The sequence below is a fragment of the Anaeromusa sp. genome (genome assembly GCF_028691475.1).
Taxonomy (GTDB): Bacteria; Bacillota; Negativicutes; order Anaeromusales; family Anaeromusaceae; genus Anaeromusa.
In genome coordinates this window covers 57,421-100,307 of sequence record NZ_JAQUZF010000001.1, presented here as the reverse complement: position 1 = coordinate 100,307, position 42,887 = coordinate 57,421, and the positions used below count along the sequence as shown (strand labels likewise).

Sequence of the window (42,887 nt, the reverse complement as noted above, 5' to 3'; positions counted from 1 at the left end):
TTCACCGTCCTTTGCGTAAGGTTAGGGTAGCACTTACTGATTCGCATTTGTGGGGGTGAAGTCCTTTTTATTGCCTAAAAACCCTTTGATTTTTCTAGGGTTCGAGAATATGAAAATCACTCATATATTAAATGAGTATTTTTTTAAACTCCTCTTCCTTTTTTAATAATGTCTACCTTTGTACGTTTGTATGTTCAAATCGATAATTCACAAATTCATCTAACCCCTTCAATACGCACAGTACTAACGTTGACAATGCTATATATTCTCTCTGAATTTCTATTAAAGCTGCTTTGGGGACAGTGGGACGTTCCTTTTGGGTCAACTTTCTATAATTAACGATAGCGAAAGATATACGCAAAAAAACCGCTCTTCATGATAATCTATTCCTAGCTTACCATAAATGAGCGGTTTTTTCATCTTTTACACAGTCAGTTTCTATTATTCAACAGTGACGCTTTTTGCGAGATTCCTTGGTTTATCTACGTCGCAGCCGCGAGTGACGGCGGCGTAGTAGGCCAGGAGTTGCAGCGGAATGACCGCCAGCAACGGCGCCAGGTATTTGTCGGTCGCAGGAATCTGAATGACATGATCCACGTATTTTTTCAGCTGCTCGTCGCCTTTAAGGCCGATGCCGATAACGACGGCGTCCCGCGCCTTGACTTCTTTAATATTGCTCAGGGTTTTCTCATACACGTCGGTCTGTGTCGCCAAAGCGATAACCGGCACGCCTTCAATAATCAAGGCCAAGGTGCCGTGTTTGAGTTCGCCCGCGGCATAGGCTTCCGCATGAATGTAGGAGATTTCTTTGAGCTTTAGAGCGCCTTCCAAAGCCACTGCATAGTCCAGCGAACGACCGATGAAGAATACGTCTTCGCTGAAGCCGTATTGCTGGGCAAAGGTTTTAATGGGCTCTACGTCTTCCAGAATTTCATGCGCCTGTGCAGGCAGTTCCCGCAGACCGCGGATAAGCTCCTGAATCCGTTCAGCAGGCAGAACTTCTTTGAGGCCTGCCATATAGATGCTCAGCATGCAAAGCGTAACCAGCTGCGTTGTATAGGCTTTGGTAGAAGCCACGGAAATCTCCGGGCCCGCCAGGGTGTACACTACTTGATCCGCTTCCCGAGCGATGGAGGAACCCAACACGTTGGTAATTGCCAGCGTGCGAGAGCCAAGACGCTTTGCTTCTTTCAGCGCCGCCAGAGTATCGCTGGTTTCGCCGGACTGACTGATAACAATGGTCAGCGTCTTCTCGTCGATCAAGGGCGAACGATAGCGGAACTCGGAGGCGATGTCTACTTCCACCGGGATGCGCACCAAGCGCTCAATGAAGTTCTTGCCCACCATGCCTGCATGATACGCCGTACCGCAGGCCACGATGGCAATTTTGCTGATATTGTCCATATCATGACGCGACCATTTCAATTCTTCGAACACGATATGGCTGTCGTCTTTAGCCAGCCGTCCGCTCATGGTTTCCCGCACCGCTTTAGGCTGTTCGTAGATTTCCTTGATCATGAAATGCTCGTAGCCGCCTTTTTCCGCAGCTTCCGCATCCCATTTGACTTCGAATACTTTTTTGGTAACAGGCACGCCTTGGCGATTCATCACCCAAACCGCATCTTTGGTCACAATGGCCATTTCACCGTCGCTGAGAATGTACGTACGGCGGGTACGCTTGATGATCGCGGGGATATCGGAAGCGATGAAGTTTTCTCCTTCACCCAGGCCGATAACCAGCGGATTGTCCTGTTTGGTGCAAATCAGCTTGTCCGGATCTTCTTCCGACAAGAACACCAATGCATAGGAACCTTCAATTTCAGCCAGAACTTTTTTTACGGCTTCTTCAAAGTTTCCTTGGTAATGCTCTTCCAGTAAATGGGCTACTACTTCTGTATCCGTTTCGGAAGTAAAGACATGGCCTTTAGCAATCAGGTCTTCCTTCAGTTCCAGATAGTTTTCAATAATCCCGTTATGGACTACCGTAAACTTACCAGTGCAGTCGGTATGGGGATGGGAGTTGACGTCCGACGGACGCCCATGGGTCGCCCAGCGAGTATGTCCAATGCCAACATGTCCTTGAGGCGCCCGGTTTTCCAGGCGTTTACAAAGAGCGTTCAGACGACCGACGCTTTTTTCCACATTCACCTTAGCGCCGTCAAAGACCGCAATGCCCGCCGAGTCGTAGCCGCGATACTCCAGTTTGCTCAAGCCTTCCAATAAAAACGGGGTCGCCTGGTCTGGACCAATATAACCAACAATACCACACATAATAGTATCCTCCTGCTTACACTTCTTAGGGAGGTTCCTGCCAAGACGCATTGTCCCCGCGGTCACCCACGGGTTTTGTCGTCTTTTTGCGGCTGCAGGTCCGCCGAGAGGCATCCGCTGATCGTCTCGATGCTCCTCTTCCTCGTCCTCTTGACTGCAACACAATCAAGAGCCAGCGCTTCATGGTCGGCTTTGCTTGCCTTGCTGTTTCCACCTCCTTGGGGCAAAACCAGCCTGACAGTAAACAAAGGAGCACCTCCCGTGCTCCTTTGCAACGTCATATATAGCTATTGTACTCGACGTCCGTCGTTTGGTCAACTTACTTCTCTCTTACGGTTTCGCGCTTACGCTTGTTCCCGATCTATAACGGTCGCTACTTCCTGCGCCAGAGAATCAAGCTGCTCTTGTACCGGTCCTTCGGCCATCACGCGAATCAGCTTTTCCGTCCCCGAGGCGCGCACCAGAATGCGTCCTTCTTCGCCCAAAACGGCTTCCGCCTTTTCAATGGCTTCACAGATGGCTTCGTTGTCTTGCCAGCCTTCTTTGGTGCCTACGCGCACATTGACCAGCACCTGCGGGAAACGCGTCATTACGCCGGCCAGTTCGGACATGGCTTTGCCGCTTTCTTTCAAATTGGCCAACAGCTGCAGCGCCGTCAAAATACCGTCGCCAGTAGTGCTGAACTGTCGGAAAATGATATGACCGGACTGCTCGCCGCCCAGAGAGAAGCCGGAGGCGCGCATGGCTTCCAGCACATACCGGTCTCCTACCGGCGTCACTACCACGGTGCCGCCTTCTTTGCGGATCGCCTGATGCAGCCCGAGATTACTCATGACCGTCGCCACCAGAGTATGCTCTTTGAGCTTTCCTTGACGCAAAAGAGCCAAAGCGCAAATAACCATGATCTGGTCGCCGTCAACAATGTTTCCTTTTTCATCTACGACTAGGCAACGGTCCGCATCGCCGTCGTTGGCAATGCCAACATGCGCTTTTTGCCGCAGCACTTCCCTCTGCAGCGCATCCAGATGCGTAGAGCCGCAGCCTTCATTGATATTAATGCCGTCAGGCTGATTGTAAAGCACCGTAACCTCAGCGCCTAAACGCTCTAAAATGCGCGGCGCCGCTTCAAAGGCGGCTCCATTGGCACAGTCCAAGACCACGCGCAGACCCTGCAAATCGCCTTTAATTGTCCCGGCCAAATAGTCTAGATATCGATCCAAAAGCTCATGGCCAGGTTCAATGGTTCCCACCTGAGCGCCGGTCGGACGCTTGCCGCCTTTTTCGTCGCAAGACAGCACAAGTTCTTCGAGCTGATCCTCTACTTCATCAGGCAGCTTATACCCTGTACCGGCAAAAAACTTGATACCATTGTCCGGATACGGATTATGCGACGCAGAAATTACAGCGCCTGCCTGGGCTTTACAAGAATGCGTCAAATAAGCTACAGCCGGTGTCGGCACTACGCCCAACAGCACTGCCTTGCCGCCTGCGGCGCAAATACCGGCGGCCAAGGCCGCTTCCAGCATCGGACCGGACAAGCGAGTATCGCGGCCAATCAAAATTGTAGGCTGGCATTTACTATGCCGCCCAAAATAGGTGGTCGCCGCCCAGCCTAACCGAAATGCCAATTCCGGCGTCAGTTCTTTATTTGCAATCCCCCGCACTCCGTCGGTTCCAAACAATCTTGCCATCGTTTTTAAAATCCCCCTCTAGAAAATCTTTAACCATGCCGCTTAGCGCGGCGGTCCGTACAGCTCTATCAGCGACAACGCCGCCATATACCCGTCAAGAGCCGCGCTCATAATGCCTCCAGCGTAACCGGCGCCCTCTCCTAAAGGATACAAGCCCTGCAGCGTAAGAGACTGAAAATCCCGCCCCCGCAAAATACGAAGCGGTGCGGAGGTGCGCGTCTCTACGCCGGTCAACACGGCTCCCGGATGATCAAAACCCTTAATCTTTCGGCCAAAATCCGGCAGAGCCTGCCGCAGGGTATCACCGACAAAAGCAGGCAAGCAAGCGCCTAAATGGGTTCGTTTGATGCCCGGCCGATAGCTTGGGGAGGTTAAAAACTCCGTCTTGCCGTCATGGCCCTGCAAAAAATCCCCTACCGCCTGCACCGGTGCGGCATAACCGCCGCCGCCAGCAGCAAAAGCCGCTTGTTCCCACTGCCGTTGAAAAGACACGCCTCCTAAGGGCGTGCCGTCATGATCCTCCGGCAGCACATTCACAACCAACGCGCTGTTAGCAAGCCCCGAAGCGCGGCTGTAAAGACTCATGCCGTTAGTTACAACGCCGCCCTCTTCGGAGGCGCTGGCGATTACCAGACCTCCTGGGCACATGCAAAAAGAGTACGCCGTCCGCCCGTTGCTGGGATGATGGTAGACCAGCGCGTAATCCGCCGCCCCTAGGCGCGGATGCCCTGCGGCAGCGCCATATTGCGCCTGATCCAGCACTTCCTGCGGATGCTCAATACGCAGGCCGATAGCGAAGGGTTTTGCTTCCATCGCCGCTCCTCTTGCCTGGAGCATAGCGTAGGTATCCCGTGCGCTATGGCCGATGCCCAACAGCACAGCCGCGCAGGCTTCGCGTTCTTGCCCGTTGATTTCAACAGCAGCAACGCGGCCATCTGTCACTTGCAAATCAGTTACCTGATGCTCGAAGCGTACTTCGCCGCCCAAACGCTTAATCTCTTCACGCAAGTTTTTAACAACCAAGCGCAATAGGTCCGTACCCACATGCGGCTTATGCAAATAGGCGATTTCCGGCGGCGCCCCAGCGTCTACCATGATTTCCAGCAATTCCTGCATCCGCGGATGGTTTACCCGCGTCGTCAGCTTGCCGTCCGAAAAGGTACCGGCGCCGCCTTCGCCAAATTGCACATTACTTGCCGGATCCAGCCGTCCGCTTTGCCAAAAGTCAGCTACGTCACGGCTGCGCCGTTCCACATCCCGTCCTCGCTCCAGCACCAGCGGCCGGTAGCCTTGACGAGCCAAAGCCAAGGCGGCAAACAGCCCCGCCGGTCCTAGGCCTACTACTACAGGCCGCCCCTTTAAGGGCGTTGTCCCCAGCAGAATCGGCGGCCGTTCTTTGGGTTGTCCCAAAACAATATCCCGGTCATTGCGAAGTTTTTTGCACACCGCCTTTTCCAGCGGCGTTTCGACCTGTAACGTATGGACAAAAGAAATATGCGGCTTGCGCCGCGCGTCCACCGCACGGCGGACAATTCGCACCTTTTGGATGTCTCCCTCTTTTAGCCCCAGCCGTTTAGCGGCAGCCGTCGTTAAAGGAGTTTCATCCTCCAGAGCGGTACGAAAATTATGAATGACTATCAAACTTCTTACTCCTATCTTTAAAAAACGTCTTAGCGTTCTACACTAATTTGCACATGCACTTTCGGCGGCTGAAAAACCACGCCTGGTTGCGCCTGCAAGATCAATTCCCGATCCATATTGCCGTTTACCTGCGACAAGTCAATGATTTCCGTAGAAATATAAGGCATTCCGTCCAGCACAGCCTTATCTCCTTGCGCTTCTACCTTGTTAGGCACAATTACCATGCGGGTAATCTTGGTGCCCAACGGTAATTGTCCTTGGAAAGCCGCTTCCACATCCAGTTGTTTTTTTATCTGCGGCTTGGACCAAGCAACAAGCACATGAGACACATCAGGCGTAATGGTAACACCTTCCGCCAGCCGGCCTTCACTATTTAAAGCCAAGACCGGAGCTTCCACTTCAAAGGAAGCATCCTTGCCGCTGGCGTCGACGGTTACCACTACCTGGCTGACCGCCGCTACAGCGCTGCGCAGTCCTTCTAGACGCACTTGCTTCACCGATAAATCCGTCTTCACGCTAGCCGTCTGCGGCTCTGGACTGCCGTTTAGGCGCAATTCTACAGGCACTACTTTGGAGATAATCATTTCCAAAGTAATGGGTACAGGGTTCGGTTGAATCTCTAGTAATTCTACGCCGCTAGGCACATTCACCTGAAAACGGGGCGCCTGTTTCCCTTCGCTCAGCCCCTTTAGGTCCAGCACCGCCTTCATATCCGCCGGATTCAGATACGCCACGGCGCTGCGCGGCCCCTTGACGCGGATTCGCACAGTTTCCGGCAATTGATGCACGACTAAGTCGCTGGCCAGATTGTGCACCTCAACGGGTACGCTATAGCTGACCTCTGCCGGCGGATTTTGTTCATTCATTACATAAAGCCACAAAAAAATGGCAGAAAAAAGTGCTAACAGCTTCATTGCCAAATTTCTGCGCAATAAGTTCACCAATCCCTGCATCACAGCTTATTGCCTCCAATTAAAGAAGTCCCCAAGGCTTGTATGACGCTGCACCACCAAGGGGCGCAGCATTTCCTTCAGGCTTTCCGTATCCAGATAGCGAGTGAGCTTACCAGAACGAGCTACGGAAATAGTGCCTGTTTCCTCACTGACTACCACTACTACGGCGTCTGTCTGTTCTGTTATACCGATCGCCGCTCTGTGACGCGTCCCCAGCTCTTTACTCAAGCTGCGGTCTTCCGTCAAAGGCAGCAGACAGCCCACCGCCAACACACGGTTGCCGCGTAGTACCGCAGCGCCGTCATGCATAGGCGTATTAGGAATAAAAATATTAATCAAGAATTCATTAGATACAATACCATCAACCTTGATCCCAGTTTCGGTATAATCCCCCAAGCCAGTTTCCCGCTCCAGCACCAACAGCGCGCCAATCTTGTTTTTCGCCAGCACCGCCACGGCCTTAGCCATTTCCTGCAAGAAATCTTCAGTTTCTTCCTCATTTAAAAAAGCGTTCTTACGAAACAGCTTGCCGCGCCCTAATTGTTCCAACGCCCGGCGCAGTTCCGGTTGAAATACCACAGGCAAAGCCACGAGCATGACGGTCACTGTTTTTTGGAGCAGCCAATAGACTACGTTTAACCCCAGCCACTTGCTGCCCGCCGTAGCCAAAAGAAGCAGCATCAGCCCTTTTACCAATGCCGCCGCGCGAGTGTCGCGAATCATATAATACAACCGATACAATACAAAGGCAACTATAATAATATCAATCACGTCAAGACCGCTTAACGTGGCCAGGATCACTTCAATTTGCGACATCATGGTGAAAACCCCTCACGCTGCTTATACTCAGCCCATAAATTCATACATATTCATTTTTTATTCGTTCTTTAGCGGCTCAATCCCTTTTTACAAATTCATTTTTTTCGGTTGCCTTCAGCATTTTCTTGGGATAAGTGCAAAAATGAGACCATAGACGGTCTCAAAAAAACCAGGTCCACGCTTTTACCGCATGGACCTGGGAAAAAAGTCTTAAATTTTTGTTACTTCATCAACCCAACCGAACTTGTCGGCAATTTTACCGGACTGAATGCCTGTAACATGATCGAACAGCTTTTGCGCAAAAGGACCAGTCTTATTGTCGTGAATGCTAATCTTATGGCCCTTCCAGCAAAGCTCGCCCACCGGCGAGATAACCGCTGCCGTACCGGTGCCAAATACTTCTTCCAACTGCCCTTTGGCATGAGCTTCGAACACTTCGTCAATGGAAATGGCTCGTTCCTCTGCCGGCACGCCCCAGTCTTTACAAAGCTCAAGCACCGTGCGACGGGTCATACCGCCGAGAATGCTGCCATTCAGAGCCGGAGTAATGACTTTGCCGCCAATTTTAAAGCAGATATTCATCGTACCCACTTCTTCAATGTACTTGCGCTCACAGGCGTCCAGCCAGAGTACCTGCGCAAAGCCTTCTTTCTTCGCTTCAATCTGCGCTTTCAAGCTGGCTGCGTAGTTAGCCGGCGTTTTGGCTTCGCCAAGACCGCCCTTGATAGCCCGTACATAATGATCTTCTACTTTGATGGCTACCGGGTTAAAGCCTTCGGCATAGTACGCGCCGACCGGCGAGAGAATAATAAACAGCTTATAGCGGTCCGAACTCTTTACTCCCACATAGGGATCGTCGGCAATAACAAAAGGACGTACATACAAGGATGTACCTTCGCCTTTAGGCACCCAGCGTTTTTCCAGCTCTACCAGTTTGTGCAGTCCTTCCCGCAGCAGCTCCGTGTCCATCTGGGGGATACAGAGAATATCCGCCGAACGGTTGAACCGGGCAAGATAATCGCGAGTCCGGAAAATGACAACACGGTCATCATCGGTTTTGAACGCTTTAATGCCTTCAAAAATACCCTGACCATAATGAAGGATCATAGCCGCCGGAGAAAGGTCGAAATCGCCGTAAGGCTCAATGCGCGGCGAATGCCACCCTTTACCTGTCTCATAATCCATGACAAACATGTGATCCGTAAAGTAGTGACCAAAGCCAAGCTTATCCTGCGGGGGAAGCTCCTTGGGTGTAGTTACCTTTGTTACTTTAATTTCCGCCATAGTCTGACTGCCTCCTTCTCATGCATACAACCTGTAATAAGTCCGCTAGCATTAGACCTATTATATATCGTTTTTTGTATACATGTCAAGGAAGCTTTGTTGTTTTCGGATAATTTCTTCCGCAGCTTCCATGGCCAGCTTTACCTGTGCTGGAGAAGTGCCGCCGAAGGAGTTGCGGTTTTCCACGCAAGTCTCCACCTTAATCGCCTCTAAGATATCCGCCTCAAAAAGCGGTGAAAACTGCTGGAACTCGGCGATGGACAAATCCATCAGCCATTTTTCCTGTTCGATGCAATACCGCACCGTCTTGCCGACTACTTCGTGAGCCTGGCGGAAGGGCAGCCCTTTTTTCACCAGATAATCCGCCATATCGGTGGCGTTGGAGAAGTCATGGCGCACAGCCTGCTCCATCTTTTCCTGGCGCACCCGCAAACCGCGAATCATCGCCGCATAGACAGCCAAGCTGAATTTAATGGTATCAATGGCGTCAAACAAGCCTTCCTTATCTTCCTGCAAGTCCTTGTTATACGCCAGCGGCAAGCCTTTTACCGTCGTCAGCATCGCCATCAAGTGGCCAATGACCCGGCCGCTTTTGCCGCGCACCAGCTCCGCCATATCCGGGTTCTTCTTCTGAGGCATGATGCTGGAACCTGTGCAATGAGCATCATCAAGCTCAATAAAAGCAAACTCCGCTGAAGACCAAAGAATGATTTCTTCACTGATCCGGGATAAGTGCACCATCAGAATGGAGGCGAAAGAAAGAAACTCCAAAATGTAGTCGCGGTCGCTTACAGCGTCCAAGCTGTTTTGGTACACTTGCGCAAACCCAAGCTGCTCCGCTACATAGTGGCGATCGATTGGGAAGGTTGTGCCTGCCAGCGCCCCCGCCCCCAAGGGCAGAATGTCCGTCCGGCGCTGCACGCCCTGAAGGCGTTCAAAATCTCGCGCCAGCATGAAAAAGTAGGCCATCATGTGGTGGGAGAAAAGAATCGGCTGCGCCCGCTGCAAGTGCGTATAGCCAGGCATAATGACCTGCAGATTATTCTGCGCCGCCTCTACAAAAGCCTTTTGCAAGTCTTCCAGCAGTTTCGCAATTTCGCCGATTTCCCGGCGTACATACATGTGCGTATCCACCGCTACCTGGTCATTGCGGCTTCGGGCCGTATGCAGCTTGCCGCCGACGGCGCCGATGCGCTCAGTCAGACGCTTTTCGATATTCATGTGAATATCTTCCAAGGATACTTCAAAAGAAAAATTACCGGCTTCAATATCCGCCAGGATGTCTTGCAGCCCTTGGCGGATGGTGGCAGCTTCAGCGTCCGTCAGAATGCCGCAACGCGCCAGCATAGCCGCATGGGCCATGCTGCCGGCAATGTCTTCTCGATACATTCTCTTATCAAAAGAGATGGAGGAGTTAAACTCCTCCATCATGGCGTCGGTCGTTTTGGTGAAACGTCCACCCCACATGCTCTTACTCATTTTATACCTGCCTCTTTTTTCATCAAGGCCCGCACTTTAAGGGGCAAGCCGAAAAGATTAATGAAGCCAGTTGCGTCGGCCTGGTTATATACTTCGTCGCGTTCAAAGGTAACAAATTCTTTGCTATACAGAGAGTAGGGGGATTTAGCCCCTGCCGCCATGATGTTGCCTTTGTAGAGTTTGAGTCTTACTGTGCCTGTAACGGTTTCCTGAGTGCTGTCAACGAAAGCTGCGAGAGCTTCCCGAAGCGGTGTAAACCACATGCCGTCATACACGAGTTCGCCATAGCGGATCGCCACGCCTTCTTTGTAATGCATGGTCTGACGATCCAGGCAAAGGTATTCCAGTTCGCGATGTGCATAGTACAAAATGGCTCCGCCTGGGTTTTCATAGACGCCGCGAGATTTCATACCAACAAGACGGTTTTCCGTGATATCGGTAATACCGATGCCGTTGGCAGCGCCGATTTCATTGAGCTTGGTCAAAAGTTCAACCGAAGCCAATTTTTCGCCATTAACGGCCACTGGCAGGCCTTTTTCAAAATCAACTGTTACATATTCAGCTTTGTCAGGCGCAGCTTCCGGCGCTTTCGTGACAAGAAGCATTTCGTTTTTAGGCGCATTCCACGGATCTTCAAGATCGGCCCCTTCATGGCTCAGATGCCAGATGTTGCGGTCCATGCTGTAGGTCTTATTGCTTGTGGCTACTGGGACATTGTGTGCTGCCGCATAAGCAAGGGCATCTTCACGCGAACGGATTTCCCATTCACGCCAAGGAGCGATGATTTTTAACTGCGGCGCCAGCGCCTTGATGGTCAGCTCAAAGCGAACCTGATCGTTGCCTTTACCTGTAGCGCCGTGGGCAATAGCGTCAGCGCCTTCTTTTTCAGCGATAGCCACCATAGCTTTAGCGATCAGCGGCCGGGCAAAGGAGGTGCCCAGCAGGTATTTTCCTTCGTAAACAGCGCCGGCTTTCAGCGTCGGCCATACATACTCTTCCAGAAACGGTTTTACCAAGTCTTCAACGTAAATTTTGCTGGCGCCCGAAGCAATGGCTTTGTCCCGGACGACGTCCAGCTCGTCCCCTTGGCCGATATCGGCACACATGGCGATGACTTCGCAGCCATCGTAGTTTTCTTTGAGCCAGGGAATGATTACCGAAGTATCCAGGCCGCCCGAGTAGGCCAATACCACTTTTTTAATTTTACTCATTATAACTTCCTCCTCGCTTATTCGCCCATTACCAGGGCCATGACGGCTTTTTGCACATGCAGCCGGTTTTCCGCTTCGTCAAAGACTACCGATTGCGGACCTTCCAGAACGTCTTCAGTAATCTCTTCGCCGCGATGCGCCGGCAGACAGTGCAGAACAATGGCCTTTTTATCGGCCGCAGCCAGCACTTGCTGGTTAATTTGGTAGTTTTTGAAAACGGCCTGGCGCGCCACCTGTTCGCTCTCCATGCCCATGCTGGCCCAGACGTCCGTGTACAGCACATCCGCTCCGGCGGCTGCTTCCAGCACGTCTTGCGTCAGTTCAATGCGGCTGCCTGTTCCTTGAGCCACCTGCTTCGCCGCAGCCACAATACCCGCGTTCGGCTCGTACGCCGTAGGGGTGGCCACGGAAATATCCATGCCGAATTTGGCGCAGCCATGCATCAGCGAATGGACCATATTGTTGCCGTCGCCGATATAGGCCATTTTCAACCCTTTCAAGGAGCCTTTATGCTCTCGAATGGTCAAAAGGTCCGCCATCGCTTGGCAAGGATGCAGCCGGTCTGTAAGTCCGTTAATGACCGGAATATCCGCATACGCAGCCAGCTCTTCCACCTCAGCATGAGAAAAAGTGCGAATCATAATGCCGTCCAAGTAGCGCGATAGCACACGGGCCGTATCTTTTACAGGTTCGCCGCGGCCAATCTGAAGATCATTGGCGCTTAAAAACAGCGCCTGCCCCCCGAGCTGCCACATGCCGACTTCGAAAGAAACCCGGGTGCGGGTGGAGGATTTTTGGAAAATCATACCCAGCGTTTTACCGCGCAAAATAGGATGCGCTTCCCGCCGCTGCTGCTTTTCTTTTAGATCTGCCGCCAGATCCAGCACCTGTTCCAGCTCTTCCGTAGACCATTCCTGTATTGATAAAAAATCCCTGCCGTATAGGCTCATGGCTATCCCTCGCTTTTTCCATTATACAAAGATATTCCTTACGCTGTCAAAACGCGCCGTGTTCTTTCAGCACGCCGTCCAGAACAGCGATCACTTCTTCTATATGCGCCGCAGTAATATTAAGCGGCGGTACGAACCGCAGCACGTTGCCTGCGGTGCAATTGATGATGACGCCTTTTTCCAGGCAAGCTTCCACAATGCCTCGTCCCTGACCGGCCAGCTCCGCGCCCACAATCAAGCCGCGCCCCCGAACCGTGGTAATGACGCCCGGATATTTTTGCGCCAGCTGCCGCAGTTTGTCCTGCAGCAATTGACCCAGCTTGTTGGCATTATCCAGCAATCCTTCTTCCTCCATGGCTTCCATGACAGCCAAAGCCGCCGCGCAAGCCAGCGGATTACCGCCAAAGGTGCTGCCGTGATCGCCGGCATGAAATGCCTGCGCCACTTCTTCTTTAGCCAGGAAAGCGCCAATCGGCACGCCGCCAGCCAGTCCTTTAGCCAAAGTGACAATATCTGGCGTAATCCCTTCTTGCTCATACGCAAAAAAGGTTCCTGTTCGGCCAACGCCGGTCTGAATTTCATCAAAAATCAGCAGCGCCCCATGCTTATCGCAAAGCTCGCGTACCGCTTTTAAGTACCCTGCCGGCGGTACATGCACGCCGCCTTCGCCTTGAATAGGCTCCAGCAATACCGCGCAGGTCTTAGCCGAAACCGCCGCTTCCATCGCCGCCAAATCACCGAAAGGCACATGGGAAAAGCCCTGCGGCAATGGCTCATAGCCTTTTTGGTATTTTTCCTGTGCTGTCGCCGTCAAGGTCGCCAAGGTGCGCCCATGGAAGCTGTGCTGAGCCGTGATGATTTCTACTTTGCTCTCGCTTTGCAGCTTGCCGTATTTACGCGCCAGCTTCATCGCTCCTTCGTTCGCTTCCGCGCCGCTATTGGCGATAAAAACGCGTTCCAAGCCGCTGCGCTGGGCCAGCTTTTGCACCAGCTTGGCCTGCACTTCCGTATAATACAGATTGGAGCAATGGATGAGTTTTCCCGCCTGCTCCGCCACTGCCTTCACCAAGCCAGGATGTCCGTGTCCTAGAAGGTTGACAGCAATACCTGCCAAAAAGTCGAGATATTTTTTACCTTCGTTGTCGTATACATACGGGCCTTCGCCGCGTTCCAAAACGATGGGGTATCTGGCGAACACCGGCAGATAATACTGCGCATCCAGCGCCATCACTGCATTCTTGTTCATGTTCTTTCCTCCTTAGCGCACCACTTCGCTGCCAATACCGCCGGAGGTAAAAACCTCCAGGAGCAGCGAATGCTGCTGGCGACCATCAATGATATGCGCTTTTTTAGCGCCGCCTTTCAAAGCGCGCACGCAAGCTTCCACCTTAGGAATCATACCGCCGTCGATGACTTTATCAACAATCAACGCCTGCGCTTCTTCAAAGGTCAGCGTGGAAATAAAGCTGCTCTTATCGTTGAAATCACGATAAATGCCTTCCACATCGGTCAGCAGCAGCAATTTTTCAGCCGCCAGCGCCCCGGCCACTTCACCAGCTACCGAGTCAGCGTTGATATTGTAGCTTTCGTAATTTCGCCCGACGCCGATCGGCGCAATAACCGGAATGTAGCCTTTATCAAGCAGATCGTGAATCAGCTGCGTATTGACGCTGGCCACATCGCCTACAAAGCCGATATCCACTTCTTTAATCTCGCCGTTTTCATGGACTTTGGCCAAATGTTTTTCCGCCACAATCAAATCCGCGTCCTTGCCGGTCAAACCGACCGCTTTCGCGCCATGCTGATTGAAAAGGCTTACAATTTGCGAATTGAGTTTGCCTACCAGCACCATCTCCGCCACTTCCACCGTTTCTTCATCGGTGACGCGCAAGCCGCTGATAAATTCCGACTGCTTGCCAACTTTTTTCAGCATCGCCGTAATCTCCGGACCGCCGCCATGTACCACAACAGGCTTCATGCCCAAGCATTTCATCAGTACAATATCCTGAATCACGCTGTGCTTGAGTTCTTCATTCACCATGGCGTTACCGCCGTATTTAACAACAATGGTTTTGCCCACAAAACGCTGAATATAAGGCAGAGCCTCAATCAATACACCGGCTTTTTCTGCTGCTTCCATCATGTTTATTCGTCTCTCCTTTAGGCGGCTCAGGTATGATACTCGCCGTTGATCTTAACATATTCATAAGAAAAGTCGCAGGTCCAAACCGTAGCTTCCGCAGAACCCACGCCCAGATCCACCGTTACAACGATATCATGCTGCTGCATCACTTTCTGCAGCACTTCTTCGTCTGTATCAGCCTTCATGCCGCCCTTAACCACTTGCTCGGCGCCCAGCCATACAGCCAATTTTTCCGCATTGATATTGGTTTCGGAATAACCTACCGCCGAAACAATGCGGCCCCAATTGGGATCCTGTCCAAAGAAAGCAGTTTTCACCAAGGGAGACTTGGCAATGGTCATCGCCGCCTTTTTGGCTTCATAGAAGCTGATGGCGCCCTTCACCTGAACTTCGAGGAACTTCGTCGCTCCTTCGCCGTCTCTGGCGATGGCTTTGGCCAAGAAGACGCATACCGCGTGCAGCGCCGTCAAGAACGTCATGTAATCTTCCGTATCCACCCGGTCAACAACTTCATTGCCAGCCAGACCGTTGGCCAATACCGCTACCATGTCGTTAGTGCTGGTATCGCCGTCCACACTGATCATGTTAAAGGAAACCTGGATGCAATATGCAAGAGCCTGCTGCAAAACAGGCTGTGAAATAGCTGCGTCAGTGGTAATAAACGCCAGCATAGTCGCCATGTTGGGATGAATCATGCCCGATCCCTTAGCAACGCCGCCGATGCGCACTGTTTTACCGCCTAATTCCAACTCCACCGCAATGGCTTTGGAAAAGGTATCGGTCGTCATAATGGCCTTGCCGGCGTTCTTCTCGCCGTCCACGGAAAGCTCGGCCGCCGCTTTCACAATCCCTTGCTTCACTTTATCCATGGGAAGCTCCACGCCGATCACGCCGGTAGAAGCCACAAATACTTCGCTGGCGTCTACATTCAGCGCTTTAGCCGCTTCCGCCGCCATCGCTCTAGCGTCAGCCAGGCCCTGTTCGCCTGTGCAGGCATTGGCGCAGCCGGCGTTGACCACAATGGCTTTCGCCTGGCCTTTGGCCGCCACTTCTTTAGATACAGCCACAGGCGCCGCCGCCATGGTGTTCAAGGTGAACGTCGCAGCCGCTGTAGCCGGCACGTCGCTGACAATCAGCGCTACATCCTCTTTACCGCTTTTCTTAATGCCGGCTTTTACGCCTGCCGCTTTAAACCCTTTAGGGGCAGTAATACTGCCTGGTATTTCTTTCAACATGCTATGGTTCCTCCTCTAATTTCCTTGCTTAGGGATACACGGGGGATAATTCCAAGCCGGTTTTTTCCGGCAAGTTGAACAGAACGTTCATATTTTGCACCGCTTGACCGGCAGCGCCCTTCACCAAGTTATCAATAGCCGAAAGAGCTACGACACGACGGGTCCGCAGATCCACATGCCAGCCCAAATCGCAGAAATTGCTGCCCCGCACGGCTTTGGTGGCCGGATAACCGCCACGTCCCAAAAGGCGCACAAAGTATTCTTGGGCGTAAGCCTCTTCATAAGCTGCATCCACGGCTGCCGCTTCCACGCCGTTTTTCAAGCGTGCATAACAAGTGCTGAGAATGCCTCGCGCCATGGGAATCAAGTGCGGTGTAAAGCTCAGCACAAGCGACGTCTTAGCCAAGCCGCCCAAGGCTTGCTCGATTTCCGGCGTATGCCGATGCCCGCCCACATTGTAGGCTTTCAAGTTCTCATACATTTCGCCAAAATGACTGTTCAGGCTCAACGAACGTCCCGCACCGGACACGCCGGATTTAGCGTCCACCACAAGGGAATCCAATTCCACTAAGCCTTTTTTCACCAGCGGCGCCAACGCCATAATGCTGGCCGTTGTATAACAGCCGGCATTGCCGACAATTTTCGCGCCGCGAATGTCTTCCCGGTACCATTCGGTCAAGCCGTATACCGCCTTGGCGTCCTTGTGCGTATGCGGCACTTTATACCAGGCTTCGTAAATCGCCGTATCTTTAAAACGATAATCAGCGCCTAAATCAATAATTTTGACGTCCGTCTTCTCCAATCGTTTACCTACCGCCATGGCATGACCGTGAGGCAGCGCGATGAAAAGCACATCACTGTCAGCCGCCACCTCATCCAAGGCTTCCATGCTGACCAGCTTGGCCTCCTGCACCGCTTGCAAGTGCGGATATACCTCCGCAATGGACTTGCCGGCGCTGCTCTCCGAAGTAATATAACGAATATCCGCTTCCGGGTGTCCTCCCAAAAGACGTAACAATTCCGCTCCTGTGTACCCGGTAGCGCCAATAATGCTTACTTTCATCTTTCCCATACCTCCTCACGTCTATGTTAAATAATTATACATGTATATGAATATTAATTCAAGTGCTTTCTGCAGGAGTAAAGTGAATTTCACCAAAAACATCACTTTGTTTACCACAATTCCTGCAGCTTTTTTCCGGCGTCAGCCAATGCAGACGGCGCTGTCGGTCCAAGAGGGGCGCTCCGCAGCCGCGGCAGAAGGTACGCTCGCTAGGGGCGTGCGGCATATTGCCAATATACACATAAGGATGCAAAACTGCTGCAGCCGCCCAAATTTCTTCAATCTCCGCAACAGATGGCCCTGTCTCCCGACAATGCCAGGCCGGATGATAGCGCGTCAAATGCCAAGGAACGGGGCGCGACAATCCCTGCAGCCAGGAAACGACTTCCGGCACCTGAGCCAAAGAAACGCCAGCCCTTGGCGCTAAAAGAGTTGTAACCTCCACATGCGCAGAAGCGGAAGTTAATTCAATCGTGCGCTTCACTGCAGCCAAATTCCCGCCCAGTTGTTGATAGGCGGCTGCATCCCAAGCCTTAAGGTCAATGTTCCAGGTGTCAACCAACGGCAGCAATTGCCGCAGCGGCTCTTCTTCAATCATGCCGTTGCTCACCATCGCCACAACCATACCGCGTTCTTTGGCCAATGTCGCCGCTTCCAAGACATATTCAAACCAAACCAGCGGCTCCATATAGGTAAACGCCAAACCGCAATTCTCCCCGCCAAAACCCGCAGCCGCCTGCAGCAATTCTTCCGGCGTCAATTGTCGGGCGCGGCTTCCCGGCGCCAACTGGGAAATCTCCCAATTCTGGCAAAACGGACAGGCCATATTGCAGCCCCAGGAGCCTACGGAAAAAATTGCCCCGCCGGGATGGAAATGGTAAAATGGCTTTTTCTCCATCGGATCCAAAGCTGCCGCGCTAACAAGTCCGTAAATCAAACTGCGCAAACGCCCTTCCCGTACCCCTCGGGCACGGCAGCGTCCATCCGCTCCTTCCTTCAGCAAACAGTGATGCGGACACAGCAGGCAGCGTATGCGTCCGTCCGCTGCCGATTCCTGCCATAACGCTTCTTTCTGCACCGCCGCGCTCATACGCCGTACCTACACACGCGAAATCGAAAAAGTTCTACAGCTGCCGTCTCAGCAATACCTGCCTTGCGTTTAGCAATACGCAGCTGTTCCTCCACGGTATCCACTCCTTCCAAGTCCGGCAGCAGCAGCCCCCGGCGAGGCCCTTGCTGTACAATCACGCCGTATTCTTTCGGATCAAGCTGCGTCTCGCTCGCCACCTTTTCCGGTTCCGAAAGAACATCCACCGATAGTTGCAGGGTTTGCAGCTCTTCCTCTCGCACTGGCTCAAAACGCGGATCTTCCGTTGCCGCCAGCACGGCATTGCGTATAATCTCCGCTGCCAAGGATGGCTGCGTTGGCGCAAAGGTGCCAATGCAGCCGCGCAGCATTCCTTCCTTCTTTAGAGAAACAAAAGCAGCGCCTGGACGATTCCATTCTGGGGGCAGTTCGGTCGGCTCCGGCCATAGCGTACGCTGCTGCAAATAGTGGCGAATGCTGCGCCAAGCCAAGTCCACAGGCAAAGTCAACTGAGGATTCTCCTTCACCAAGGCCACGGCATAACCTACACCAAAAGGCGCTTCATACGAAAGCTGTCGTATAGAAGGTTTTGGTCCGCAGGCGCCCAGCAAAAACAGAATGGAGCGCAACCCGCACTCACCGGCTTCTTCCAGCAGTTCCCACGGTAAATGCAACAGCGTTTCCACATCTCCTTGACCTAAGGCCGCTACCACCTGCTTGTCAAACTGCGTTCCCGCCGGATGATACCCTGCAGGGGCATTTCGAGTCACGCGGTGCGATAAGTCTCCCGAGGCAATAACGGCCACGCGTTGGGTTCCCGCCAGAATGAGCCGCAGCAGCATTTGACCCATTTCATAGTACTGACGCTGCGCCAAGGCTCCAAAGCTTACGGTCACAACCTTTGCTTTACAACCTGCCTGCGCCAGAAAATACAACGGCACTAAGGCGCCATGATCTAGTTCCTGTTCCTGCTCTTGACAAGAAATTCCCCCACGCTCCCAAGCAGTAACTAAACTCTTAGCCAGCTCAGAAGCGCCATTCCAGCATTGCTCTTCCTGCGAAAAGCCAAAAGCCCTCAAGGATCCCTTTAAGCTCTCGCTGCCATTCACCGCAACCGCCCTTGCCTTGCCCGGCGCATGGGGCGATATGAGAACAAGCACGTCCGGCTCCCAAGAAGCAATCTCCCTAGCCGCCTCCCCGCACGCTTGCAAAGTGGCTGCGGCTTCCTTCTCTCGCCCCTGCCCAATCGCAGGGAGAAAAATTGGCGGATGCGGCAATAAAGCGCCGCCAAGGAACATGGTCATGATTGTCACGTCCTTTCTTGGTTTGCGTTTTTTGAGCCATTCCTATGCTTCCATCGCCCCTCTTTGCCCCGCTTCTCTGATTCGTTCTTTGCAGCCATTTTCCCGCTACACTTGGCAGCAAGGCTTTCGGAGTATAAAATAGTAGTAAGAAACGAAGGAGGGATCTCTTTGCGCCGCTTACGCTGGGGTCGTGTTTTACTTGTGTTTTTTTGTCTTGCTTTTCTGGGCGCGTTTCTTTCCTTTGACGGCTTATCTCCTTTAAAACAACAAGGACAGTCGCTTTTGCAAGAAGGAACTAGACAGTTGCCCAGTTTCGAATCAACCGGCCTGCCCAAAAACGCTTGGCAGCGCCTGCATCGGCTGATCTTTTTGCGCGACGCCGTAGCTGAGCAATTAAAAGAAAGGCCCCTTACGCCGCTGCGCGATATTGCGCTGCCCATGCAGCAAGCCTTAATCGCCGTAGAAGATCATCGTTTTTACCAACATGCCGGCGTCGATATGGAAAGCATCCTGCGCGCTTCTTTAGTCAATTTGCAATTTGGCGCTATTACCGAAGGAGGCAGTACCATCACGCAGCAGCTGGCCAAAAATCTTTTTTTAAGCCACGAGCAAACCATGGGGCGCAAGGCGGAAGAGTTTGCCTTAGCCTTGCTTTTAGAAGCTCGCTTCAGCAAAGATGAAATTCTTGAACTGTACTTGAACACCATTTATTTCGGCGCTGGAGCTTACGGCATTCAAGAAGCATCCTCGGTTTATTTCGGCAAATCCCCCGCTTCCTTGAGCCTGGCGGAAGCCTCTCTCCTGGCTGGTCTGCCCCAGGCGCCGTCGCGCCTCTCCCCTTATAATGATTTTGACGCCGCCAAAAAGCGGCAATCCATCGTCTTAGCCGCCCTGAGCCGTTATGGCTATATTACACCCGGAACCGCCACAGAAACGCAAAACACGGCGCTGCGGCTGCGGCAGTAACATATAAAAAAGCCTCGCTTCCAAGAAGCGAGGCCTTTTTTATACCCGTTTCACCAAAAGAGCCTTACGCGTCTTGTCCAGAGTTTTTAAAAACTCATCCTGCCTGCGCATGGCCAACGATACATACAGTACGTCCACAATGTAAATTTGCGCCAGCAGATTTTCAATCGATTCACTGCGATAGAAGCTTTCCGGCGTAGAAGTAATGATTTTGATATCCGCTACCTTCGTCAACGGCGTATTATGCTTGCCGGTAATGCAAATCGTGGTAGCCCCTGCTTCCTTGGCTTCCTTCAGCGCATCCAAGATCACTTTGCTGCTGCCGGAGCTGCTGATTCCCACCGCCACATCGCCTGGCGCCATAAGAGACGCCGACATAACCTGAGCGTGAGCATCTTCAATACACTGAGTATAAAAGCCCAAGCGAAAAAATTTATGGTAGGCATTTAACGCAACACAGCTAGTGTTGCCCACACCATAAAAGTCAACGCGTTTAGCTTTTTCCAACGCATCAATCGCCATATTCAGCTGGTACATGTCCAGCACTTCCCGCGTTGCATTAATGGACAGCACATGTGACTCCGCCAGTTTCAAAGCTACATCCGAGATATCGTCCTGCTCGCTGATGCCTTCATGAATATGCTCTAAAGGACGTATAAAATCCTTGGCAATGATCAGCTTCATTTCCTGATAACCGCTAAGACTAATCTGCTTGCACAGATTAGTTACCGTAAACTGGCTGACTTTGCAACAATCCGCCAGTTCCGTAATGCTCAGCGAGACAATACTGCGCGGATTTTTCAGGACATAATCGGCTACCAGCTTGGTCCGTTTTCCCAAATGATGATATTTCTCTGCAATGCGACGCAACACCTCATTTTCGGGCTTGTCGCTCTGCGATTGCAGCTCATCTCCCTTTCGTTCCTCAGTCATACCAGTTCACTACCTTTCTCCCCGTTGTACCGTCAAAAAAAGTTCTTAATATCTTTCCAGCTGCCGCTGCGCATGCCGTCGCCCTCGCGGGTTTTGCTAAGACGCTCAATAGTAAATTCGCGAATATACGTATCGCCGCTAATATTGGCAATGTCTTTTACCAGACGGCCCTCATCTTGAATATTGAAGACCAAAAGCGTAAACCACTGCGGCTGTTTGACAGGCTCGGTCTTAACGGCAACACCCATCGTAACCGGGGATTCCCGCTCTTGAAATTGCCGGGTAAGCCGACGATCATACGTAGCAAAGGGCATAGCCTTAGGATGCTGAATCAAGGCATATACTTCCGGAAAATATTCTTTAAACTCTTTAATTTTTATGCCCATGTTAGGCGTAAACCGCTGAATCTGCACGGGCGATCCCGGTTTTTCATTGACATAGGTAACTTCCATTTGAATCCCCAGGCCATTGCGGCTGAAGTTGTGAGTATACGAAGCAATTTTCGCTTTGCGCTTGCCTTGAGCTTCCCAATCCAGGCGGCTCCAAGTCTGGTTGTCTTCATCAATAATCATGCGGAAGTCGCCATACTGTTTGGCAATGGTTTCCTTCGTATCGTCAAGGCTGGCAAACGCCACTTGCGCTGTGCCTAAAACTGCTACTGCCACCAACGCAGATAAATAACGTTTCATCTCTAGATCCTCCTCTTCCTTTTTAACCTTCTCCAAAATTGTTCTATTTGTAACATATTAGACTTTTTTCGCTTAAATCCTGCTGCCGCGAAAAACTATGTCGGAAAAATTGCACAAACCGCGGCATAAAAAAAGTCCAGGAAAAGAATGCTCTTCCTGGACTTTCTTGTTGCAAATTAACGTTTCGAGAACTGCGAAGCTTTGCGGGCTTTTTTGAGGCCGTATTTGCGGCGCTCTTTTTCGCGAGGATCGCGGGTCAAAAGACCAGCTTTTTTCAAGGACAAGCGAAGTTCGCCGTCAACCTTGAGCAAAGCGCGCGCGATGCCATGCCGGATAGCGCCGGCTTGGCCAGTGGTGCCGCCGCCTTTTACGCTGGCGACAACATCATATTTACCGAGAGTTTCTGTAACGTCCAAAGGCTGTTTTACGATGATTTCCATCGTCTTACGGCCAAAGTATTCGTCAAGCTTACGCTCATTTACTACGATATTACCTTCACCGGGGATGAGACGCACCCGCGCGACGGAGGTTTTTCTACGGCCAGTGCCGTAATAACTAACTGCTGCCATGATATGGTCCTCCTTTCCGTATTACCGTACGTTGATTTCAAGTACTTCAGGCTGCTGTGCTGCATGCGGATGCTCCGCACCGCGGTAAACCTTCAGCTTGCGGTACATCTGACGGCCCAAAGTATTCTTCGGCAACATGCCTTTAACTGCCAATTCCAGAACGCGTTCAGGCTTGTCAGCCAGCATTTTGCCAGCCGTAGTGAACGTCGTACCGCCAACGTAACCAGAATGACGGAAATACGTTTTCTGTACCAGTTTTTTACCGGTAAGAACTACTTTTTCTGCATTGATAATGATGACAAAATCACCAGTATCCACATGAGGAGTAAAAATGGGTTTATTTTTGCCGCGCAGCACTTTTGCTACCTCGGCTGCCAAACGGCCTAACGTCTTGCCTTCAGCGTCTACGATGAACCATTTACGATCCACTTCGGCCGCTTTAGCCATAAACGTGGTTTTCATGTGCGATTCCCTCCCTGTTGCTCATGGCTTCATTATGATTTCCTACCTAATGAGTTCCGGGGCTAATGGAATTCATGGCAAAATCTCATAAAGTAATTTTATTAAAAGACGTCCCTGCTGTCAATACCCTGGAAAAAGTAAATTTCATTTTTAGCCCATTGATAAAAAATCTTTTGCAAAAATAATCCTTGCGGCGGCGCTGTCGGCGGCGCCAAGGAACGATCTTTAGCCTTAACCAACGCGGCAAATTCATCGACAAGCAGCTCGCCTCGGCCAACCGCTGCAAAAGCGCCGACCAAATTCCGCACCATATGGTATAAAAAACCATCGCCGCAAACATGAAAGGTCAATAAGTTTCCTTCCGCCTGCCAGCCGGCGCTGAAAATAGTTCGTACCGGCTGCACTGGCGCACTGCCTACGGCGCGAAAGCTGGAAAAATCATGCTGCCCCAAAATATATTCCGTAGCTTTCTCCATGGCGGCCACATCAAGCTTTTTAGTTACCATCCAAGCATAGTGACGGCCAAAAGGGCTTTCAGGCGCATCATGACGCAAACGATACAGATAGCGTTTGGCCACGGCCGATCTACGCGCGTGAAAAGACGTATCCGCGTCTTCCGCCGCCACCACGGCGATATCCGCTGGCAGCATCCCCCGGGCCGCTCTAGGAATGCGTTCTGCTGGAATGCGTCCTTCCGTATCAAAATGGACAGTTTGCCCCCAAGCATGAACGCCGGTATCAGTTCGGCCGGCGCCGGTCATACGCAGCTGATGCCCAAAAAGAGGCGCCAAACGCTCCTCCAATACCTGTTGTACCGCAAGCGCGTTCTGTTGCCGCTGAAATCCGTGATAGGCGCTACCGTCGTAAGCCACCGTCAATTTTAAACGCCGCGCGGTCATGGTTGCATCCCCCAACGCAGCCAGACCAACAGCAAGGCAAAGAGCATCAAAAAGAGAGCCGCCACGGCATCCTGCCGTCGATACTGCAACGGATGCATGCGGGTCCGGCCTTCGCCGCCTCGATAACAGCGGGCTTCCATGGCTGTAGCCAGCTCGTCCGCCCGCCGAAAGGCGCTGATGAATAGCGGCACAAGCACTGGCACCAAATTCTTTCCCCGCCGCAGCAAAGAGCCGCTGGAAAAATCAACGCCTCGGGCTTCCTGGGCTTTAATAATGCGCTGCGTTTCCTCTAACAAAGTCGGGATAAACCGCAGAGCAATGGTCATCATCATGGCCAGCTCATGCGCCGGCAGGCCCCAGCGCTTGGCAGGACGCAGCAGCGCCTCCAAGCCATCTGTCAACGCAATAGGCGAAGTAGTAAAAGTTAAAAGAGACGACGACACGATCAAAAGCGCCAGCCGCCCCGCCATACGCCCGCCTTGCTGCAGCCCTCCGTCTGTTACCGCAAAGGGTCCCCAGGCAGCCAACGTTTCCCCTTGGCCGCTGAAGGCATGAATCAGTACGGTAAGCAGCAAAATCGGCCAGAGTGGTTTCAAGGAACGAAGGACAAGGCCAACGGGCAATTGAGCGCTCAGTATCAACACCGCCAAAAAAACTAAAAAGACGCCATAAGAAGCAGCGCTTTCCAACAAGAAAATGATCAGAATACACCCTAAAGCCCCTGCTATTTTAGTGCGCGGATCTAAGGCGTGCACTGCCGAATTCCCCGGGAAATACTGCCCGACAAGAAGGTTATTCAACATGAACTTGACCTCCTTGCTTCCGGAGAATGGCTGCAATTTCCTGGGCCGCTTCCTTCGGCGTAACTGCTTGGCTCGCCTTTAGCGGCAATCCCGCTTGCGTCAAAGCACCCATAAGCTTGGTTACCCCTGGAGGCTCCAGGCCGCAAGATTTGAGCAGAGTTCCTTCTTCTTGGAAAATCTGCTGCGGCGAACCGTCTAGTAAAAGTTGTCCCTGATCCAACACCAAAAGACGCTGCGCCAAACGCGCCGCGTCCTCCATATTGTGCGTTACAAGCAAAATTCCCATGCCGGTTTCCGCCTGCAGCTGCAACAGCTGCCCATAAATTTCATCGCGGCCCTTCGGATCCAGACCGGCAGAGGGTTCGTCTAAAATCAAATATTCCGGACGCAAAGCAAGAATACCAGCTAGAGCCACCCGGCGCATCTGCCCTCCTGATAATTGAAACGGAGAACAAGGTCCATGCTCTGCTTCATCCAAGCCAACCAGCTTCATCGCCCAGGAAACCCGCCGCGCCACCTCTTCTTCCGGCAAACCGGCATTGCGCGGTCCAAAGGCAATATCGGCGCTTACGGTTTCTTCAAACAACTGGTGTTCCGGATACTGAAACACCAAGCCCACGCGCCGTCTAGCCGTCTTAGCGGCTTCGCTCCCGCCGCTAAACTCACAGCCGTCCAAAAGAACCTGTCCTACGCTCGGTTTTAGCAGACCCGCCAGGATTTGCACCAACGTAGATTTGCCGGAACCGGTATGTCCAATCAAAGCCACTCGCTCTCCTGGAGCTAACTCCAAGTTTAAATCGCGCAGTGCGTCTTGGGCAAAAGGAGTTCCAGGCGAATAGGTATGTTGTAGTTGTGTTACCACTAGGGACATAATGCTTTCACCAACGCTTCGTCTGTAATTATAGGGCTTGTTGCCGCCAACAGCCCCTGCTGCTGCAAATGCCAAGCTACTTCCGCCGCCACGGGCACATCTAAGCCCATTTCTTTCAAGCGAGGAACCTGGCAGAAAATTTCCTCCGGCGTCCCGTTCGCTACGATTCGCCCCTTGTCCATAACAACGACCCGATCAGCGGCTACTGCTTCTTCCATAAAATGAGTAATATAAACAACAGTAATGCCCTGCTGCCGATGCAAGTCGCAAACGGTTTGCAAAACCTCCTGGCGCCCTTGGGGGTCCAACATCGCTGTTGGCTCATCCAACACCAGACAAACCGGCTGCATGGCTAATACACCGGCAATAGCAACCCGCTGCTTCTGACCTCCGGACAGCAAATGCGGCGCATGCTGACGATAGTCGCTCATGCCCACTTGCGCCAAAGCTTGCTCAACCCGACTAACAATTTCCGCTGTGGGTACGCCAAGATTTTCCGGCCCGAAGGCCACATCTTCCTCTACTAGCGTCGCCACTAGCTGGTTGTCGGGGTTTTGAAACACCATGCCAACCTGTTGGCGAATCTGCCAAAGTTGCTCGGCTTCCCTCGTATCACGGCCTGCTACCAAACAGCGTCCTTCGGTCGGCAAGAGCAGGGCGTTCAAATGCTTAGCCAGCGTGGATTTACCGGAACCGTTTGTACCGATGATGGCTACAAACTCTCCCGGCTGAATCACCAAATCCACCTCTGCCAAAGCATAGGCAATTTCATTTTTAAGGCCCTGATAGCTATGACTTAGCTTTTCCAGGCAAATGAACGGTTCCAAACGTTTTCTTCCCTTCCTTGGTTTTGCCATCGACAAGTTAACCACAAAAATATTCCGGTTTACTTATACGACAAAAACAGGCACGAAAAATCACACTAACAGATGATCTTCCGTGCCTGTGGCAAAGAAAGGCGACCATCCGGTCGCCCCATGCAGTTACACCAACTCGAGAATCGCCATCGGCGCAGCGTCGCCACGACGGGGGCCTAATTTCAGCACCCGAGTGTAGCCACCTTGCCGTTCTGCGTATTTCGGGGCGATGGTGTCAAACAATTTCTTCGTAACTTCTTCGTCTACCCAGACCAACACTTGACGACGGGCATGAAGGTCACCCTTTTTCGCCAAGGTAATCATTTTTTCAGCCAGACCGCTGACTTCTTTGGCTTTCGCCTCAGTCGTCTCGATGCGCTCATGCGCAAAGAAGGAAGTCAGCAGGCTGCGGAAGAGCGCCTTACGGGCGCTAGAATCGCGTCCCAGTTTACGATAGGCCATTCTTCTCGTCCCTCCTCCTTATTCTTCCGTTTCCTTAAGACCTGATCCCAGTTCTACAAGCTTTTTCTTCACTTCTTCCAGGGATTTACGGCCCAAGTTACGGACTTTCATCATATCGTCTTCCGTTTTTTGCGTCAGCTCAGCTACTGTATTAATGCCAGCCCGCTTCAAGCAGTTATAAGAACGTACCGATAAATCCAGATCTTCGATGGTCATTTCCAAATTGGGGCCGTCTTCCGGCTCCTTGGCAAAACCACTTTCCGGTCCTTCTTCTTCCGGCACTTCGCCTGCCATGTTTTGGAAGAGTTTCAAATGCGCAATCATGATCGTTGCCGATTTACTGATTGCTTCTTCCGGCTTGATGCTGCCATCGGTCCATACTTCCAGCGTCAGCTTGTCATAGTCAGTTACATTGCCAACACGAGTGTCAGCAATGGCATAATTGACGCGCTGAATCGGCGAAAAAATGGAATCGATAGGAATCACGCCAATGACATGATCGCTTTTCTTGTTCTTATCAGCCGGAACATAGCCGCGGCCTTTTTCAGCGACAATCTCCATCCGCAAAGAAGCACCTTGGCCAACGGTGGCAATATGCTTTTCCGGGTTGAGGATTTCCACGTCTGAACTAGCGATAATGTCAGCTGCGGTAACACTTTTCTCACCATCGACTTCAATACGAAGTACAACCGGCTCGTCAGTGTACATTTTTAAACGCAGCTCTTTGAGATTGAGGATGATGTCGGTGACATCTTCCCGCACTCCGGGAACTACGGAAAACTCATGATCCACGCCTTCAATGCGCACAGAGGTAACTGCCGCACCAGTCAACGACGATAACAAAATGCGCCGTAAACTATTACCGAGGGTAGTACCATAACCGCGTTCCAATGGTTCACAAACAAATTTGCCATAGCGATTGTCTTCACGGCTTTCGACAATTTCAATTCTTGGCTTTTCGATTTCCATCATTAGGAAGCGACCTCCTCTTCGCGCGTTGCTACTACGCTATGCCACAGAAAGGACATTAACGCGAGTAGAGCTCGACGATGAGATGTTCCACGATGGGGCAGTCGATCTCTTCTCGGCTGGGGAAGCGAGCCACTTTGGCGCTAACCGCCTCAGGGGTCACCGTAACGTCTTCAACCCATGCAGGAACTGTCTTGCTGCCGTAAGTTTCAATCATCATTTTGATGATCGGAGATTCCATACTGGTTTCATGTACAGCAACTACGTCGCCAACACGAACCTGGAAGGAAGGAATATTTACCCGACGGCCGTTCACAGTCATGAGACCATGACGAACCAACTGGCGAGCTTGGTTGCGGCTAGCCGCAAAACCCATGCGGAAAACCGCATTGTCTAAACGACGCTCCAGCAGAACCAGCAAGTTTTCACCGGTAATACCTTTAGTACGCTCAGCGCGATCAAAGTATTTCCGGAACTGACCTTCCAGAATGCCGTAAATCCGGCGGGCTTTTTGCTTTTCACGCAGCTGCAAGCCATATTCCGAAACCTTTTTACGTCCTTGGCCGTGCTGGCCGGGAGCGTAGGCACGTTTCGTGAACGCGCACTTGTCGCCATAGCATTTATCACCTTTGAGGTAGAGCTTCGCGCCTTCACGGCGGCAAAGTCTGCACACAGGACCCGTATATCTAGCCATTCCTCTTCAACACCTCCCGAAAATTATACTCTTCTCCGCTTGGGCGGACGGCAACCGTTATGTGGAATGGGAGTAACGTCCTTGATCAGGTTTACTTCCAAACCAGATGCCTGCAAAGAGCGGATCGCCGCTTCACGTCCTGATCCAGGACCCTTTACAAACACTTCCACCTGCTTGAGACCATGTTCCATAGCTACCTTGGCAGCGGCTTCTGCAGCCATCTGTGCCGCAAAAGGAGTGCTCTTGCGGGAGCCGCGGAAACCAAGGCCGCCGGCACTAGCCCAGGAAAGAGTATTGCCTTTGGTATCGGTGATGGTGACGATGGTATTATTGAAAGTAGAGCGGATGTGAGCATGACCATGCTCAACGTTTTTCCGTTCTCTTCTTTTGGTTCTAACAACTTTTTTCGCTACCACGCGTGTTTCCCTCCTTTACGGATTATTTTTTCTTCTTGGCGCCAACAGTCCGCTTAGGACCTTTGCGAGTACGGGCATTGTTCTTCGTGTTCTGTCCACGCACAGGCAAGCCTATGCGATGACGGCGGCCACGGTATGAGCCAATCTCAATCAAACGCTTGATATTGAGCTGCTGTTCACGCCGCAGGTCGCCTTCGACCTTGTAGTTTTTGTCAATCAGTTCACGAAGTTTAGCTACTTCTTCTTCCGTTAGATCCCGGGTGCGAGTATCAGGATTGATTCCCGCTGCAGCCAGGATTTCACTGGACAAAGTCGGCCCAACTCCATAGATGTATGTCAAAGAGATTTCCACGCGCTTATCGCGCGGCAAATCCACACCGGCAATACGTGCCATCGAACAGCCACCTCCTAACCTTGTTTTTGTTTATGCTTCGGATTTTCACAAATGACCATGACATGGCCATGACGCTTGATGACTTTGCATTTTTCGCAAATGGTCTTCACCGAAGGTCTTACTTTCATTTGCCTTGGCCTCCTTCTCTGCGCAGCCCGACGGGCTGCCCCGTTATCCGCCTATTTAAAGCGATAGGTAATACGGCCGCGCTTCAAATCGTACGGTGTTAATTCAACAGTAACACGATCTCCCGGCAGGATGCGAATAAAATGCATCCGAATCTTACCGGAAACATGCGCCAGCACGACATGTCCATTTTCCAGTTTAACTTGAAACATGGCGTTTGGCAATGCCTCAACTACCGTACCTTCTACTTCAATTACATCTTGTTTGGACACGAGATCTCCCTCCTCGCCCGCTTCTTACACCTGTTGTGCCATCCTGCCCGCAATCCGCTGACAAATGGCTTCGTCCGTCCGGCCAGCCGCAAAAACGACCGGTCCAGACGCCGTTGCCGTGCATAACCGCCGTTTAGCAAGCTATACACTTTTCCTGCAGTCATTTCGTTCACAAACGTGTCAAAATTTCCGGTTCGCCATCAGTTACAGCAATGGTATGCTCAAAATGAGCCGACCATTTTTTGTCCCTAGTAATAACGGTCCAGTTGTCCCGCAGGGTTTTTACTTCATATGTCCCCATGTTAATCATGGGTTCAATCGCCAGAGTCATGCCAGGCTTCAGCCGCGGGCCGCGCCCGGGAGCGCCGTAGTTGGGAATTTGCGGATCTTCATGCATCTTGCGACCAATGCCATGTCCCACATAGTCGCGCACTACTCCATAACCAAATTCTTCCGCATGAATTTGAACAGCATGTGAGATATCATAGAGACGTTGATCAGCCACTGCTTGAGCAATACCTTTATAAAGCGATTCTTCCGTCACCTTCAGCAGCTGCGCTACTTCCGGAGCAACCTCCCCTACCGGGAAGGTCATGGCTGCATCGCCATAAAATCCATTAATCAACGTACCGATGTCGACGCTGATGATATCGCCGTTCTTAAGTTTCCTCGGCCCTGGAATTCCATGTACTACTTCTTCGTTTACCGAAGCGCAGATACTGCCGGGAAAACCATTATACCCTTTGAATGCCGGGATTGCACCGCGTTCGCGAATGTATTCGTCGGCGATTCGATCCAGTTCTTGTGTCGTCACGTCCGGTTTCACCGCTTGCCGGATGAGTTCCAGCGTTTCCGCCACAATCCGCCCAGCTTCACGCATGTAGGCGATTTCCTGTTGACTTTTCAGGACAATCATCGTTACGCGCCTCGCAATGTTTTCAGGATATCAGCCAACACTTTGTCAATGTCCTGTCGGCCATCAATTTCAGCATATACACCGCGATCCTGATAGTAATTTACGAGGGGACGGGTCTGCGCTTCGTAAACGTCCAAGCGGCTTTTTACGGTTGCCTCTTGGTCGTCGTTGCGCTGATAAAGCTCTCCATCGCAAGCATCGCAGCGATCCTTCTTGCTCGAAGGATTGAACGACACATGGTAGGTTGCACCGCAGGCACGGCAGATACGCCGACCTGTAATCCGGGCTACCAGATCTTCCGCCGGCACCGTGATGTTAATCACATGGTCCAGGCGGCTTTCCAGCTCCTCCAATGTCCGTCCCAGCGCTTCCGCTTGTTCTAAGGTCCGCGGAAAGCCATCCAGCAGAAAGCCTTGTTTGCAATCCGCCTTCGCTAAACGCTCGCGTACAATGCCGATAGTAATCTCATCAGGCACCAGTTGCCCGGCATCCATGCATGCCTTGGCTTTTTTACCAAGCTCCGTTCCTTCTTTAACAGCGGCACGAAACATGTCGCCGGTCGAAATATGCGGAATGCCCAGTTCTTTCACCAGTTGCGCCGCTTGAGTGCCTTTGCCGGCCCCAGGCGGTCCCATAAGCAAAATTTGCATGTTTGGTCCTCCTTACTTCATAAAGCCTTGATAGTGCCGCATCAATACGAGCGACTCTATTTGCTTCATTGTGTCCAGCGCCACACCCACAACAATGAGGAGGGCTGTGCCACCGAAGTAAACGCCCTGGATATCTGTCGCCCACACTACAAAGTTCGGCAAAATGGCGATCAGAGCCAAGAACAGCGAACCTGCCAGGGTGATCCGAGTCATGACGCGGTCCAGATAATCAGCGGTCGGTTTTCCTGGACGCAGACCTGGAATAAAACCGCCGTGTTTTTTCATATTCTCTGCCATATCCGAGACGTTAAAGGTAACCGCAGTATAGAAATACGTGAAAAACAGGATTAAAAGCGCATACAGAGTTGTCTGCAGCGGCGTTCCCCACGCAAACCATCCCGCCACCGTTTTCACCCATTCCACATCAATAAACTGGGCGATAGTTACCGGAAACATGAGCACGGATGACGCAAAGATTATCGGAATAACTCCCGCCTGGTTAACCTTCAGCGGGATATGAGTGGAATGACCGCCGTACATCTTGCGGCCAACTACCCGTTTAGCATACTGTACCGGAATGCGCCGCTGCCCTTGTTGGATGGCAATAACCAAAACAATCATGGCTATCGCAATCGTTAAGAACAACAACAGTTTAAACAAGCCGACCGTGCCAGCTTCGAAATACTGATAAATAACGTAGATGCCATCTGGAAGGCGGGAAACAATCCCCGCAAAGATGATCAGCGAAATACCATTGCCAATCCCTTTTTCGGTTATCTGTTCACCCAGCCACATCAAGAAGGTTGTCCCTGCCGTCAGCGTGAGGGCAATCAGAAGAATAGAGCCGATGCCTGGATTGATGATCGCGTGCTTCAAGCCAAGAGCCATGCCCAAAGCCTGCATAAACCCTAACACTACTGTACCGTAACGCGTGATTTGGGTCAGTTTTTTCCGACCCTCTTGCCCTTCTTTGCTCCACCGTTCAAAGGTCGGAACGACCACTGTCAGCAATTGCATGATAATGGAAGCATTGATGTAAGGGGTTATACTCATCGCGAAAATGGAAAACTTGCTCAGCGCACCGCCAGCAAACAGGTCCAACAGTCCAAACAGATTGCCGCTGGTAAACAGCTCTTCAATCACGGCTGCATCGACACCAGGTACAGGGATGTGAGTGCCAGCCCGGAACACCAGAAACATGATCAGCGTAAAGACGATCTTCTGGCGCAACTCAGGAATCTGAAAAACGTTCGACAGGGCTGCAAGCACCTAGAACACCTCGACTTTTCCGCCGGCAGCTTCGATCTTGGCAATAGCCGACTTGGTGAACCCATTGGCCTTTACGGTCAACGCTACGGTCAACTCGCCGCCGCCAAGAACACGCACGCCATCATGAACGTTCTTTAGAATGCCAGCTTCCACAAGGGCCACTGGATCCACCTCTGCGCCGGCTTCAAACCGATTCAAGGTAGCCACGTTCACTTCGGCGTACTCTTTCCCAAACTTGTTATAAAAACCGCGTTTAGGAAGCCGCAGGTATAAAGGCTTTTGACCGCCTTCAAAACCAGGGCGAGTACCGCCGCCGCTGCGAGCCTTCTGGCCTTTATGACCTTTGCCAGAAGTTTTTCCCAGACCGGAACCAAGGCCGCGGCCAAGGCGAGTGCGGGTCTTTTTCGAGCCGGGCACCGGAGCTAATTCATGCAATTTCATCGTTAGCGCCTCCTCTCGTTTAGTTTTGCTGTTCTTCAACAGTAACTAGATGTTCTACTTTGCGGATCATACCGCGGATAACAGGGGTATCTTCCTGCTCAACGCAGCTGTTGATCTTCCCGAGACCCAGAGCTTTTACAGTGGCACGCTGGTCTTCAGGACGACCGATCAGGCTACGCGTCAGCTTAATGTTGAGTTTCGCCATTGTTTCTCCTCCTTAGCCCAGCAGTTCCTGCACGGACTTGCCACGCAGAGCCGCCACTTCTTCGGCTCTCTTCAGCTGTTCAAGACCGCGAAGAGTAGCACGCACCATGTTGTTGGGATTCGAAGAACCCAGCGACTTGGTGAGAATGTCGTGAATACCAGCCAGCTCCAATACCGCACGGGCAGGGCCGCCAGCAATAACACCGGTACCTTCGGAAGCAGGTTTCAGCAGAACTTTGCCTGCGCCGAACACACCGAGAATTTGATGAGGAATTGTAGTACCGACAATCGGCACCTTAATGAGATTTTTCTTGGCGTCTTCAACGCCTTTACGGATGGCTTCCGGAACTTCCCCAGCTTTGCCGAGGCCTGCGCCGACATGACCGTTCTCATCGCCCACGACGACCAGGGCACTGAAGGAGAAGCGGCGACCACCCTTGACGACCTTGGCTACGCGGTTAATGAAAACCACTTTTTCCTGCAGGTCGAGGGATGTATGGTCAATTTTGGCCATGACTGTACCTCCTTGTCCTCTTAGAATTGCAGCCCAGCTTCACGCGCACTTTGCGCTAAAGCAGCTACGCGACCATGGTAGATGTAACCGCCGCGATCAAATACTACTTGAGAAATACCTTTCTCAAGAGCACGCTTGGCTACGGCAGCGCCAACCAGCTTGGACGCTTCACAATTGCCGCCTTTGGCGACTTGTTCCCGAATGTCTTTATCCATGGTGCTGGCAGAAACCAACGTTACGCCTGCCACATCATCAATGATTTGCGCATAAATATGATGCAGGCTGCGGAACACATTCAAACGGGGTTTAGCCGCTGTGCCGCTGACGTTTTTGCGCACCCGCAGGTGGCGCTTCTGCCGCGAATCGTTTTTTACAGGTTTACGAAGCACTGTGTTCACTCCTTTCGCCTATGGCTTACTTCTTACCCTTGCCGCCGGCTTTACCGACTTTGCGACGAACTACTTCGCCTTCGTACTTGATGCCTTTGCCTTTGTACGGTTCTGGCTCGCGGTAACCGCGAATCTTCGCCGCCAGGGCGCCCACAGCCTCTTTGTTAATGCCTGAAACTACGATTCTATTCGGAGCAGGCACATCCAACGCAAGACCCTGGGGAGGCTCAACCTCGACAGGATGGGAAAAGCCAAGAGAAAGGGTTACTTTATTGCCGGACTTAGCGGCGCGATAACCAACACCATTGATTTCCAAGGTCTTGGTAAAGCCTTCCGTTACGCCCACAACCATATTGTTGATCAACGTACGAGTGAGACCGTGCAAGGAACGATGTTCCTTCACATCACTGGGACGCTCAACAGTCAGCGTGTTTTCTTCGATTTTAATCGTCAAAGCTTTGGCGACTTCACGCGTCAGTTCGCCTTTAGGGCCTTTCACTGTGACAACGTTGCCATCCAAATTGATGGTTACGCCTGCCGGAATAGTGATAGGCATTCTACCAATACGCGACATGTATTACACCTCCTAGAGACAGAACTTCTTACCAAACGTAGGCGACTACTTCGCCGCCGAGGCCCTCGCGACGAGCCTGCTTGTCGGTCATGATGCCCTGCGATGTTGAAATAATGGCGATACCGAGGCCGCCCAAAACTCGGGGCAGCTGCTCTTTTTTCGCGTATACGCGCAATCCCGGTTTGGAAATGCGTTTGAGGCCGGTGATGACTTTCTCGCGGTTCGGGCCGTATTTGAGGCTCAACCGAAGAACGCCTTGTTTATTGTCGTTGACGAGATCATAGTCCTTAATGAAACCCTCGCGTTTGAGAATTTCGGCCATCGCCTGCTTCACTTTGGAAGCGGGGATCTCCACTTTATCATGATGCACCGAGTTCGCATTACGAATCCGGGTAAGCATGTCAGCGATCGGATCAGTCATTACCATGAGAACAAACCTCCTTCCTGTGCTTGGTTACCAGCTAGCTTTCGTAACGCCCGGAATTGCGCCTTTATAGCTCAGTTCCCGGAAGCAGATACGGCACATCTCGAACTTGCGGATGTAAGCATGCGGGCGACCGCAAATCTTGCAGCGATTGTATTTGCGAACCTTGAATTTAGGTTCTTTTTTCCATTTTTCAATCAAAGCTGTCTTGGCCACAACTGTCCCTCCTTTTTACGCGCTGAAGGGCATGCCCATCAGCTTCAACAGTTCCCGCGCCTCTTCATCAGTTTTGGCAGTGGTAACAATGATTATATCCATGCCGCGGATCTTGTCGACTTTGTCGTACTCGATCTCGGGGAAAATCAGTTGTTCCTTGATGCCCAGGGTGTAGTTGCCGCGTCCGTCAAAGGACTTCGGGCTAACACCGCGGAAGTCGCGTACACGAGCCAATGCGACATTGAACAGCTTGTCTACAAAGTAGTACATGCGTTCACCGCGCAAGGTAACTTTGGCGCCAATCGGCATACCCGCACGAATCTTAAAGGCAGCCACGGATTTTTTAGCACGAGTGACAACCGGTTTTTGTCCGGAAATCAGTGTCATATCCGCTACCGCAGAGTCAATCACTTTCGGATTGGCCACTGCTTCGCCGATTCCCATATTCAAAACAACTTTTTCGATTTTAGGGATTTCCATGACGTTCTTGTATCCGAACTTTTCCATCATCGCTTTCGCGACTTCGCTAGTATATTTCTCTTTCAGTCTGACCACAAGTGGTACCCTCCTTTCGTGCTGGGTTATTTATCCTTGTCAATTGTTTCGCCGCATTTTTTGCAAACGCGAACTTTACCACCGTTAGCAAGCACATTGCTTTTTACCCGAGTTGCTTTGTCGCAAGCGGGACACACCAGCATCAGCTTCGCAGCATGTACCGGCGCTTCCTTAACAATGATGCCCCCTTGAGGATTGCTTTGAGACGGTTTGGTATGACGTTTTACTTTGTTGATGCCTTCTACAACAGCTTTTCCCTTTTTGGGAATCGCCTGAATTACAGCACCAGTTTTTCCTTTGTCCTTACCGGACAGGACCATGACTTTATCGCCTTTTTTGACGTGCAATTTGGCTTCTGACATGCCGGATTTCCCTCCTGACTTAGATTACTTCCGGTGCCAGCGAGACAATCTTCATAAAGTCTTTCTCACGCAGCTCTCTCGCAACCGGTCCAAAAATACGGGTCCCGCGGGGACTCTTGTCTTCTTTGATGACAACGGCGGCGTTCTCGTCAAAACGAATGTAGGAACCGTCTTGACGGCGCAGGCCCTTGTGAGACCGTACGACAACAGCTTTCACTACATCGCCTTTCTTGACCACGCCACCGGGCGTTGCGTCCTTAACGGAAGCGACGATGATGTCGCCGATATTGGCATAGCGCCGGTAGGAACCGCCCAATACACGAATGCACATAACTTTTTTAGCACCGGTATTATCAGCAACATTAAGAATGGTTTGTTGTTGGATCATCCTTGCTCCCTCCTTCAAGCCTGAAATTTTTCAAAAGTTAAAGCGATTACTTCGCTTTCTCAAGAATTTCAACAACTCTCCAACGTTTATCTTTGGAGAGAGGGCGTGTTTCCATCAAGGAAACAATATCCCCAGGCTTGCACTCATTGTTTTCATCATGAGCCTTGAAGGTAACCGTTTTCTTCACAGCCTTTTTGTACAACGGATGCTGTACAGTACGCTCCATGGCTACGACTATAGTCTTATCCATTTTATCGCTTACCACACGGCCAATGCGGTTTTTACGCTCGTTTCTTTCACTCACGTCCGATATGCCTCCTTCCATCTGCGACTTGGCGCTGTTTCCTTACGCTTCTTGGGTTTTGATTTCCATTTCCCGTTGAATGGTTTTCACGCGAGCGATGGTTTTCTTAACTTCCTTGAGGCGCATGGGGTTTTCCAGCTGACCAGTCGCATGCTGAAATCTCAGGTGAAACAATTCATCTTTCAGGCCAGCCAATTTTTGATCGAGCTCGGCGGCGTTCATATCACGGATTTCTTTAGCCTTCATTTGCTTCACCACCCACTTCCTGAGCTTTCTCCCGCACAACAAACTGGGTCCGAATCGGGAGTTTGTGAGCAGCCAGACGCATAGCTTCTTTTGCTACATCTTCGGCAACGCCATCCATTTCAAACATGACGCGACCCGGTTTTACAACAGCCACCCAATATTCGGGCGAGCCTTTACCGCTACCCATGCGAGTTTCAGCCGGCTTAGCCGTAACCGGCTTATCCGGGAAAATTTTGATCCAGACTTTACCGCCACGTTTAATGTAACGAGTCATGGCAATACGAGCAGCCTCGATTTGGCGGTTGGTAATCCAAGCCGGTTCAAGAGCTACCAAACCGTATTCGCCGTGGCTCACGGTGTTGCCTCTTTGGGCTTTGCCCTTCATGCGACCCCGGAACTGTTTGCGATGCTTAACGCGTTTCGGCAACAACATGATTATTCGCCCCCTTCTTGAGCGGCAGGTTTCTTGGCTTCAGGCAAAATCTCGCCTTTGTAGATCCACACCTTAACGCCGATACGTCCATAGGTAGTAGCGGCTTCTGCAAAACCGTAATCAATGTCGGCACGCAGAGTGTGCAGAGGAATGCTGCCTTCGCGATAGCTTTCGCTACGGGCAATTTCAGCCCCGCCAAGACGGCCGCCACACATGATTTTAATTCCTTTAGCGCCCATACGCATCGTACGGCCAACAGATTGCTTCATAGCACGACGGAAAGCAATACGACGTTCAAGCTGAGCTGCAATGTTCTCAGCAACCAACTGCGAAGACAATTCCGGATGCTTGATTTCTGCAATGTTGATGTCGAGCTGTTTTTCGGTCAGCTTGCGCAAACCTTTTTTCAGGGCTTCAATACCTGCGCCGCCGCGGCCGATAACCATACCCGGTTTCGCAGTATGAATGTTAATGCGTACACGGTTGGAAGCGCGTTCGATCACAACCTGAGATACGCCAGCAGCAAATGCCGCTTTTTTAATAAAGTCACGAATCTTGATATCTTCATGCAAGTTTTTTGCATAATCTTTATCGGCGTACCATTTGGCATCCCAAGTCTTGATTACGCCGAGTCTAAAACCATGAGGATTGACTTTTTGACCCACTAGATGTTCCCTCCTTCTCCGCTTATCGTTCCTGAACGACCACGGTCACATGGCTGGAGCGCTTCAAAATCTTGAAGGCTTGCCCACGAGACCGAGGATGAATGCGTTTCATCGTGGGACCCTGATCGACATATACTGCCGATACATAGAGGTTGTCGACATTGAGGTCAAGATTGTTCTCAGCATTAGCAACAGCTGACTTCAAAACCTTCTCAACAACTTCAGTACCCACTTTGGGAGTGTATTTCAATATAGCAAATGCTTCACCCACATTTTTACCGCGGATCAAGTCAATAACGACTCTCACTTTGCGCGGCGCAATGCGGATATTCTTGGCAACCGCTTTGGCTTCCATGCACTAGCCCCCTTTCGGTATGATCACTGCGCTAAACGCAGCCCGCAGCGCTTAGCGCAGCGAAGTGGATTTTTCCGAGCCGGCGTGACCTTTATAGGTGCGGGTCGGAGCGAATTCGCCCAGCTTATGGCCGACCATGTCTTCGGTCACATAGACCGGAACATGTTTGCGGCCGTCATGCACAGCGATGGTATGGCCCACAAAATTCGGCAGAATTGTCGAACTGCGGGACCAGCATTTTACGACCTTTTTATCGCCGCTAGCATTCATAGTATCAATTTTCTTCATCAAGCTTTCATGCACAAAAGGTCCTTTTTTAATGGATCTGGACACGACTTTGGCCTCCCTTCACGCGGTTATTTCGTGCGTCGTTTGACGATCATTTTGTCGGACTGTTTGCTGCGACGGGTTTTCACGCCATGCGCGCATTTGCCCCAAGGCGTAACCGGATGCTTGCGGCCCACCGGCGAACGGCCTTCACCACCGCCATGCGGATGATCGCAAGGGTTCATTGCTACGCCGCGGTTAGCGGGACGCACGCCCAACCAACGAGAACGGCCAGCTTTGCCGATCGTAATGTTTTCATGTTCCAAGTTGCCAACCTGGCCGATGGTTGCACGGCAGTTAACATGCACTTTGCGCAATTCGCCCGAGGGCAAACGCAAAAGAGCAGTGCCGCCTTCTTTAGCCATCAACTGAGCGGAAGCGCCGGCGCTGCGTACCATCTGGCCGCCTTTGCCAATCTTCATCTCAATGTTGTGCAGCATGGTACCGACGGGGATGTTCACCATCGGCAACGCATTGCCTACTTTAATGTCGGCTTCTGGACCGCTTTCCACTTTGTCTCCCACTTTAAGACCATGGGGCGCCAAAATGTAGCGCTTTTCGCCGTCTAAATAATGAAGCAACGCAATATAAGCGGAACGATTCGGATCATATTCCACAGACGCTACTTTGGCGACAATGCCGTCCTTGTTGCGTTTGAAGTCGATGAGACGATACATGCGCTTATGACCGCCGCCTTGATGACGTACAGTCAGTCTGCCTTGTTGGTTGCGGCCGCCTTTTTTAGTCAGACGTACCAGCAAAGAACGTTCCGGTTTGTCGGTAGTAACTTCATCGAAGCTGGCTACCGTCATAAAACGTCTGCCGGCAGAATAAGGTTTAAACGATTTTACTGCCATAATTGCCCCTCCTTTTCGGTGTTATCGGCTTAGACCCCTTCGAAGAACGCAATGCTCTGGCCGGGGGCCAGTTTGACGATAGCTTTCTTGAAATCGGGGCGTTTTCCTTCGTGTTTGCCCATGCGCTTAGTTTTACCCATTACACGCACAGTGTTCACAGCCTCAACCTGGACTTTGAACATTTTTTCCACAGCCTGGCGGATTTCCACCTTCGTGGCTTTGAGCGATACGATAAAGGTATATTTGCTTTCCTCCATCAACTGATTGCTTTTCTCTGTGATGACAGGACGAACAAGCACGTCGCACAAGTTTTCCATTATGCCAGCACCTCCTCAATACGGGTGACTGCCTCTTTGGTAACGAAAACCCGATCATAATGGAGCAGGTCCATTACATTCAGGCCCATGCTGGTAATGGTTTTAACGCTCGGAAGGTTGCGGGCAGACTTGAATACGCTTTCCACTTCTTCCGCCGTAATGATCAGGGCTTTCTGCTCGGAAGCATTGAAATCACCCATCATTTTAATGACCTGTTTGGTTTTGGGAGCTTCAAAATCGAGGCCCTCCAGAACCACCAGCTCGCCGTCCTGCACTTTAGAAGTCAGAGCGGACTTAAGAGCCAAACGACGCTGTTTACGGGGCATGCTGAACGCATAGGAACGGGGTTGCGGTCCGAAAACCGTGCCGCCGCCGACCCACAACGGAGAGCGAATGCTGCCGGCGCGAGCGCGTCCGGTTCCTTTTTGTTTCCAGGGTTTTTTGCCGCCACCGCGTACAAAACCTCTGGTCTTTGTGGACGCATTACCTTGACGCTGGCTGGCCATCTGCATAACTACTGCTTGATGAAGCACAGCCTCGTTCACTTCCACAGCGAACACGCTATCATTCAGTTCCACTTCACCGGTTTGCTTGCCGGTGATATCATATACTGCCACTTTCGGCATATAGCACATCCTCCTTTCAAGAAACCGGCGAATTTATTTGCCGGGTTTCACCGTGTTCTTGATGATGACCAGACCTTTTTTCGGGCCGGGGATGGCGCCTTTGATTAAGATCAGGTTGCGCTCGGTGTCGATACGAACGACGCTGAGACGCTGAATGGTCACGCGTTGACCACCCATTTGTCCAGGCAATTTCTTGCCTTTGAATACTTTGCCGCCGCCGCCGCTCATGCGAGGGCCGATAGAACCGGGTTCACGGTGCGATTTCGAGCCGTGGCCCATAGGTCCGCGTGCAAAGTTATGGCGCTTGATGCCGCCTGCAAAGCCTTTACCTTTAGCCGTGCCGACTACGTCCACCATTTCACCGGCTGCAAAGGTGTCAACACCAATGATTTGTCCAGCAGTGAATTCGGAAGCGTCCGCCAGGCGGATTTCCCGGATGAATTTTACGGGGGTCACGCCAGCTTTTGCAAAAACTCCCTGCATCGGCTTGGTGACGTTTTTATCTTTCACGGCTCCAAAACCAAGTTGAACCGCATTGTAGCCGTCGTTTTCAACCGTTTTGTTTCCTACGACAACGCATTGTCCGGCTTCGACTACCGTTACCGGAACCACTTTCCCCTCTTCGGTGAAAATCTGCGTCATACCCAGTTTTTTGCCAAGAATGCTTTTTGCCATGTTCTGCCACCTCCTCCTACAGCTTGATTTCGATATCCACACCGGCCGGCAGGTCGAGGCGCATGAGGGAATCTACCGTTTTGGATGTCGGTTCCAGGATATCAATCAAACGTTTATGCGTACGCATTTCAAATTGTTCCCGCGAATCCTTGTTTACATGAGGAGAACGCAGGATAGTGAAAATATTTTTCTCTGTAGGAAGCGGAATCGGCCCGGACACCATGGCGCCGGTTCTTTTCGCAGTTTCTACGATCTTAGCAGCACTCTGATCAAGAGCTTTGTGATCGTACGCCTTCAAGCGGATTCTGATTTTTTGTTGCTTAGGCATTCGTATGAATCCTCCTTATCGCCCAGTTTCTTAGAACGGACATTTCTCAGCAGGAATTTCCCCCGGAACTCAGCCGGGCCACCTCCTGCATCATCGCAAACACCGTTATTCAATTGTATTGCCATAGCGGCGATAAGCCGCCGCTATGGCCAAAACCATTTGCATTAAGATGTTTACGCGTTGATTGCGGTAACTACGCCGGCGCCGACGGTGCGGCCGCCTTCGCGGATAGCAAAACGCAGACCTTCTTCAACGGCGATGGGGGTAATCAGTTCGATGGCCATCTGCACGTTGTCGCCAGGCATAACCATTTCCGTGCCTTCAGGCAAGGTGATCACGCCGGTTACGTCGGTCGTACGGAAGTAGAACTGCGGACGATAGCCGTTAAAGAACGGAGTGTGACGGCCGCCTTCTTCTTTGGACAGTACGTATACTTCGCCCATGAATTTCGTGTGAGGCTTAATGGAACCCGGCTTAGCCAAAACCTGGCCGCGCTGGATGTCTTTGCGCTCAACGCCGCGCAGCAGCGCGCCGATGTTGTCGCCAGCTACAGCGGAGTCCAGCAATTTGCGGAACATTTCCACGCCTGTGCAGACCGTTTGTTTCGCTTCTTCCATCATGCCTACGATTTCAATCGTGTCGCCCACTTTGACAACGCCACGTTCCACACGGCCCGTAGCCACGGTGCCGCGGCCGGTAATCGTGAAGACGTCCTCGACAGGCATCAGGAATGCTTTGTCGGTATCGCGTTCAGGAGTAGGGATGTAGCTGTCAACAGCTGCCATCAAATCAAGGATTTTCTGCTCATACTCGGCGTCGCCTTCCAGCGCTTTCAAGGCCGAGCCGCTGATGACCGGGATGTCGTCGCCGGGGAATTCGTAGCTCGAGAGCAATTCGCGAACTTCCATTTCCACCAGTTCCATCAATTCCGGATCGTCAACCATGTCCGCTTTGTTCAAGAATACAACCAGAGCCGGCACGCCAACCTGGCGGCTCAGCAGGATGTGCTCGCGGGTCTGGGGCATCGGGCCGTCAGCGGCGCTTACCACCAGAATGCCGCCGTCCATCTGCGCAGCACCGGTAATCATGTTTTTAACATAGTCAGCATGACCAGGGCAGTCCACGTGAGCATAGTGACGGTTAGCCGTCTCGTACTCAACGTGGGCGGTGTTGATGGTGATGCCGCGTTCGCGCTCTTCCGGCGCCTTGTCGATCATGTCGTAACCCATGAATTGAGCGCCACCGGTTTTGGACAGCACTTTCGTGATGGCCGCAGTCAGCGTCGTTTTGCCATGGTCAACGTGACCGATGGTACCGATATTCACATGGGGCTTGTTTC

General features: G+C 51.7%; 56 protein-coding genes (1 of these 56 running past the window's edge). 1 reads left to right on the top strand and 55 read right to left on the bottom strand.

The window, feature by feature from the left end; all coding sequences use genetic code 11:
• Positions 1-441 precede the first annotated feature (441 nt).
• The 15 genes from glmS to amrA all read right to left on the bottom strand — a co-directional run bounded on the left by glmS (position 442) and on the right by amrA (position 19,131).
• Complete coding sequence (gene glmS, locus PHF27_RS00580; RefSeq protein WP_300064829.1) at positions 442-2,271, bottom strand: glutamine--fructose-6-phosphate transaminase (isomerizing); 1,830 nt, start codon at positions 2,269-2,271, stop codon at positions 442-444.
• 344 nt (positions 2,272-2,615) lie between these two features.
• A complete protein-coding gene (glmM, locus tag PHF27_RS00575) occupies positions 2,616-3,962 on the bottom strand; it encodes a phosphoglucosamine mutase (protein WP_300064827.1) in 1,347 nt (448 codons plus the stop codon).
• A 42-nt stretch (positions 3,963-4,004) separates the two neighbouring features.
• Positions 4,005-5,603, bottom strand: coding sequence for an FAD-dependent protein (locus PHF27_RS00570; protein ID WP_300064825.1), 1,599 nt, complete (start codon positions 5,601-5,603; stop codon positions 4,005-4,007).
• Between the two features lie 29 nt (positions 5,604-5,632).
• Positions 5,633-6,556, bottom strand: a complete 924-nt coding sequence (locus tag PHF27_RS00565) for a CdaR family protein (RefSeq protein WP_300064837.1) — start codon at positions 6,554-6,556, stop codon at positions 5,633-5,635.
• Between the two features lie 6 nt (positions 6,557-6,562).
• The gene (gene cdaA / locus PHF27_RS00560; protein WP_018703322.1) at positions 6,563-7,375 is read right to left on the bottom strand and encodes a diadenylate cyclase CdaA; all 813 of its coding nucleotides are present in this window, start codon (positions 7,373-7,375) and stop codon (positions 6,563-6,565) included.
• Between the two features lie 210 nt (positions 7,376-7,585).
• Positions 7,586-8,659 carry a branched-chain amino acid aminotransferase gene (locus PHF27_RS00555; RefSeq protein WP_018703323.1) on the bottom strand — a complete coding sequence of 358 codons (1,074 nt, stop codon included), beginning with the start codon at positions 8,657-8,659 and terminating at the stop codon, positions 7,586-7,588.
• A 60-nt stretch (positions 8,660-8,719) separates the two neighbouring features.
• A complete protein-coding gene (argH, locus tag PHF27_RS00550) occupies positions 8,720-10,138 on the bottom strand; it encodes an argininosuccinate lyase (protein ID WP_300064821.1) in 1,419 nt (472 codons plus the stop codon).
• Positions 10,135-11,352, bottom strand: coding sequence for an argininosuccinate synthase (locus PHF27_RS00545; protein ID WP_300064835.1), 1,218 nt, complete (start codon positions 11,350-11,352; stop codon positions 10,135-10,137). The genes argH and PHF27_RS00545 overlap by 4 nt, the downstream gene beginning before the upstream one ends.
• Positions 11,353-11,366: 14 nt before the next feature.
• Positions 11,367-12,299 (bottom strand): ornithine carbamoyltransferase, encoded by a 933-nt coding sequence (gene argF / locus PHF27_RS00540; RefSeq protein ID WP_300064817.1) that lies wholly within the window; start codon positions 12,297-12,299, stop codon positions 11,367-11,369.
• Between the two features lie 46 nt (positions 12,300-12,345).
• Complete coding sequence (locus PHF27_RS00535; protein WP_300064814.1) at positions 12,346-13,545, bottom strand: acetylornithine transaminase; 1,200 nt, start codon at positions 13,543-13,545, stop codon at positions 12,346-12,348.
• A 12-nt stretch (positions 13,546-13,557) separates the two neighbouring features.
• Positions 13,558-14,442 (bottom strand): acetylglutamate kinase, encoded by an 885-nt coding sequence (gene argB / locus PHF27_RS00530; RefSeq protein WP_300064811.1) that lies wholly within the window; start codon positions 14,440-14,442, stop codon positions 13,558-13,560.
• Positions 14,443-14,468: 26 nt separating this feature from the next.
• Positions 14,469-15,677: a bifunctional glutamate N-acetyltransferase/amino-acid acetyltransferase ArgJ gene (gene argJ / locus PHF27_RS00525; RefSeq protein WP_300064808.1), complete on the bottom strand. Its 1,209-nt coding sequence runs from the start codon at positions 15,675-15,677 to the stop codon at positions 14,469-14,471.
• A gap of 28 nt (positions 15,678-15,705) precedes the next feature.
• Complete coding sequence (argC, locus tag PHF27_RS00520; RefSeq protein WP_300064805.1) at positions 15,706-16,740, bottom strand: N-acetyl-gamma-glutamyl-phosphate reductase; 1,035 nt, start codon at positions 16,738-16,740, stop codon at positions 15,706-15,708.
• Between the two features lie 58 nt (positions 16,741-16,798).
• A complete protein-coding gene (gene amrS, locus PHF27_RS00515) occupies positions 16,799-17,830 on the bottom strand; it encodes an AmmeMemoRadiSam system radical SAM enzyme (protein ID WP_300064801.1) in 1,032 nt (343 codons plus the stop codon).
• Complete coding sequence (gene amrA / locus PHF27_RS00510) at positions 17,827-19,131, bottom strand: AmmeMemoRadiSam system protein A (protein WP_300064798.1); 1,305 nt, start codon at positions 19,129-19,131, stop codon at positions 17,827-17,829. The genes amrS and amrA overlap by 4 nt, the downstream gene beginning before the upstream one ends.
• Before the next feature lie 168 nt (positions 19,132-19,299).
• Here amrA and PHF27_RS00505 point away from each other — a divergent pair, with 168 nt between their 5' ends.
• The gene (locus PHF27_RS00505) at positions 19,300-20,097 is read left to right on the top strand and encodes a biosynthetic peptidoglycan transglycosylase (protein ID WP_300064795.1); all 798 of its coding nucleotides are present in this window, start codon (positions 19,300-19,302) and stop codon (positions 20,095-20,097) included.
• Between the two features lie 39 nt (positions 20,098-20,136).
• Here the strand turns inward: PHF27_RS00505 and PHF27_RS00500 are convergent, their stop codons facing one another.
• The 40 genes from PHF27_RS00500 to tuf form a co-directional block, all read right to left on the bottom strand.
• Positions 20,137-21,030 (bottom strand): MurR/RpiR family transcriptional regulator, encoded by an 894-nt coding sequence (locus PHF27_RS00500; RefSeq protein WP_300064792.1) that lies wholly within the window; start codon positions 21,028-21,030, stop codon positions 20,137-20,139.
• Positions 21,031-21,062: 32 nt separating this feature from the next.
• Positions 21,063-21,719, bottom strand: coding sequence for a hypothetical protein (locus PHF27_RS00495; protein WP_300064789.1), 657 nt, complete (start codon positions 21,717-21,719; stop codon positions 21,063-21,065).
• Between the two features lie 176 nt (positions 21,720-21,895).
• The gene (rpsI, locus tag PHF27_RS00490; protein ID WP_300064786.1) at positions 21,896-22,288 is read right to left on the bottom strand and encodes a 30S ribosomal protein S9; all 393 of its coding nucleotides are present in this window, start codon (positions 22,286-22,288) and stop codon (positions 21,896-21,898) included.
• A gap of 21 nt (positions 22,289-22,309) precedes the next feature.
• Positions 22,310-22,750, bottom strand: a complete 441-nt coding sequence (rplM, locus tag PHF27_RS00485; RefSeq protein ID WP_300064783.1) for a 50S ribosomal protein L13 — start codon at positions 22,748-22,750, stop codon at positions 22,310-22,312.
• Between the two features lie 101 nt (positions 22,751-22,851).
• Positions 22,852-23,649: a tRNA pseudouridine(38-40) synthase TruA gene (gene truA, locus PHF27_RS00480; protein WP_300064780.1), complete on the bottom strand. Its 798-nt coding sequence runs from the start codon at positions 23,647-23,649 to the stop codon at positions 22,852-22,854.
• A complete protein-coding gene (locus PHF27_RS00475) occupies positions 23,646-24,452 on the bottom strand; it encodes an energy-coupling factor transporter transmembrane component T (RefSeq protein ID WP_300064777.1) in 807 nt (268 codons plus the stop codon). The genes truA and PHF27_RS00475 overlap by 4 nt, the downstream gene beginning before the upstream one ends.
• The gene (locus PHF27_RS00470; protein ID WP_363320026.1) at positions 24,442-25,398 is read right to left on the bottom strand and encodes an energy-coupling factor transporter ATPase; all 957 of its coding nucleotides are present in this window, start codon (positions 25,396-25,398) and stop codon (positions 24,442-24,444) included. The genes PHF27_RS00475 and PHF27_RS00470 overlap by 11 nt, the downstream gene beginning before the upstream one ends.
• Positions 25,314-26,150 carry an energy-coupling factor transporter ATPase gene (locus tag PHF27_RS00465; RefSeq protein WP_300064774.1) on the bottom strand — a complete coding sequence of 279 codons (837 nt, stop codon included), beginning with the start codon at positions 26,148-26,150 and terminating at the stop codon, positions 25,314-25,316. Before PHF27_RS00465 ends, PHF27_RS00470 begins: the two co-directional genes overlap by 85 nt.
• Before the next feature lie 156 nt (positions 26,151-26,306).
• On the bottom strand, positions 26,307-26,642 hold the full coding sequence (gene rplQ, locus PHF27_RS00460; RefSeq protein WP_018703342.1) for a 50S ribosomal protein L17: 336 nt from the start codon (positions 26,640-26,642) through the stop codon (positions 26,307-26,309).
• Between the two features lie 18 nt (positions 26,643-26,660).
• Positions 26,661-27,614: a DNA-directed RNA polymerase subunit alpha gene (locus PHF27_RS00455; protein WP_300064771.1), complete on the bottom strand. Its 954-nt coding sequence runs from the start codon at positions 27,612-27,614 to the stop codon at positions 26,661-26,663.
• A 55-nt stretch (positions 27,615-27,669) separates the two neighbouring features.
• Complete coding sequence (rpsD, locus tag PHF27_RS00450) at positions 27,670-28,305, bottom strand: 30S ribosomal protein S4 (protein WP_300064768.1); 636 nt, start codon at positions 28,303-28,305, stop codon at positions 27,670-27,672.
• A gap of 23 nt (positions 28,306-28,328) precedes the next feature.
• The gene (rpsK, locus tag PHF27_RS00445; RefSeq protein WP_018703345.1) at positions 28,329-28,721 is read right to left on the bottom strand and encodes a 30S ribosomal protein S11; all 393 of its coding nucleotides are present in this window, start codon (positions 28,719-28,721) and stop codon (positions 28,329-28,331) included.
• A 22-nt stretch (positions 28,722-28,743) separates the two neighbouring features.
• Positions 28,744-29,115, bottom strand: coding sequence for a 30S ribosomal protein S13 (gene rpsM / locus PHF27_RS00440; protein WP_300064765.1), 372 nt, complete (start codon positions 29,113-29,115; stop codon positions 28,744-28,746).
• Between the two features lie 14 nt (positions 29,116-29,129).
• Entirely contained in the window at positions 29,130-29,243 is a 114-nt protein-coding gene (gene rpmJ / locus PHF27_RS00435; protein WP_300064762.1) for a 50S ribosomal protein L36, read from the bottom strand.
• A 51-nt stretch (positions 29,244-29,294) separates the two neighbouring features.
• Complete coding sequence (infA, locus tag PHF27_RS00430) at positions 29,295-29,513, bottom strand: translation initiation factor IF-1 (RefSeq protein WP_018703347.1); 219 nt, start codon at positions 29,511-29,513, stop codon at positions 29,295-29,297.
• Positions 29,514-29,682: 169 nt separating this feature from the next.
• Positions 29,683-30,429 (bottom strand): type I methionyl aminopeptidase, encoded by a 747-nt coding sequence (gene map / locus PHF27_RS00425; RefSeq protein ID WP_300064758.1) that lies wholly within the window; start codon positions 30,427-30,429, stop codon positions 29,683-29,685.
• A gap of 2 nt (positions 30,430-30,431) precedes the next feature.
• Positions 30,432-31,079 (bottom strand): adenylate kinase, encoded by a 648-nt coding sequence (locus tag PHF27_RS00420; RefSeq protein ID WP_300064755.1) that lies wholly within the window; start codon positions 31,077-31,079, stop codon positions 30,432-30,434.
• A gap of 12 nt (positions 31,080-31,091) precedes the next feature.
• On the bottom strand, positions 31,092-32,348 hold the full coding sequence (gene secY / locus PHF27_RS00415; RefSeq protein ID WP_300064752.1) for a preprotein translocase subunit SecY: 1,257 nt from the start codon (positions 32,346-32,348) through the stop codon (positions 31,092-31,094).
• Positions 32,349-32,789: a 50S ribosomal protein L15 gene (rplO, locus tag PHF27_RS00410; protein ID WP_300064749.1), complete on the bottom strand. Its 441-nt coding sequence runs from the start codon at positions 32,787-32,789 to the stop codon at positions 32,349-32,351.
• Positions 32,790-32,808: 19 nt separating this feature from the next.
• Positions 32,809-32,994: a 50S ribosomal protein L30 gene (rpmD, locus tag PHF27_RS00405; protein WP_300064746.1), complete on the bottom strand. Its 186-nt coding sequence runs from the start codon at positions 32,992-32,994 to the stop codon at positions 32,809-32,811.
• 12 nt (positions 32,995-33,006) lie between these two features.
• Positions 33,007-33,507: a 30S ribosomal protein S5 gene (gene rpsE, locus PHF27_RS00400; RefSeq protein WP_300064743.1), complete on the bottom strand. Its 501-nt coding sequence runs from the start codon at positions 33,505-33,507 to the stop codon at positions 33,007-33,009.
• A gap of 20 nt (positions 33,508-33,527) precedes the next feature.
• On the bottom strand, positions 33,528-33,896 hold the full coding sequence (gene rplR / locus PHF27_RS00395) for a 50S ribosomal protein L18 (protein WP_018703354.1): 369 nt from the start codon (positions 33,894-33,896) through the stop codon (positions 33,528-33,530).
• Between the two features lie 25 nt (positions 33,897-33,921).
• On the bottom strand, positions 33,922-34,470 hold the full coding sequence (gene rplF, locus PHF27_RS00390; protein WP_300064740.1) for a 50S ribosomal protein L6: 549 nt from the start codon (positions 34,468-34,470) through the stop codon (positions 33,922-33,924).
• Positions 34,471-34,498: 28 nt separating this feature from the next.
• Positions 34,499-34,897 (bottom strand): 30S ribosomal protein S8, encoded by a 399-nt coding sequence (gene rpsH / locus PHF27_RS00385; RefSeq protein WP_018703356.1) that lies wholly within the window; start codon positions 34,895-34,897, stop codon positions 34,499-34,501.
• A 27-nt stretch (positions 34,898-34,924) separates the two neighbouring features.
• Entirely contained in the window at positions 34,925-35,110 is a 186-nt protein-coding gene (locus tag PHF27_RS00380; RefSeq protein ID WP_018703357.1) for a type Z 30S ribosomal protein S14, read from the bottom strand.
• A 15-nt stretch (positions 35,111-35,125) separates the two neighbouring features.
• Entirely contained in the window at positions 35,126-35,665 is a 540-nt protein-coding gene (gene rplE / locus PHF27_RS00375; protein WP_300064736.1) for a 50S ribosomal protein L5, read from the bottom strand.
• Between the two features lie 26 nt (positions 35,666-35,691).
• Entirely contained in the window at positions 35,692-36,027 is a 336-nt protein-coding gene (rplX, locus tag PHF27_RS00370) for a 50S ribosomal protein L24 (protein WP_300064733.1), read from the bottom strand.
• Between the two features lie 19 nt (positions 36,028-36,046).
• On the bottom strand, positions 36,047-36,415 hold the full coding sequence (gene rplN, locus PHF27_RS00365; RefSeq protein WP_300064730.1) for a 50S ribosomal protein L14: 369 nt from the start codon (positions 36,413-36,415) through the stop codon (positions 36,047-36,049).
• A gap of 46 nt (positions 36,416-36,461) precedes the next feature.
• On the bottom strand, positions 36,462-36,719 hold the full coding sequence (gene rpsQ / locus PHF27_RS00360) for a 30S ribosomal protein S17 (protein WP_300064727.1): 258 nt from the start codon (positions 36,717-36,719) through the stop codon (positions 36,462-36,464).
• 42 nt (positions 36,720-36,761) lie between these two features.
• Positions 36,762-36,965 carry a 50S ribosomal protein L29 gene (gene rpmC, locus PHF27_RS00355; RefSeq protein WP_300064724.1) on the bottom strand — a complete coding sequence of 68 codons (204 nt, stop codon included), beginning with the start codon at positions 36,963-36,965 and terminating at the stop codon, positions 36,762-36,764.
• Positions 36,955-37,398: a 50S ribosomal protein L16 gene (gene rplP, locus PHF27_RS00350; RefSeq protein WP_300064721.1), complete on the bottom strand. Its 444-nt coding sequence runs from the start codon at positions 37,396-37,398 to the stop codon at positions 36,955-36,957. The genes rpmC and rplP overlap by 11 nt, the downstream gene beginning before the upstream one ends.
• A 2-nt stretch (positions 37,399-37,400) precedes the next feature.
• Positions 37,401-38,063, bottom strand: a complete 663-nt coding sequence (gene rpsC, locus PHF27_RS00345) for a 30S ribosomal protein S3 (protein WP_018703364.1) — start codon at positions 38,061-38,063, stop codon at positions 37,401-37,403.
• Between the two features lie 22 nt (positions 38,064-38,085).
• Positions 38,086-38,418, bottom strand: a complete 333-nt coding sequence (gene rplV, locus PHF27_RS00340; protein WP_018703365.1) for a 50S ribosomal protein L22 — start codon at positions 38,416-38,418, stop codon at positions 38,086-38,088.
• Positions 38,419-38,469: 51 nt separating this feature from the next.
• Complete coding sequence (gene rpsS, locus PHF27_RS00335) at positions 38,470-38,751, bottom strand: 30S ribosomal protein S19 (protein WP_300064714.1); 282 nt, start codon at positions 38,749-38,751, stop codon at positions 38,470-38,472.
• Positions 38,752-38,774: 23 nt separating this feature from the next.
• Positions 38,775-39,602, bottom strand: coding sequence for a 50S ribosomal protein L2 (rplB, locus tag PHF27_RS00330; protein ID WP_300064712.1), 828 nt, complete (start codon positions 39,600-39,602; stop codon positions 38,775-38,777).
• A 29-nt stretch (positions 39,603-39,631) separates the two neighbouring features.
• Positions 39,632-39,919: a 50S ribosomal protein L23 gene (rplW, locus tag PHF27_RS00325; protein ID WP_300064709.1), complete on the bottom strand. Its 288-nt coding sequence runs from the start codon at positions 39,917-39,919 to the stop codon at positions 39,632-39,634.
• On the bottom strand, positions 39,919-40,545 hold the full coding sequence (gene rplD / locus PHF27_RS00320) for a 50S ribosomal protein L4 (RefSeq protein WP_300064706.1): 627 nt from the start codon (positions 40,543-40,545) through the stop codon (positions 39,919-39,921). Before rplD ends, rplW begins: the two co-directional genes overlap by 1 nt.
• A gap of 33 nt (positions 40,546-40,578) precedes the next feature.
• Positions 40,579-41,220, bottom strand: a complete 642-nt coding sequence (gene rplC / locus PHF27_RS00315) for a 50S ribosomal protein L3 (protein ID WP_300064703.1) — start codon at positions 41,218-41,220, stop codon at positions 40,579-40,581.
• Between the two features lie 16 nt (positions 41,221-41,236).
• On the bottom strand, positions 41,237-41,548 hold the full coding sequence (rpsJ, locus tag PHF27_RS00310; protein WP_300064700.1) for a 30S ribosomal protein S10: 312 nt from the start codon (positions 41,546-41,548) through the stop codon (positions 41,237-41,239).
• Positions 41,549-41,721: 173 nt separating this feature from the next.
• On the bottom strand, positions 41,722-42,887 hold the 3' portion of the coding sequence (gene tuf, locus PHF27_RS00305) for an elongation factor Tu (protein WP_300064661.1). 22 nt of this gene lie beyond the right edge of the window; only the last 1,166 of its 1,188 coding nucleotides appear in the window; the start codon falls outside the window, past its right edge; the stop codon is at positions 41,722-41,724.

What these genes read in the sequence shown, in the direction of transcription:
- glmS (WP_300064829.1), bottom strand. Translation starts at nt 2,271, where the DNA reads ATGTGTGGTATTGTTGGTTATATTGGTCCAGACCAGGCGACCCCGTTT.
- glmM (WP_300064827.1), bottom strand. Translation starts at nt 3,962, where the DNA reads ATGGCAAGATTGTTTGGAACCGACGGAGTGCGGGGGATTGCAAATAAA.
- PHF27_RS00565 (WP_300064837.1), bottom strand. Translation starts at nt 6,556, where the DNA reads ATGCAGGGATTGGTGAACTTATTGCGCAGAAATTTGGCAATGAAGCTG.
- cdaA (WP_018703322.1), bottom strand. Translation starts at nt 7,375, where the DNA reads ATGATGTCGCAAATTGAAGTGATCCTGGCCACGTTAAGCGGTCTTGAC.
- PHF27_RS00555 (WP_018703323.1), bottom strand. Translation starts at nt 8,659, where the DNA reads ATGGCGGAAATTAAAGTAACAAAGGTAACTACACCCAAGGAGCTTCCC.
- argH (WP_300064821.1), bottom strand. Translation starts at nt 10,138, where the DNA reads ATGAGTAAGAGCATGTGGGGTGGACGTTTCACCAAAACGACCGACGCC.
- argF (WP_300064817.1), bottom strand. Translation starts at nt 12,299, where the DNA reads ATGAGCCTATACGGCAGGGATTTTTTATCAATACAGGAATGGTCTACG.
- PHF27_RS00535 (WP_300064814.1), bottom strand. Translation starts at nt 13,545, where the DNA reads ATGAACAAGAATGCAGTGATGGCGCTGGATGCGCAGTATTATCTGCCG.
- argB (WP_300064811.1), bottom strand. Translation starts at nt 14,442, where the DNA reads ATGATGGAAGCAGCAGAAAAAGCCGGTGTATTGATTGAGGCTCTGCCT.
- argJ (WP_300064808.1), bottom strand. Translation starts at nt 15,677, where the DNA reads ATGTTGAAAGAAATACCAGGCAGTATTACTGCCCCTAAAGGGTTTAAA.
- argC (WP_300064805.1), bottom strand. Translation starts at nt 16,740, where the DNA reads ATGAAAGTAAGCATTATTGGCGCTACCGGGTACACAGGAGCGGAATTG.
- amrS (WP_300064801.1), bottom strand. Translation starts at nt 17,830, where the DNA reads ATGAGCGCGGCGGTGCAGAAAGAAGCGTTATGGCAGGAATCGGCAGCG.
- amrA (WP_300064798.1), bottom strand. Translation starts at nt 19,131, where the DNA reads ATGACCATGTTCCTTGGCGGCGCTTTATTGCCGCATCCGCCAATTTTT.
- PHF27_RS00500 (WP_300064792.1), bottom strand. Translation starts at nt 21,030, where the DNA reads ATGACTGAGGAACGAAAGGGAGATGAGCTGCAATCGCAGAGCGACAAG.
- PHF27_RS00495 (WP_300064789.1), bottom strand. Translation starts at nt 21,719, where the DNA reads ATGAAACGTTATTTATCTGCGTTGGTGGCAGTAGCAGTTTTAGGCACA.
- rpsI (WP_300064786.1), bottom strand. Translation starts at nt 22,288, where the DNA reads ATGGCAGCAGTTAGTTATTACGGCACTGGCCGTAGAAAAACCTCCGTC.
- rplM (WP_300064783.1), bottom strand. Translation starts at nt 22,750, where the DNA reads ATGAAAACCACGTTTATGGCTAAAGCGGCCGAAGTGGATCGTAAATGG.
- truA (WP_300064780.1), bottom strand. Translation starts at nt 23,649, where the DNA reads ATGACCGCGCGGCGTTTAAAATTGACGGTGGCTTACGACGGTAGCGCC.
- PHF27_RS00475 (WP_300064777.1), bottom strand. Translation starts at nt 24,452, where the DNA reads ATGTTGAATAACCTTCTTGTCGGGCAGTATTTCCCGGGGAATTCGGCA.
- rplQ (WP_018703342.1), bottom strand. Translation starts at nt 26,642, where the DNA reads ATGGCCTATCGTAAACTGGGACGCGATTCTAGCGCCCGTAAGGCGCTC.
- PHF27_RS00455 (WP_300064771.1), bottom strand. Translation starts at nt 27,614, where the DNA reads ATGATGGAAATCGAAAAGCCAAGAATTGAAATTGTCGAAAGCCGTGAA.
- rpsD (WP_300064768.1), bottom strand. Translation starts at nt 28,305, where the DNA reads ATGGCTAGATATACGGGTCCTGTGTGCAGACTTTGCCGCCGTGAAGGC.
- rpsM (WP_300064765.1), bottom strand. Translation starts at nt 29,115, where the DNA reads ATGGCACGTATTGCCGGTGTGGATTTGCCGCGCGATAAGCGCGTGGAA.
- rpmJ (WP_300064762.1), bottom strand. Translation starts at nt 29,243, where the DNA reads ATGAAAGTAAGACCTTCGGTGAAGACCATTTGCGAAAAATGCAAAGTC.
- map (WP_300064758.1), bottom strand. Translation starts at nt 30,429, where the DNA reads ATGATTGTCCTGAAAAGTCAACAGGAAATCGCCTACATGCGTGAAGCT.
- PHF27_RS00420 (WP_300064755.1), bottom strand. Translation starts at nt 31,079, where the DNA reads ATGCAAATTTTGCTTATGGGACCGCCTGGGGCCGGCAAAGGCACTCAA.
- rplO (WP_300064749.1), bottom strand. Translation starts at nt 32,789, where the DNA reads ATGAAATTGCATGAATTAGCTCCGGTGCCCGGCTCGAAAAAGACCCGC.
- rpmD (WP_300064746.1), bottom strand. Translation starts at nt 32,994, where the DNA reads ATGGCGAAACTCAACATTAAGCTGACGCGTAGCCTGATCGGTCGTCCT.
- rpsE (WP_300064743.1), bottom strand. Translation starts at nt 33,507, where the DNA reads ATGGCCAAAATTGACCATACATCCCTCGACCTGCAGGAAAAAGTGGTT.
- rplF (WP_300064740.1), bottom strand. Translation starts at nt 34,470, where the DNA reads ATGTCGCGTATTGGTAGAATGCCTATCACTATTCCGGCAGGCGTAACC.
- rpsH (WP_018703356.1), bottom strand. Translation starts at nt 34,897, where the DNA reads ATGGTAATGACTGATCCGATCGCTGACATGCTTACCCGGATTCGTAAT.
- rplX (WP_300064733.1), bottom strand. Translation starts at nt 36,027, where the DNA reads ATGTCAGAAGCCAAATTGCACGTCAAAAAAGGCGATAAAGTCATGGTC.
- rplN (WP_300064730.1), bottom strand. Translation starts at nt 36,415, where the DNA reads ATGATCCAACAACAAACCATTCTTAATGTTGCTGATAATACCGGTGCT.
- rpmC (WP_300064724.1), bottom strand. Translation starts at nt 36,965, where the DNA reads ATGAAGGCTAAAGAAATCCGTGATATGAACGCCGCCGAGCTCGATCAA.
- rplP (WP_300064721.1), bottom strand. Translation starts at nt 37,398, where the DNA reads ATGTTGTTGCCGAAACGCGTTAAGCATCGCAAACAGTTCCGGGGTCGC.
- rplV (WP_018703365.1), bottom strand. Translation starts at nt 38,418, where the DNA reads ATGGAAGCCAAAGCGGTTGCCAAGAATATCCGCATTGCGCCGCGCAAA.
- rplB (WP_300064712.1), bottom strand. Translation starts at nt 39,602, where the DNA reads ATGGCAGTAAAATCGTTTAAACCTTATTCTGCCGGCAGACGTTTTATG.
- rplW (WP_300064709.1), bottom strand. Translation starts at nt 39,919, where the DNA reads ATGGAAAACTTGTGCGACGTGCTTGTTCGTCCTGTCATCACAGAGAAA.
- rplD (WP_300064706.1), bottom strand. Translation starts at nt 40,545, where the DNA reads ATGCCGAAAGTGGCAGTATATGATATCACCGGCAAGCAAACCGGTGAA.
- rplC (WP_300064703.1), bottom strand. Translation starts at nt 41,220, where the DNA reads ATGGCAAAAAGCATTCTTGGCAAAAAACTGGGTATGACGCAGATTTTC.
- rpsJ (WP_300064700.1), bottom strand. Translation starts at nt 41,548, where the DNA reads ATGCCTAAGCAACAAAAAATCAGAATCCGCTTGAAGGCGTACGATCAC.